General features: G+C 64.2%; 59 protein-coding genes and 1 tRNA gene (2 of these 60 running past the window's edge). 28 read left to right on the top strand and 32 right to left on the bottom strand.

Going from position 1 to position 55,317, the window contains the following annotated elements; all coding sequences use genetic code 11:
- From K3178_RS09050 to K3178_RS09015, 8 genes are all read left to right on the top strand, one after another.
- On the top strand, positions 1-482 hold the 3' portion of the coding sequence (locus K3178_RS09050) for a sulfurtransferase (protein WP_221571075.1). Its footprint begins 352 nt before the window's first position; only the last 482 of its 834 coding nucleotides appear in the window; its start codon lies beyond the left edge, outside the window; the stop codon is at positions 480-482.
- 2 nt (positions 483-484) lie between these two features.
- Positions 485-1,696 (top strand): cystathionine beta-lyase, encoded by a 1,212-nt coding sequence (gene metC, locus K3178_RS09045; RefSeq protein ID WP_221571074.1) that lies wholly within the window; start codon positions 485-487, stop codon positions 1,694-1,696.
- A gap of 2 nt (positions 1,697-1,698) precedes the next feature.
- Positions 1,699-2,757 (top strand): mechanosensitive ion channel family protein, encoded by a 1,059-nt coding sequence (locus K3178_RS09040; RefSeq protein ID WP_221571073.1) that lies wholly within the window; start codon positions 1,699-1,701, stop codon positions 2,755-2,757.
- Between the two features lie 97 nt (positions 2,758-2,854).
- On the top strand, positions 2,855-3,610 hold the full coding sequence (gene cobA / locus K3178_RS09035) for a uroporphyrinogen-III C-methyltransferase (protein ID WP_221571230.1): 756 nt from the start codon (positions 2,855-2,857) through the stop codon (positions 3,608-3,610).
- Positions 3,607-3,903, top strand: a complete 297-nt coding sequence (locus tag K3178_RS09030; protein ID WP_221571072.1) for a DUF2849 domain-containing protein — start codon at positions 3,607-3,609, stop codon at positions 3,901-3,903. Before cobA ends, K3178_RS09030 begins: the two co-directional genes overlap by 4 nt.
- Complete coding sequence (locus K3178_RS09025) at positions 3,903-5,534, top strand: nitrite/sulfite reductase (protein WP_221571071.1); 1,632 nt, start codon at positions 3,903-3,905, stop codon at positions 5,532-5,534. Before K3178_RS09030 ends, K3178_RS09025 begins: the two co-directional genes overlap by 1 nt.
- Positions 5,527-5,973: a DUF934 domain-containing protein gene (locus tag K3178_RS09020; RefSeq protein WP_221571070.1), complete on the top strand. Its 447-nt coding sequence runs from the start codon at positions 5,527-5,529 to the stop codon at positions 5,971-5,973. Before K3178_RS09025 ends, K3178_RS09020 begins: the two co-directional genes overlap by 8 nt.
- Before the next feature lie 5 nt (positions 5,974-5,978).
- A complete protein-coding gene (locus tag K3178_RS09015) occupies positions 5,979-6,725 on the top strand; it encodes a phosphoadenylyl-sulfate reductase (RefSeq protein WP_221571229.1) in 747 nt (248 codons plus the stop codon).
- A 55-nt stretch (positions 6,726-6,780) separates the two neighbouring features.
- Here the strand turns inward: K3178_RS09015 and K3178_RS09010 are convergent, their stop codons facing one another.
- The 6 genes from K3178_RS09010 to obgE form a co-directional block, all read right to left on the bottom strand.
- Positions 6,781-7,200 (bottom strand): hypothetical protein, encoded by a 420-nt coding sequence (locus K3178_RS09010; protein ID WP_221571069.1) that lies wholly within the window; start codon positions 7,198-7,200, stop codon positions 6,781-6,783.
- A 110-nt stretch (positions 7,201-7,310) separates the two neighbouring features.
- A complete protein-coding gene (locus K3178_RS09005) occupies positions 7,311-8,402 on the bottom strand; it encodes a 2OG-Fe(II) oxygenase (RefSeq protein WP_221571068.1) in 1,092 nt (363 codons plus the stop codon).
- A 55-nt stretch (positions 8,403-8,457) separates the two neighbouring features.
- Positions 8,458-9,096 carry a hypothetical protein gene (locus K3178_RS09000; RefSeq protein ID WP_221571067.1) on the bottom strand — a complete coding sequence of 213 codons (639 nt, stop codon included), beginning with the start codon at positions 9,094-9,096 and terminating at the stop codon, positions 8,458-8,460.
- A 37-nt stretch (positions 9,097-9,133) separates the two neighbouring features.
- A complete protein-coding gene (locus K3178_RS08995) occupies positions 9,134-10,039 on the bottom strand; it encodes an NAD-dependent epimerase/dehydratase family protein (protein WP_345719881.1) in 906 nt (301 codons plus the stop codon).
- Positions 10,036-11,157, bottom strand: a complete 1,122-nt coding sequence (proB, locus tag K3178_RS08990) for a glutamate 5-kinase (RefSeq protein WP_221571065.1) — start codon at positions 11,155-11,157, stop codon at positions 10,036-10,038. Before proB ends, K3178_RS08995 begins: the two co-directional genes overlap by 4 nt.
- Positions 11,158-11,162: 5 nt before the next feature.
- Complete coding sequence (gene obgE / locus K3178_RS08985; protein ID WP_221571064.1) at positions 11,163-12,218, bottom strand: GTPase ObgE; 1,056 nt, start codon at positions 12,216-12,218, stop codon at positions 11,163-11,165.
- A 67-nt stretch (positions 12,219-12,285) separates the two neighbouring features.
- On the opposite strand from obgE, the gene K3178_RS08980 reads away from it, so the two are divergent.
- Positions 12,286-13,353 carry a MarR family winged helix-turn-helix transcriptional regulator gene (locus K3178_RS08980; RefSeq protein ID WP_247713668.1) on the top strand — a complete coding sequence of 356 codons (1,068 nt, stop codon included), beginning with the start codon at positions 12,286-12,288 and terminating at the stop codon, positions 13,351-13,353.
- Here K3178_RS08980 and K3178_RS08975 read toward each other — a convergent pair.
- The 4 genes from K3178_RS08975 to argH form a co-directional block, all read right to left on the bottom strand.
- Positions 13,350-14,123 (bottom strand): precorrin-2 dehydrogenase/sirohydrochlorin ferrochelatase family protein, encoded by a 774-nt coding sequence (locus K3178_RS08975; protein WP_221571063.1) that lies wholly within the window; start codon positions 14,121-14,123, stop codon positions 13,350-13,352. The two genes, K3178_RS08980 and K3178_RS08975, sit on opposite strands and share 4 nt — an antisense overlap.
- Entirely contained in the window at positions 14,123-15,385 is a 1,263-nt protein-coding gene (gene lysA, locus K3178_RS08970; protein WP_221571062.1) for a diaminopimelate decarboxylase, read from the bottom strand. The genes K3178_RS08975 and lysA overlap by 1 nt, the downstream gene beginning before the upstream one ends.
- A 62-nt stretch (positions 15,386-15,447) precedes the next feature.
- The gene (locus K3178_RS08965; RefSeq protein ID WP_221571061.1) at positions 15,448-15,684 is read right to left on the bottom strand and encodes a hypothetical protein; all 237 of its coding nucleotides are present in this window, start codon (positions 15,682-15,684) and stop codon (positions 15,448-15,450) included.
- Positions 15,684-17,060 (bottom strand): argininosuccinate lyase, encoded by a 1,377-nt coding sequence (gene argH, locus K3178_RS08960; protein WP_221571227.1) that lies wholly within the window; start codon positions 17,058-17,060, stop codon positions 15,684-15,686. The genes K3178_RS08965 and argH overlap by 1 nt, the downstream gene beginning before the upstream one ends.
- A gap of 16 nt (positions 17,061-17,076) precedes the next feature.
- Between argH and K3178_RS08955 the strand changes: the two genes are divergently transcribed.
- From K3178_RS08955 to K3178_RS08935, 5 genes are all read left to right on the top strand, one after another.
- Positions 17,077-17,634: a TlpA family protein disulfide reductase gene (locus tag K3178_RS08955; protein WP_221571060.1), complete on the top strand. Its 558-nt coding sequence runs from the start codon at positions 17,077-17,079 to the stop codon at positions 17,632-17,634.
- 79 nt (positions 17,635-17,713) lie between these two features.
- Complete coding sequence (locus K3178_RS08950; RefSeq protein ID WP_221571059.1) at positions 17,714-18,487, top strand: sulfite exporter TauE/SafE family protein; 774 nt, start codon at positions 17,714-17,716, stop codon at positions 18,485-18,487.
- Positions 18,488-18,556: 69 nt separating this feature from the next.
- On the top strand, positions 18,557-20,014 hold the full coding sequence (locus tag K3178_RS08945) for a cytochrome ubiquinol oxidase subunit I (protein ID WP_221571058.1): 1,458 nt from the start codon (positions 18,557-18,559) through the stop codon (positions 20,012-20,014).
- Complete coding sequence (gene cydB / locus K3178_RS08940; protein WP_221571057.1) at positions 20,004-21,011, top strand: cytochrome d ubiquinol oxidase subunit II; 1,008 nt, start codon at positions 20,004-20,006, stop codon at positions 21,009-21,011. The genes K3178_RS08945 and cydB overlap by 11 nt, the downstream gene beginning before the upstream one ends.
- Positions 21,011-21,154 (top strand): DUF2474 domain-containing protein, encoded by a 144-nt coding sequence (locus K3178_RS08935; RefSeq protein WP_221571056.1) that lies wholly within the window; start codon positions 21,011-21,013, stop codon positions 21,152-21,154. The genes cydB and K3178_RS08935 overlap by 1 nt, the downstream gene beginning before the upstream one ends.
- A 15-nt stretch (positions 21,155-21,169) precedes the next feature.
- On the opposite strand, the gene K3178_RS08930 is transcribed toward K3178_RS08935, so the two are convergent.
- Positions 21,170-21,245: transfer RNA gene (locus K3178_RS08930), tRNA-Val, on the bottom strand.
- A gap of 70 nt (positions 21,246-21,315) precedes the next feature.
- Here K3178_RS08930 and K3178_RS08925 point away from each other — a divergent pair.
- A complete protein-coding gene (locus tag K3178_RS08925; protein WP_221571055.1) occupies positions 21,316-22,290 on the top strand; it encodes an asparaginase in 975 nt (324 codons plus the stop codon).
- Between the two features lies 1 nt (position 22,291).
- On the opposite strand, the gene K3178_RS08920 is transcribed toward K3178_RS08925, so the two are convergent.
- Complete coding sequence (locus K3178_RS08920) at positions 22,292-23,404, bottom strand: zinc-binding dehydrogenase (RefSeq protein WP_221571054.1); 1,113 nt, start codon at positions 23,402-23,404, stop codon at positions 22,292-22,294.
- A gap of 139 nt (positions 23,405-23,543) precedes the next feature.
- Here K3178_RS08920 and K3178_RS08915 point away from each other — a divergent pair, with 139 nt between their 5' ends.
- The gene (locus K3178_RS08915) at positions 23,544-25,145 is read left to right on the top strand and encodes a M28 family peptidase (protein WP_221571053.1); all 1,602 of its coding nucleotides are present in this window, start codon (positions 23,544-23,546) and stop codon (positions 25,143-25,145) included.
- Here the strand turns inward: K3178_RS08915 and truA are convergent.
- A complete protein-coding gene (gene truA / locus K3178_RS08910) occupies positions 25,142-25,888 on the bottom strand; it encodes a tRNA pseudouridine(38-40) synthase TruA (protein WP_221571052.1) in 747 nt (248 codons plus the stop codon). The two genes, K3178_RS08915 and truA, sit on opposite strands and share 4 nt — an antisense overlap.
- Positions 25,885-26,793, bottom strand: a complete 909-nt coding sequence (gene fmt / locus K3178_RS08905) for a methionyl-tRNA formyltransferase (protein WP_221571051.1) — start codon at positions 26,791-26,793, stop codon at positions 25,885-25,887. The genes truA and fmt overlap by 4 nt, the downstream gene beginning before the upstream one ends.
- Before the next feature lie 52 nt (positions 26,794-26,845).
- On the opposite strand from fmt, the gene recR reads away from it, so the two are divergent.
- From recR to K3178_RS08885, 4 genes are all read left to right on the top strand, one after another.
- A complete protein-coding gene (gene recR / locus K3178_RS08900; RefSeq protein WP_221571050.1) occupies positions 26,846-27,442 on the top strand; it encodes a recombination mediator RecR in 597 nt (198 codons plus the stop codon).
- 63 nt (positions 27,443-27,505) lie between these two features.
- Positions 27,506-28,072 (top strand): peptide deformylase, encoded by a 567-nt coding sequence (locus K3178_RS08895; RefSeq protein WP_221571049.1) that lies wholly within the window; start codon positions 27,506-27,508, stop codon positions 28,070-28,072.
- 234 nt (positions 28,073-28,306) lie between these two features.
- On the top strand, positions 28,307-29,776 hold the full coding sequence (locus tag K3178_RS08890; protein ID WP_221571048.1) for a DNA recombination protein RmuC: 1,470 nt from the start codon (positions 28,307-28,309) through the stop codon (positions 29,774-29,776).
- 113 nt (positions 29,777-29,889) lie between these two features.
- Positions 29,890-30,189, top strand: coding sequence for a PilZ domain-containing protein (locus tag K3178_RS08885; RefSeq protein ID WP_221571047.1), 300 nt, complete (start codon positions 29,890-29,892; stop codon positions 30,187-30,189).
- Positions 30,190-30,201: 12 nt separating this feature from the next.
- Here K3178_RS08885 and K3178_RS08880 read toward each other — a convergent pair whose 3' ends face one another.
- The 8 genes from K3178_RS08880 to K3178_RS08845 all read right to left on the bottom strand — a co-directional run bounded on the left by K3178_RS08880 (position 30,202) and on the right by K3178_RS08845 (position 35,916).
- Positions 30,202-30,675 carry a hypothetical protein gene (locus K3178_RS08880; protein ID WP_221571046.1) on the bottom strand — a complete coding sequence of 158 codons (474 nt, stop codon included), beginning with the start codon at positions 30,673-30,675 and terminating at the stop codon, positions 30,202-30,204.
- Positions 30,672-31,496: a TrmH family RNA methyltransferase gene (locus K3178_RS08875; RefSeq protein ID WP_221571045.1), complete on the bottom strand. Its 825-nt coding sequence runs from the start codon at positions 31,494-31,496 to the stop codon at positions 30,672-30,674. Before K3178_RS08875 ends, K3178_RS08880 begins: the two co-directional genes overlap by 4 nt.
- Position 31,497: 1 nt before the next feature.
- The gene (locus K3178_RS08870) at positions 31,498-31,776 is read right to left on the bottom strand and encodes an HPr family phosphocarrier protein (RefSeq protein WP_221571044.1); all 279 of its coding nucleotides are present in this window, start codon (positions 31,774-31,776) and stop codon (positions 31,498-31,500) included.
- The gene (locus K3178_RS08865; RefSeq protein WP_221571043.1) at positions 31,773-32,198 is read right to left on the bottom strand and encodes a PTS sugar transporter subunit IIA; all 426 of its coding nucleotides are present in this window, start codon (positions 32,196-32,198) and stop codon (positions 31,773-31,775) included. Before K3178_RS08865 ends, K3178_RS08870 begins: the two co-directional genes overlap by 4 nt.
- A gap of 65 nt (positions 32,199-32,263) precedes the next feature.
- Entirely contained in the window at positions 32,264-33,160 is an 897-nt protein-coding gene (rapZ, locus tag K3178_RS08860) for an RNase adapter RapZ (protein WP_221571042.1), read from the bottom strand.
- Entirely contained in the window at positions 33,157-33,609 is a 453-nt protein-coding gene (locus K3178_RS08855) for an HPr kinase/phosphorylase (protein ID WP_221571041.1), read from the bottom strand. The genes rapZ and K3178_RS08855 overlap by 4 nt, the downstream gene beginning before the upstream one ends.
- Positions 33,606-35,174: a sensor histidine kinase gene (locus tag K3178_RS08850; RefSeq protein WP_221571040.1), complete on the bottom strand. Its 1,569-nt coding sequence runs from the start codon at positions 35,172-35,174 to the stop codon at positions 33,606-33,608. The genes K3178_RS08855 and K3178_RS08850 overlap by 4 nt, the downstream gene beginning before the upstream one ends.
- Positions 35,167-35,916 (bottom strand): response regulator transcription factor, encoded by a 750-nt coding sequence (locus K3178_RS08845; RefSeq protein ID WP_221571039.1) that lies wholly within the window; start codon positions 35,914-35,916, stop codon positions 35,167-35,169. The genes K3178_RS08850 and K3178_RS08845 overlap by 8 nt, the downstream gene beginning before the upstream one ends.
- Before the next feature lie 184 nt (positions 35,917-36,100).
- On the opposite strand from K3178_RS08845, the gene K3178_RS08840 reads away from it, so the two are divergent.
- Both K3178_RS08840 and K3178_RS08835 read left to right on the top strand, forming a co-directional pair.
- The gene (locus tag K3178_RS08840) at positions 36,101-37,690 is read left to right on the top strand and encodes a phosphoenolpyruvate carboxykinase (protein ID WP_221571038.1); all 1,590 of its coding nucleotides are present in this window, start codon (positions 36,101-36,103) and stop codon (positions 37,688-37,690) included.
- 142 nt (positions 37,691-37,832) lie between these two features.
- Positions 37,833-38,657: a glutaminyl-peptide cyclotransferase gene (locus K3178_RS08835; RefSeq protein ID WP_221571037.1), complete on the top strand. Its 825-nt coding sequence runs from the start codon at positions 37,833-37,835 to the stop codon at positions 38,655-38,657.
- Here K3178_RS08835 and K3178_RS08830 read toward each other — a convergent pair.
- From K3178_RS08830 to K3178_RS08820, 3 genes are read right to left on the bottom strand one after another with little or no spacing between them, the layout of a single operon-like run.
- A complete protein-coding gene (locus tag K3178_RS08830) occupies positions 38,654-40,285 on the bottom strand; it encodes an FAD-dependent oxidoreductase (protein WP_221571036.1) in 1,632 nt (543 codons plus the stop codon). The two genes, K3178_RS08835 and K3178_RS08830, sit on opposite strands and share 4 nt — an antisense overlap.
- 55 nt (positions 40,286-40,340) lie before the next feature.
- On the bottom strand, positions 40,341-42,179 hold the full coding sequence (locus K3178_RS08825) for a DUF885 domain-containing protein (protein ID WP_221571035.1): 1,839 nt from the start codon (positions 42,177-42,179) through the stop codon (positions 40,341-40,343).
- 37 nt (positions 42,180-42,216) lie between these two features.
- The gene (locus K3178_RS08820) at positions 42,217-42,588 is read right to left on the bottom strand and encodes a DUF3597 domain-containing protein (protein WP_221571034.1); all 372 of its coding nucleotides are present in this window, start codon (positions 42,586-42,588) and stop codon (positions 42,217-42,219) included.
- A 121-nt stretch (positions 42,589-42,709) separates the two neighbouring features.
- Between K3178_RS08820 and K3178_RS08815 the strand changes: the two genes are divergently transcribed.
- Complete coding sequence (locus tag K3178_RS08815) at positions 42,710-42,925, top strand: hypothetical protein (RefSeq protein ID WP_221571033.1); 216 nt, start codon at positions 42,710-42,712, stop codon at positions 42,923-42,925.
- Positions 42,926-42,938: 13 nt separating this feature from the next.
- On the opposite strand, the gene K3178_RS08810 is transcribed toward K3178_RS08815, so the two are convergent.
- Complete coding sequence (locus tag K3178_RS08810; protein ID WP_221571032.1) at positions 42,939-43,610, bottom strand: TonB family protein; 672 nt, start codon at positions 43,608-43,610, stop codon at positions 42,939-42,941.
- A 380-nt stretch (positions 43,611-43,990) separates the two neighbouring features.
- Complete coding sequence (locus tag K3178_RS08805) at positions 43,991-44,647, bottom strand: alpha/beta hydrolase (RefSeq protein ID WP_221571031.1); 657 nt, start codon at positions 44,645-44,647, stop codon at positions 43,991-43,993.
- Here K3178_RS08805 and K3178_RS08800 point away from each other — a divergent pair.
- From K3178_RS08800 to K3178_RS08790, 3 genes are all read left to right on the top strand, one after another.
- Complete coding sequence (locus K3178_RS08800; RefSeq protein WP_221571030.1) at positions 44,646-45,824, top strand: cysteine desulfurase family protein; 1,179 nt, start codon at positions 44,646-44,648, stop codon at positions 45,822-45,824. The genes K3178_RS08805 and K3178_RS08800 overlap by 2 nt on opposite strands.
- Before the next feature lie 214 nt (positions 45,825-46,038).
- Positions 46,039-47,133, top strand: a complete 1,095-nt coding sequence (locus K3178_RS08795) for a cysteine desulfurase family protein (protein WP_221571029.1) — start codon at positions 46,039-46,041, stop codon at positions 47,131-47,133.
- Positions 47,130-47,456, top strand: a complete 327-nt coding sequence (locus K3178_RS08790; protein WP_221571028.1) for a 2Fe-2S iron-sulfur cluster-binding protein — start codon at positions 47,130-47,132, stop codon at positions 47,454-47,456. Before K3178_RS08795 ends, K3178_RS08790 begins: the two co-directional genes overlap by 4 nt.
- Before the next feature lie 7 nt (positions 47,457-47,463).
- Here the strand turns inward: K3178_RS08790 and K3178_RS08785 are convergent, their stop codons facing one another.
- The 3 genes from K3178_RS08785 to K3178_RS08775 all read right to left on the bottom strand — a co-directional run bounded on the left by K3178_RS08785 (position 47,464) and on the right by K3178_RS08775 (position 50,701).
- Positions 47,464-48,816, bottom strand: a complete 1,353-nt coding sequence (locus K3178_RS08785) for a DUF418 domain-containing protein (RefSeq protein ID WP_221571027.1) — start codon at positions 48,814-48,816, stop codon at positions 47,464-47,466.
- A 140-nt stretch (positions 48,817-48,956) separates the two neighbouring features.
- Positions 48,957-49,964: a DUF4349 domain-containing protein gene (locus K3178_RS08780; protein ID WP_221571026.1), complete on the bottom strand. Its 1,008-nt coding sequence runs from the start codon at positions 49,962-49,964 to the stop codon at positions 48,957-48,959.
- Between the two features lie 170 nt (positions 49,965-50,134).
- A complete protein-coding gene (locus K3178_RS08775; protein ID WP_221571025.1) occupies positions 50,135-50,701 on the bottom strand; it encodes a type 1 glutamine amidotransferase domain-containing protein in 567 nt (188 codons plus the stop codon).
- A gap of 145 nt (positions 50,702-50,846) precedes the next feature.
- Here K3178_RS08775 and K3178_RS08770 point away from each other — a divergent pair, with 145 nt between their 5' ends.
- Positions 50,847-51,620 (top strand): ion transporter, encoded by a 774-nt coding sequence (locus K3178_RS08770; RefSeq protein WP_221571024.1) that lies wholly within the window; start codon positions 50,847-50,849, stop codon positions 51,618-51,620.
- Positions 51,621-51,679: 59 nt separating this feature from the next.
- Positions 51,680-53,974 carry a DNA topoisomerase IV subunit A gene (gene parC, locus K3178_RS08765; RefSeq protein WP_221571023.1) on the top strand — a complete coding sequence of 765 codons (2,295 nt, stop codon included), beginning with the start codon at positions 51,680-51,682 and terminating at the stop codon, positions 53,972-53,974.
- An 81-nt stretch (positions 53,975-54,055) separates the two neighbouring features.
- Here parC and K3178_RS08760 read toward each other — a convergent pair whose 3' ends face one another.
- Together K3178_RS08760 and K3178_RS08755 are read right to left on the bottom strand one after the other, a co-directional pair.
- Positions 54,056-54,586, bottom strand: coding sequence for a hypothetical protein (locus K3178_RS08760; protein ID WP_221571022.1), 531 nt, complete (start codon positions 54,584-54,586; stop codon positions 54,056-54,058).
- Positions 54,587-54,844: 258 nt separating this feature from the next.
- Positions 54,845-55,317: the 3' portion of a CCA tRNA nucleotidyltransferase gene (locus K3178_RS08755; RefSeq protein ID WP_221571021.1), read on the bottom strand. The gene runs 703 nt beyond the window's last position; 473 of the gene's 1,176 nt are visible here — the last part of the coding sequence; its start codon lies off the right edge, out of view; it ends in the stop codon at positions 54,845-54,847.

Raw genomic sequence — 55,317 nt, 5'->3', positions numbered from 1 at the left:
GAGGGCTGGGCAAGTGGCGGATCGAAGGGCGCAGGCTGTCCGACCGGATCGTCCAACACGCGCCGCGCCACCGCGCCGATCCGCAGCCCCATCGCACCGTCCGCGACAAGGAGGAAATACTCGCCAATACCGACAGCCGCGACTGGCAGGTCGTCGATGCGCGGGACAGGGCGCGCTTTATCGGGAAGGCGGGTAGCGGCTCGGAAGGGCATATCCCCGGTGCGCGCAATCTCCACTACGCCAAGCTTATCCGCGAGGACGGGACCTATGCCTCGCCCGAGGAAATCCGTGCGCAGTTTGCCGAAGCGGGCGTGGACATCTCGAAGCCCGTCGTGACCAGCTGCAACAGCGGGATGACCGCTACGGTCCTGCTCTTTGCGCTGGCTCTGGTGGGCGAGCATGACGCCGCGCTCTACGACGGAAGCTGGCTCGAATGGGGCACGGACCCGGAAACGCCGAAAGAGAGCGGGGAGGCGCGTTGAGCATGGCCGGGGGGAACAAGGACAAGCAATCGCCCGCAACGCGGCTCGTCACCGGCGGACGCTCGGGCCACTTCGCCGATCAAGTCGTAAACCCGCCCGTCTGGCGCGCGAGCACGCATCTCTACGCGGACTGCGCGGCGCTGCGCGAAGGGGTGAAGTCCAACGAGGACGGCAACTTCTTTTATGGCCGCCGCGGCGCGCCGACCCAATGGGCACTGGCAGAGGCACTGACCGATCTGGAAGCCGGCGCATTCGGCACTGTGCTCGCGCCGAGCGGCGTCTCCGCAATTGTCGGGGCGCTGATGGCGATGGTGAAGACGGGCGACGTGCTGCTCGTCACCGACAATGCCTACGACCCCACCCGCAATGCGGCGATGGGCATCCTCAAGCGTTTCGGCGTCGAGCACCGTTTTTTCGACCCCTTCGATCACGCGGCATATGAAGCTGCCTTTTGCGAGCGCACCAAGGCGGTCATGCTCGAGGCCCCCGGCAGCCTGACGATGGAAGTCTGCGACATTCCCGCTCTCGCCCGGATCGCGCGCGAGAAGGGCGCAGCGACCTTGTTCGACAATACCTGGGCATCCTCGCTCGGCTTCTCGCCGCTGGATCATGGCTGCGACATCATGGTGAGTTCGCTCAGCAAGCATGTCGGCGGGCATTCGGACCTGATGATGGGTGCGGCAACTGCCGGCGAGCGGTGGTATCGCCGCTTGCGCCGCACCTCGCAGCAGCTTGGCCATGTGGTTTCGCCCGACGATGCGGCGCTTGCGCTTAGGGGCCTCAGGACAATGGGCGTGCGCCTGGAGCGGCAAACCATATGCGCGCTGGAACTCGCCAAATGGCTCGATGCCCGCGAGGAGGTGGCCCATGTCCTGTGCCCCATGCTGCCCGGTTCGCCCGGCCATGAATACTGGCAACGCGACTTCACCGGCGGCTGCGGCCTCTTCAGCTTCGTCCTCAACGGGCGCGACGATGCCGCGCGCTGCCGCCTGATCGACGCGCTCGAACTGTTCGGCATCGGCTACAGCTGGGGCGGGTTCGAAAGCCTTGCGCTACCCTTCGATGTCGAACCGGTCCGTTCGAAAATGGCGTGGCCAAAAGAGGGATGGGGGGTTGAGGACCGCTTCGCCATTCGCCTATCCATCGGATTGGAAGACACCGGCGACCTCATCGCCGATCTCGAACAGGCCTTCGCGGCTATGGACCAAGGATAGACGTGCAGGTCGAAACCAGCCCCACCGAAACGCCCACGCCGGAAGCAACGCCGGTCGAACAGGCGTGGAGCCTTGCCGAGCAGGCGCCCGAGGAAAGCGCCGTTGCTGCTGTCGAGGGTATCAAGGAGGCGGTCAGCGACAAGAACGAAACCGTCGGTTCGATGATCGGCACACTCGACGGGATTGCGCTGAGCATGGGCTCGATGCGGATTTCGCTGTTCGATATACTGATTGTCGCGCTGATCGTGATGGCGGTGATCGTGGGCGCGTGGTTTGTCAGCAAGCTCGGCCGACGCGGGGTGCGCCGGTTTACCAAGCTCGACGATACGCAACAGCTCCTTGCGGAAAAACTGCTCACAATTGCGGTCTGGGCGGCGGCCTTCTTCGTCGGCATCGACCTGCTCGGGATCGACCTGACGGCGCTCGCCGTCTTCTCCGGCGCTTTCGGCCTTGCCATCGGTTTCGGCCTCCAGAAGACCTTCGGTAACCTGATCGCCGGGATCATCCTGTTGATGGACAAGTCGATCAAGCCGGGCGACGTCATCGCCGTGGCCGACACGGCGGGCAACGAAACCTTCGGCCAGATTCGCAAGATCGGCGTGCGCGCGGTTTCGGTGACAACGCGCGACCAGCGCGAATACCTCATCCCGAACGAAAACCTGATGATCAACCAGGTCGAAAACTGGTCCTATTCCTCGAAGAACGTGCGCATGCAGGTGCCCGTGGGCGTCAGCTACGAAGCCGATATGAAGCTGGCCGAGGAACTCATGCTCGAAGCCGCCAAGAGCTGCGACCGCATCCTCAAGGCTCCGCCGCCGACCGTTTGGATGAGCGAATATGGCGACAACTCGGTCAATTTCGTGATCCACTGCTGGATCCAGGATCCCGAGGACGGGGTCGGCAATGTCCGCAGCGCGGTGCTGAAAAAGCTGTGGTGGCTGTTCAAGGAAAACAGCATCGAGATCCCGTTCCCGCAGCGCGATATCCACATCCGCTCGTCCGACCAGCTCGACCGCTGGTTCGAGGCGATGGCCAAGGATGGCAAAGTTACAAAAGAATAGGTTCACGCGCCAACAGCGTGGATTTCAAAATTTCCGCTACCCAGCCGGACACGCATTCTGATTGGCGCAGACCCGCCATGCCGCGCATCTTGGCAGCATGGCACAGGCTGGAACCATCTATCTCGTCGGCGCGGGGCCGGGCGATCCCGACCTTCTCACGCTGCGCGCTGCGCGGCTGATCGAGCGTGCGCGGATCATCGTGCATGACGGTCTGGTCGATCCGGCGGTGCTGGCGCTGGCGCGCGAAGATGCCGAGCTGATCTCGGTCGCCAAGAGCCGTTCGAAGCACACGCTGCCGCAGGATGATATCAATGCGCTGCTGGTGCGGATTGCACGCAGCGGGCAGGACGTCCTGCGCCTCAAGGGCGGCGACCCCTTCATCTTCGGGCGCGGCGGCGAGGAAGCCGAAGCCGCACACGCCGCCGGCGTTAGGGTCGAAGTCGTGCCCGGCATCAGCGCTGCCAATGGCGCGGCGGCAGCGGCGAAGATTGCGCTCACCCACCGCGAGGCCTCGTCGATCGTCAGCTTCGTCGCCGGCCAGTGCAAGGGCCTCGCCGAGCAGGACTGGGCTGGACTCGCGGGCAAGGGCCGCACGCTGGTCATCTACATGGGCGTGAAGACCGCCCCCCAGATCGCCGAGAAGCTGATGGAAGACGGGCTTGCACCCGACATGCCCATCGCGGTCATCGAAAACGGTGCGCGCCCCGAAATGCGCGTCCTGCGCGCGCCGCTGGCGGGGCTTCCCGATCTCGTGGAACGCGAAGCGGTGGTGAGCCCGGCCCTTATCGTCATCGGCGAAGTGACCGCGCGCGAGGATGCGCTGGTCCGGCTCGCCAAGGAGGCACACACATGAGAATTCTCACCGGCAACGACCTCAAGAGCGGTAGCGTCACCTGGTGGACCGGGCAGGACTGGTCGCTTCATGTCGAGGACGCGGTCGACGTCACTGGCAGCGAGGACGAAATTGCCCGCCGCGAAGAGGCCGCGCGCCGTGTCAACGCGCCCTACGCGATCGACGCCGAGCGCCACGAAGGCCGCCCGCGCCCGTCGCATATCAAGGACCGCATCCGGGCCCTCGGCCCCACCGTGCGCCCCGATCTCACACTGAAGCCGACCGAAACCGATATCGGCACCTGGGTTATCTGATGTATCTGTACGACCAATACGACCAAGCCATGGTCGACGCGCGCGTCGAGGAATTCCGCGACCAGGCGCGTCGCCGCCTCGAAGGCAGGCTGACCGAGGACCAGTTCAAGCCGCTGCGGCTGATGAACGGGCTCTATTTGCAGCTCCACGCCTATATGCTGCGGGTCGCCATCCCCTATGGCACGCTGAACAGCCGCCAGATGCACGCGCTCGCCGATATCGCGGACAAGTACGACCGCGGATACGGGCATTTCACCACGCGGCAGAACATCCAGTACAACTGGATCAAGCTGGAACAGGCGGCCGACCTGCTGGCGGACCTCGCCAAGGTCGAGATGCATGCCATCCAGACCAGCGGAAACTGCATCCGCAACATCTCTTCGGACCATTTCGCTGGCGCTGCGGCGGACGAATTGGTCGACCCGCGCCCCTATGCCGAACTGCTGCGCCAGTGGTCGAGCTTCCACCCCGAATTCAGCTACTTGCCGCGCAAGTTCAAGATCGCGGTGATCGCCAGCGATACCGACCGCGCGGCCATGCGCCTCCACGATATCGGCATCCAGATCGTCGAGCAGGGCGGCGAGCTGGGCGCGGCCTTCTATGTCGGTGGCGGCATGGGGCGCACGCCCATGATTGCGCCCTGCATCAAGGACTTCGTCCCGCTCGACCGGCTGGTGACCTATGCCGAGGCCGTGCTGCGTGTCTACAACCGCTACGGACGGCGCGACAACAAGTACAAGGCGCGCATCAAGATCCTCGTCCACGAAATGGGCAAGGATGCTTTCACCGAGGCGGTGGACGAGGAATTCGCCCGCATGCTGGACGAGGGTATCGAACCGCCCTTCGCCGAACTCGAGCGCATTCGCACCTTCTTTACGGATCCCGCCTTCGAGGCAGGAGCGAGCGAAGAGATCGACCGCACCGATCCCGATTTCGCGCTCTGGGTCGATCGCAACACCGTGGCACACAAGGCCGCGGGCTATGTCTCGGCCGTGATCAGCCTCAAGCCCGTCGGCGGTATCCCCGGAGATGCGACGTCCGAACAGATGCGCGTGATGGCCGACCTCGCCAGGGAATACAGCTTCGACGAATTGCGCGTCATGCACACGCAGAACGTCGTCCTTCCGCATGTCCGCAAGGCCGATCTCCACGCGCTGTGGACTGCGCTCGACGGGGCAGGGATGGGCAGCCCGAACCTCGATACGATCGAGGACATCATCGCCTGCCCGGGTCTCGACTATTGCAGCCTCGCCAATGCGCGCTCGATCCCCGTCGCGCAGAAGATTTCGGAGCGTTTCGCCGCGAGCGGCAAGACCGAGGCGCTGGGACAGCTGAAGCTGAAGATTTCGGGTTGCATCAACGCCTGCGGGCATCACCATGCAGGCCATATCGGCATCCTCGGCGTCGACCGGAAAGGCGTGGAAAATTACCAGCTGCTGCTTGGCGGAAGCGAGGCGGAGGATGTTTCCCTCGCCAAGATCACCGGCCCCGGTTTCGACGAGGCGGGCATCGTCGATGCGGTGGAAACCGCTGCCGACGTTTACCTGCGCGAACGCCAGGACGACGAGCGCTTCCTCGACACCTATCGCCGTATCGGCATGACCCCCTTCAAGGAGGCGCTCTATGGATGACCTCGCGACCGAAAACGACCGCCTGATCCGCTACCGCGAGGACGACCCGGTCGACCACGCAGCAGTGACCGTGGACAGCTTCCTCGACCAGACCGCCGCCAGCGCGGTGCGGGTCGAGCCGGGCGACGATGCGCGCGAACTGATCCCGCACCTCGAACGCCTCGCGCTGGTCGAGGTGAACTTCCCCGCTTTCGGCGACGGACGCGGTTATTCTTCGGCTCGCCTGTTGCGCGAAGCCGGTTACGAGGGCGAATTGCGCGCCGTGGGCGACGTGCTGGTCGACCAGGTCGCCTATATGCGCCGCTGCGGTTTCGATGCCTTCGATCCGGACGCGCCGCTGAACGAGCAGGACCTCGAAGCCGCGCTCACCCGCTGGCCCGAAGTCTACCAGTCCGCCGCCGATGCGCGCACGCCGATCTGGAGCAAGAGGCACGCGTGAGCGAGATGCGCGCCATCGACCGGCTCGATACGGGTCCGCGCTTCACGGAGCATGACGCCATCCGGCTCAACCGCATGTTCCGCGGCAGCGATACCGAGGAATGGCTCGGTGCCGTCCTCGACGGAAATCTTGCCGGCGATATCGCCATCGTATCGAGCTTCGGCGCGGAAAGCGCAGCCTTGCTGCATCTCGTTTCGCAAATCGATGCCAGTGTGCCGGTGCTATTCCTTGAGACCGGCAAGCATTTCCCCGAAACGCTCGCCTATCGCGACCAGCTTGCCGAGCGGCTCGGCCTGAACCTCGTCAATATCTATCCCGACATCGAAGACCTGCAGGCGCGCGACGAGACTGGCCTGCGCTGGTCCTATGATCCGGATGGTTGCTGCGACTTGCGCAAGGTCCGCCCGCTCGAAAAGGCGCTGGCCCGCTACGATGCCAGCCTGACAGGGCGGAAGGCCTTCCAGTCGACCACCCGCGCAAACCTGCCGCGCTTCGAAATCGACACCTCGGATGCGCAAGGCCGCCTGAAGATCAACCCGCTGATCGACTGGGATGCAGAGCGCATTTCCGCGTATTTCGAGGAACACGACCTGCCCCGCCACCCGCTGGTCGAGCGCGGTTTCGCTTCGATCGGCTGCTCTCCCTGCACGCGCGCAGTCGCCCCGGGCGAAGACCCGCGTGCAGGCCGCTGGGCCGGCTGGGACAAGGTCGAATGCGGCATCCACGCACCGGGCGAGGAGCCTTTCCTTTAAGCGCTGGAAGGCACCGGCAGAACTTCCACCGGTGCCTCCTTCCTGTTTTTCGCGGTCAGCTTTCGACGCGTTCCACGGTTACTGTTTCGCCATCTTCATCGGTCGAAATCCAGACGCCGTCGTCATTATAGCTTTCGGTGCTGCACCCACGCTCGCCATCGACCGTTTCGCTGATGTATTGCTCGTCGGCTTTGGAGCAATACTGATCCGGTGACGGCTGGTCCCAGACGCCGGCCTGGATGACCTCTCCGTCCATCTTCGATTCGTAGGTGCCGTCCTCTTTCACCTCATACATCCAGACGTCACCGTCGGCGGATGTGACCTTGTACATTCCCACTGCGGGCTTGCCATCCAGTGCCATGGGAACGGCCTCTTCGGGCGCAGTGACATCTGCCTCTTCGGCGACGTCGGCCTCCTCGGCACCCGAACAGGAGGCCAGGGCCAGTGCGCTGGCGGCCAGTATCAAATTCCTCATTATCTAAACTCCCTACGCGACTCTCGGTGATGGGCGGATGTTACCGCCCGCGAATCGCGACCCCAGTACCCGACCCTAGGCGTAACTGGAGTTTTGGCAAATGCGCGGTTTCAGCCGCTCTCCGCCGCTGCCGCCTCGGACTGCGCCGCCAGCTTGTGCAGGTTTGCCTCGCGAATTTTCTTCGCTTCCTCGTCATAGAGGAAGGGCAGGAAGGCATATCGCTTGCCTTTGGTCACGGGCGTCGCCTCGTGCAATAGCGAGCAGGAAAACACCACCGCCCCGCCGGTCGGCGCGCGGTAGGTGCGGCCGCCGAATTCGGGGAAGCGCAGGTCGCCCCCATCATATTCTTCGGCATTGAGGTTGATCGTCACGGCAAAACGGCGGTGCGCTGTGCCGAAGGTGGTGTTGTCGCGGTGGGGACGGAAGTGGCCCTTGCCCGCTTCATAGCAGGCAACGATATGACGCTCGATCCGCGTCGGCTTGAAATGGAAGGCGCGCTCGATGGCAGGGGCGATCCGGCGGGCGATGCGCTGCGACAGGTGCTGGATCAGCTTGGGGTCCTCTATCGTCGTGTCGCGGCGCTGCTTGAACCCATCATCGAGGATATGGGTGGTCTTCCCGTTCACGTCGCGCATGAAGCCCGATGCCGTGCCGCCATCCTGCTCGTACAGAGAAATGAGGTGCTGGCAGAGCTTTTCGTCGAACACGCCCGGGACAGTCAGGACCGGTGCCCAACCGTCCGACGTCGCGGCGACCCTGCGCTGGAGTTCCGCGATCGCCTCTTCCCCCTGCGCGATCGGCCACTTGCCGACCACGCGAAGTTCGCGGTCCATCAGCATCCAGAATGGTTCGTAGCGCTGGTCCTCATGCACCGCGCCATAGGTTCGGCTAACGGCACGGTCGTAGTCGAGGAAATGGCGGATCCCGGGCAAGTCCTGTGCGATGCGCTTTTGCGCGACATCATTGGGATCGACCGTGACGCCGAAAAAAACCGCATTGTCATCGTCGAACAGGGCGCGATGCTTCTGTATTACCTTGAGCGCCGCCTGGGCCATCGGCTGGCTCGCCGTACCGTGGAACAGCATCATCACATGGCGCCCGCCGACCGAATGGAAGGCATAACGGTCCGAACCGTCGAGCGCCTTGGCATGGAACCAGGGGGCGTAATCGCCGATCTGGGGAGGGGCGGAAACCGTCGTCATGCCAGCGCTTTACAATGCGGGAGGAAGGCTCGCAATCGAGCTGGTACAAGACGCTTCACACGGCATTGATGACGACCCCGAGCACGATCACGATGATCAGCGCTTCGAAAAAGCCCCGCAGGGCCTTGCCGAAGGAGCGGACCCAGCCCGTTTGGAGATTGGCGCGGAACCAAAGGCTCTGGACAGCCACGTACCAGGCCAGTGTCGCCAAGATGAGGCCAAACCCCACGCCGATGCCGGCACCGCCCGCCACACCGAGCGTGCCCGTGTTAATCCCGATGGCGAATGGCGCGGCGATGAAGCACTGGGCGTAAAACGGCTCTCGCAAGGTCTTGCGGTCGAGCGCGATTTTGCGCGAGCGGAGCAATCTCAGCGAAAACATCAGCGGGAAGAGCGAAAACGCCACCATCCTGAACGCGATGAGGTTCCGGTCGTCGGCGAGAAATCCCTCGGTCTGGATATTCCAGTTCGCAGTCAGTTCGACGAGGTGGATGAGGCCGAGGGTGATAGCCAGGAAGATCGGCGGGCTCAGCGTGTCCGAATAGCGGTCGTCATCCTCGTCATCGAGCTCGTCGTCGGCATAGTCCATCAGGCGGAGCGGATGGAAAATGCTTTTGAAGAGAGTCAGCGGATAGAAGACCAGCCAGACCATCAATTCGTAGAGCAAAAGCTCCAGCGACTTGATGATCTTCATGAAGTCCATTGCGGGGGAGCCTATCGCATGCCGCGGATCAGAGCCAGCCCTCGCGTTCGTACCAGCGGGCGGTGGCGGCGAAGCCTTGCTCGCCGGAGATGCGCGGCTGCCAGATTTCGGCGGGTACGGCGCGCTCCGGGCGGCAGACCCAGTCGGGGTGGACCATGTAGCCCACGCGGTCGGGGGTGAGCTTGGCCTTGTCGCGGCGGATGAGGCGGTCGCCCCGGGCGGCGATCATGAGGACGGTTGCGGGGAGGTGCGGCGCGATGACCTTCCTGCCCACGGCCTTGCCGATCAGCTTTGCCATCTCTGCGTGTTCGTAACCGCCCGCTTGCCCGTCATCGGGTTCGAGCGTTGCACCGCTAGCCGTGCCCGGTGGGGCGAGGGCGAGCAGGCATTCGGCAAGGTCGTCGACATGGATAATCGAGGTGTGGCCCTTGGGCGGCACGGGCACGACACCGTATTTTGCCGCGCGGAAGAGGTCGAACATGTCCGTGTCGCGCGGGCCATAGACGGCGGGTGGGCGCACGATGGTCCAGTCGAGGCCGCTGGTCTCGACATAGCCTTCCGCCTTGGCCTTCGACGCCCCGTAGAGCGAGAGCGAAGGCTCGCGCGCCGAGAGCGAAGAGGTGAAGACGAAGCGCAGGACATTGCTCGTGCGCGCAGCGTCGATCAGCGCGGTCGTGCCTTCGACATTGGCCTTGTCGAATTCCTGCGGGTCAGGAGTGTTCGTGAGGCCGGCGACGTGCACCACGCTGTCGGCTCCCTCGACCAAGCGCACCAGCGAGCTGTAATCGGCGAGACTGCCCTCGATCCAGGTCACACCCTCGCGCGGCTCCTGCGCGCGGCGGGTGAGCGCGCGCACCGCGATGCCCTGCCGCGCCGCCGCATCGAGGACGGCCTGCCCGACGAAGCCTGTCGCCCCGGTAAGGGCGATAATCACGCGCGCACCATGTGGTCGCGGTGGACGACGGCGGCGCGCGGCGCATAGCCGAGCTTTTCGGCCTGCTGTTCCTCGCGCAGTCCCAGAATCGCGCGGCATTCCTCGGCGGTATATTCGACGAGGCCCTGACCCAGCCGCTCTCCCTTCGCGCCGAAGATCGCGACGAGATCGCCACGGCGGAAATCGCCTTCGACTTCGGTAAGGCCGGCGGCAAGCACGCTGGCGCCATTGGCGAGCGCCCTTGTGCAGCCTTCGTCCACGGTCAACACGCCGGCCGGAGCCAGCCTGCCCGAGAGCCACGCCTTGCGCGCGCTCTCGTCGCCCTGCGGCAGGAACAGCGTTCCGCGATTAGCATCGAGCGCGCGCGAGATCGGGTCATTGTGTGTCCCGTTGATGATGGCGAGCGCAATTCCCGCCCTTTCGGCAATCCGTGCGGCCTGCAGCTTGGCGAGCATGCCGCCCGAGCCGAGACCCGAGGTGGAATCGCCCGTCGCCATGGCGATGATTTCGGGCGTTACGCCTTCGACCCTCTCGACAAATGCTGCGCCGTCTTCCTTCGGGTTGCGGTCGTAGAGGCCGTCGACATCGGACAGCAGCAGCACGCCTTCGGCTTGAGCCGCCTGCGCCACTCGCGCGGCGAGCCTGTCGTTATCGCCGAAGCGGATTTCTTCGGTCGCCACGCTGTCGTTCTCGTTGACAACCGGCACTGCGCCGGCTTCGATCAGCCGTTCGAGCGTGGCGGAGGCATTGAGATAGCGTCGGCGGTCTTCCAGATCGTCCAGCGTCACCAGCATCTGCGCCGCGATAAGCCCATGCTTGCCAAGCGTATCGGACCACAGCCGCGCCAGTTCGACCTGACCCACGGAGGCTGCCGCCTGCGCATCGGCGAGGCTGCCGCGCCCGCCCTTGGCCAGACCCAGCTTCGCAGCTCCCAGGGCAATCGCGCCCGAGGACACGACGATAACCTGCGTCCCGCCCTTACTCAGCCCTGCGATTTCCTTTGCCAGCGTCGCCAGCCATTTCGCACGCGGCTTGCCCTGTTCGATCAGCAGCGCCGAACCGACCTTGATCACGAGGCGCCTGGCTTTCGCCAGATCGGGAAGCGTGGTGACCGCCATAGCCGTCAGATGGGCGACCAGTCGGGCTCTTCGCCCTCGTCTTCGACTTCCTCGGCCCGGGTTTCCGAGCTGGTCCGGTCGGGCAGGTAGGACAGGATGGCGTCGAGCAGTTCCTCGACCCCTTCGCCGGTTGCGCCGGAAACGTTGAACACTTTTTCCGCACCTGCGGCCAGCAATTCGTCCGCGAAGGCCGCGCCCAGCTCCTCGTCGGCAAGGTCTAGCTTGTTCAGCGCAACGAGCTGCGGCTTGTCCGACAGGCCCGCGCCGTAAGCTTCGAGCTCGGCATTGACGGTCCGGTAGGCGTCGGCAGGGTCCTGTCCGGCGATATCGATCAGGTGGATCAGCACGCGGCAGCGCTCGATATGGCCGAGGAAACGGTCGCCGATGCCGGCACCTTCAGCCGCGCCCTCGATCAGGCCGGGGATGTCGGCGAGCACGAATTCGCGGTTCTTGTGCCGCACCACGCCGAGCTTGGGCACCAGCGTGGTGAAGGCGTAGGCGCCGACCTTGGCCTTGGTATTGGTGACCTGGTTGATGAAGGTGCTCTTGCCCGCATTGGGCAGGCCGAGCAGGCCGACATCGGCAAGCAGCTTCAGCCGCAGCCAGACCCACATTTCCTCGCCCGGGATGCCCGGCTGGTGCTGGCGCGGGGCGCGGTTGGTGCTGCTCTTGTAGCTGGCGTTTCCGCGGCCGCCCATGCCACCTTCGAGGAAGACGACTTCCTGGCCCACCTCGGTGAAATCGGCGAGCACCTCTTCCTTGTCTTCCGACAGGATCTGCGTGCCCACCGGCACATCGATGATGAGGTCGGGCGCGCCCGCGCCGGTGCGGTCCTTGCCCATGCCGTGGCCGCCGCGCTGCGCCTTGAAATGCTGCGCATAGCGAAAGTCGATCAGCGTATTGAGGCCTTGCACCGCGCGGAACACGATATCGCCGCCCTTGCCGCCGTTGCCGCCGTCGGGGCCGCCATATTCGATATACTTCTCGCGCCGGAAGCTGACGGCGCCGGGGCCGCCCGCGCCGGATTTGAGATAGATTTTGGCCTGGTCGAGAAAATGCATGCCCCGGCCCCTAGTCGCTTTTCGCAAGGTTGGCGAGCGCCCGGCGCTGCAGTGGTGCCGCGGAGCATTGGTAAACACCGAATTCTTGACACGATCCGTATTTGTTCTCAAATTGTTCCAGCCTATAAGGATGGAGTCCGAATCGATGCAGGCCGATTTCACTTACGAACCCGTTTTCGATGGCGCCGGATGCCAGCTTTCAGTGACCATTCTCGCCGACCGGGATGCGATGCGCGTACAGATGCAAGCGGATGCGGAGGCGGCCGGCTTCAGCGTGCGTGAATGTTGCGGGCTCGATGAATTCGCCAGCGGGGCCAGCGCGCCGCTGGGCGACCTGGTGCTGGTCGATTGCGGGGAGGCAAGCGGAGAAGCGATGGCATTGTTGTCGCGGCTCGACTTGCGGGCTGGCAAGTCGGGGGCGCAGCTTGTGGTTTCCACCACGATGGATGCGCTCGACGCCGTGTTCGGCTGTTTTGCCATGTCGGGCGCGCAGATTCTCGTCGATCCGGGCCGCGCGGATCGTATCGTCGCGATCGGGCGGGTGCTTGCTCACGTACCTAACCCGCGCCTGCGAGAGCTGGCGGAAGAGGACCGGTTGATGCTGCTGCGGCTGACCGAGCAGGTGGGCAGCATCGCACAGCGGCTGGAAGGCTTGTCCGGCGGTATCGCCCCCGGCCAAATGGAAGGCGGCGGCGCATTCCGGCTCGAAGCTCCCGGGCACGGCTGGCGCGCGCAGGGTGAAGACTATCTGGTCGTTTCCGCCACTCCAGCGCCGCGCCTGCCTGCAGCGGCGATGATCCGCCAACTGATCCGCCAGCGACAGATGCGCGCACACTTCTTCGACGGCGAGCTTTTTGCCGACCCGGCCTGGGATATCCTGCTTGATCTTGCCGCCTCGCGGTCGGAACGCAGGCAGGTATGTGTCACCTCGCTCTGTATCGCAGCCGGAGTGCCGGCGACAACGGCGCTGCGCTGGATCAGCCAGATGGTGGATGCAGACCTGTTGGTGCGCATTCCCGATCCGCATGATCGCCGCCGCGCGCATATCGCGCTGGCGGATGCGACGGCGGACCTCATGGCCCGTTATTTCGAGGCTATCGGGATCGGTGAAAACAGCGAGCTGGCCGTGGCCTAATCGGCCCGGCGAAGGATGACAGTAACCCCCGCTGTAGGGGGCCGGTGCGGCAATTCGTGACGCGCGGCATCGGCGCGTGCGCGGATCAGCACTGCCTCGGAAATCGCGGGGTCATGCAATATTGCGTCCGCGATTCCGAGCAGGCGGGCCTGCCGGATGGTCAAATCGTCCGGATCGTCGCTCGCAAGATGGAATTCGTGGATGGTCGGCCCGCTATCGGCGGACTGGTCCTGCTCGAGCCATGCTTCCACCCGTGTGTTGGATGCCGGATCGAGCGGATCGAGCTGGCCGCCTTCGCAAAGGGCCTTGTCGATGGCCTTGCGCCTGTCGCCGGCATCACTCCATTTCTCGCGCATCCGCTCCCTTGCCTCGGACAATTTGCTTGCCAGAGCGCCAAGGCTTTGCGGTAGGAAGGCCTCCAGCCGCAGACGTAGATGCTTGGCCAGGCCCGCAGACGCTCCGCCCGTGCTGACGGCGACCAGCACAGGCTCGCGGTCGAGCACGCTCGGCAGAGTGAAATCGCACAGGTCCGGTCTGTCCGCGACATTGACCAGCAACCCGGCGCGCTTCAGCCGCAAGGCCGCCGCCTCTGCCCGCCGCTCGTCCTCCATTGCCACGAAGGCAAGTGCAGCATGGTGCGCTTCCGTCTCGCCGCAGGGAATGCCGCCGGCCCGATCGACAAGTCTCTTCTTCGCCTCGGCCATGTCGCCATCCCCGACCACCACCACGCGGCATCCGGCAATGCGATGGAAGAGGGGGAGGGAGTGCATCAGTCCTGAAGCCAGTCGGGCACCTGCTCGGCGTCCATGATGGCACCTGCCGCAATGCGATCTGCGACCACGGCGAACTTGTAGCCATCGACCAGCACTTCGGCCACGAAACCGCGTGAATTGTAGCTCGAGGCCATGGTCGCGCCATAGGCCCCTGCGGTCCGGAAAACGGCGAGGTCGCCTGCGCCCAGCACATCGCATTCGCGGTCCATCGCAAAGGTGTCGCCGGTCTCGCAGATCGGCCCGACGATATGGGCGACCGTTTTCTCGCCCGTCGGCTCGACCGCGTCGAAATCGTGCCAGGCCCCGTACATGGCGGGCCGTGCGAGGTCGTTCATCGCCGCATCGACCACGACGAAGGGCCGCTCGATCCCGCGCTTCACCCGGATGACCTTCGTCAGCAGCACGCCCGCATTGCCCGCGATGACCCGGCCCGGCTCGAACATCAGCCGCACGTCCCAGTCTTTCGTCACACGGGCGACCATCTTGCCGTATTCGGCAGGGGCGGGAAGCTCCTCGCCGGCCTTGTAAGGCACGCCGAGACCGCCGCCGAGATCGGCATGGGTCACGCTACATCCGCCCTCGCGCAATTCGGCGATCAGAGCGCCGACCTTGCCGAATGCGGTCTCCAGCGGTTCGAGGTCGGCGAGCTGGCTCCCGATATGGACTGCGATCCCGCGCATATCGAGGCCGTCCTCGCTTGCAAGACCCGTGTAGATTTCCGCAGCCCTGTCGAGGGGGACGCCGAACTTGTTCTCGCGCTTGCCGGTGGAGATTTTTTCATGCGTGCGCGCATCGACATCGGGGTTCACCCGCAGCGCGCAGGCCGCTTTCACACCAAAGCGGCGCGCAATGGCGGCGAGCTCGTAGCCCTCTTCCTCGCTCTCGATATTGAACTGGCCGATGCCCGCCTCGATGCCATGCTGCAGCTCGGCATGGGTCTTGCCCACTCCGGAGAATACGATGTCCTCGGGCTTCATCCCGGCTTTCAGCGCGCGGGTCAGTTCGCCGCCCGACACAACGTCGGCGCCATAGCCTTCGTTTGCCAGCACCCGCAGCACGGCGAGATTGGGATTGGACTTCACCGCGAAGGCGATGTGCGGGTCTTTCAATTCCGACAGCGCATCGCGGAACACGCGTGCATGGCGCACCAGCGTGGCGCGCGAATAGACATAGAGGGGCGTGCCCACCTCTTCCGCAACACGCGGCAGCGGCACGTCTTCGGCGTGGAGCACGCCGTCACGGAGCTGGAAATGGTCCATGCCCGCTGCTCTGCCCAATCGCGGGGCCCAAGTCTAACAAGCTGTGCTTGTGCGCTGCAAACTCACTCGGGAGGCAGGTCGAAGGGATCGTCCTCACGCTCTTCGCTGCGGGTGCGCAATTCGACCGAGCGATCGGGCGCGGCCTGCGGGTCTAGCTGGAGCAGGTCGGCAGCATCTGGCTGGACCTCTGCGCCATAGGGCATGGGCGGCAGGCTGTTCCCCGCGACCGGGGTCAGCTCCGCTTTCTGCCCGCAGGCAGCAAGCGCCAGCAGCGCGGTGAGGCTCGCAAGAATACGCATCAATTCTCCATGCCGAGCCGCTTGCGGGCTTCGGCCACCTGCTCCCTTACGCGAACGGGGGCGGTTCCGCCATAGGAGGTGCGCGCCGCGACCGAGGCATCGACCGAGAGCACGTCGAACACCCCTTCGCCGATGCGCTCGTCGATATCGCGATAGTCCTCGATGGTCAGGCCATCGAGCGCGACACCTTTCTGGTCGGCCAGCTTCACCGCCGCGCCGGTGATGTGATGCGCCTCGCGGAAAGGAATGTCGGCCTGCCGCACCAGCCAGTCGGCGAGGTCGGTCGCGGTGGCATGACCGGCTTCGGCTGCCTTGCGCATGCGGGCGGTATCGAAACTGCTCTTGGCGACCATCCCCTCTATCGCCGCAAGGCACAGGTCGAGCAGCTGCGCTGCTTCGAATACGGGCGGCTTGTCGTCCTGCATGTCCTTCGAATAGGCGAGTGGCAGGCCCTTCATCGTGACCGCGAGGCTGGTCGCGTAGCCGATGATGCGCCCTGCATGCCCGCGCACCAGTTCGGCGGCGTCGGGGTTCTTTTTCTGCGGCATGATCGAACTGCCGGTCGACAGCGCGTCGGGCAGCTTGATGAAGCCGAAAGGCTGGCTCGCCCAGAGGATCATTTCCTCGGCCAGCCGCGAGAGATGGATGGCGCAGGTGGTGGCAGCCTGCAGGTAATCGAGCGCGAAATCGCGATCGGACACAGCATCGAGGCTGTTACGGCTCGGCTGGATGAAACCGAGCTGTTTCGAGGTCATCTCGCGGTCGATATCGAAGCCGGTTCCCGCGAGCGCAGCACAGCCGAGCGGACATTCGCCCGCGCGGCGATGCGCGTCGGCAAAGCGGTCTCGATCGCGGTCGAACATCTCGAAATAGGCGAGCAGGTGGTGGCCCAAGGTCACCGGCTGTGCGGTCTGGAGGTGGGTGAAGCCGGGCATGACGCTATCGGCATGTTCGCCCGCGCGCTCCACCAGCGCGACCATCAGCAGGCCGAGCAAATGGTTCGCCCGCTCGCATGCGCTGCGCACCCAGAGGCGGAAGTCGGTCGCCACCTGGTCGTTGCGGCTGCGCGCGGTGTGGAGGCGTCCGGCGGCGGGGCCGACGATCTCTGTCAGGCGCGATTCCACCGTCATGTGGATGTCCTCGAGGTCCCAGTCCTCGGGCACGCCATCGCGCTCATATTCTTCGGCAATCTGCTGGAGGCCCGCGTCGATCGCTTGCGCATCGGCATCGCTCACGATGCCCTGTTTCGCCAGCATGGCGACATGTGCGCGGCTTCCGGCGATATCCTCGCGCCACAGCGCCTTGTCGAAGGGTATGGAGGCGTTGATTTCGCGCATGATCGCGCTAGGTCCCTCGGCGAACCTTCCGCCCCACATGCTGTTGGAGCCCGTAATGTCCCGCTTGTCGCTCACGCTTGCTGTCGTCCTCGGCCTTTCAGTCGCCGCCTGCGATAGGGGCGCGCCGGAGGAGGCGCAAGAAAGCGGTGCTAATGAAGCGCCAAGCGGCGAAATCGACCGGAGCATGGCAGGCGAGTTGTTGCCCGCGATGAATGTGACCGATCTGGATGGTCGCGAACTGAACCTGGGGGCGTTGCAGGGCGAACCGGTGCTGCTCAACCTGTGGGCGACCTGGTGCGCGCCCTGTGTGAAGGAAATGCCTTTGCTCGACGAAGTGGCCGAAGATTATGGCGAAAGACTGCGCGTCATCACCGTCAACCAGGATATGGGCAGCAGGGACAAGGTTGCGGAGTTCTTCGGCCAGGCAGGATATGCGCATCTCGAAAGCTGGCTGGATCCCGAAGCGGAACTGAGCTTCGCCATGAGTGGTGGCTGGCTTCCCACGACCGTGCTCTACGACGCGAGCGGCCTGGAAGTCTGGCGTGTGCGAGGCGACCTCGACTGGTCGAGCGAGGAAGCGCGCGCGGCAATCGACGAGGCTTTCCAGGACTGAGACCGCCCTTGCCAAAACGATCGGCCACACTATTTTAGAAAAATCTAATATATGGTGATCGAGCGACGAGGGCGCGGTTTTGGACTGGATTTACTGGCTTTCAGGTGCGCTGTCGGGCGGTGCTGTCGGGCTCGTCCTCGGACTGATCGGCGGCGGGGGCTCGATCCTCGCCGTGCCACTCATGGTCTATGTCGTCGGCGTATCTTCGCCTCACACGGCAATCGGCACGAGCGCACTGGCGGTTGCTGCCAATGCGCTGACCGGCCTGTTCAACCACGCGCGGGCCGGGACAGTGAAGTGGCGCTGCGGGCTGACCTTTGCCGCAGCCGGGATATTCGGAGCTTTTGCCGGTTCCACCTTGGGCAAGAATTTCGACGGGCAAAAGCTGTTGTTCCTGTTCGCATTGCTGATGCTCGTGGTCGGCGTGCTGATGCTGCGTTCCAAGGGGCGCGATTCCGATCCGGGCGTCGTCCTGGGGCGCGATAATGCGCCAAAGCTGATCGGCTCCGGCCTCGGGACGGGAGCGGTTTCGGGCTTCTTCGGCATCGGCGGCGGCTTCCTGATCGTGCCCGGACTGCTGGCATCGACGCGCATGCCGATGATCAATGCGGTGGGGACGAGCCTCGTCGCGGTGTCCGCTTTCGGCATCACGACGGCTGCGAATTATGCCCTGTCCGGCTTCGTCGACTGGCTCCTGGCGGCGGTGTTTGTCGCAGGCGGCGTTGTAGGCAGCTTCCTCGGCACGCGTCTGGCAAAGAGACTGTCGAACGCAGACACTTTGACCAACATCTTCGCAGGCGTCATCTTCCTTGTTGCCGCCTACATGCTCTGGCAAAGCTGGCTGGCGATGTGATGCACGGCGCGCACCATCCGATGCGCAGCTTTCACCCCACTGGGTCGCCAGTACCGGTATAGGAAAGCCATGTTCGAGAACGCCGACGCGCTGCTGCTCGCCCGAATACAGTTCGCCTTCACGGTGAGCTTTCATTTCATCTTTCCGGCCTTCTCGATAGGTCTGGCCAGCTATCTCGCAGTGCTCGAGGCGCTGTGGCTGAAGACCGGCAAACAGATTTACCAGGACCTGTTCAAATACTGGCTAAAGATCTTCGCGATCGCCTTCGCCATGGGCGTCGTCTCGGGGATCGTGATGAGCTACCAGTTCGGCACCAACTGGTCGGTTTTCTCCGACAAGACCGGGCCGATCCTCGGGCCATTGATGGCTTACGAGGTGCTGACCGCCTTCTTCCTCGAGGCGGGGTTCCTCGGCGTGATGCTGTTCGGGATGAACCGCGTGGGCAAGGGGCTGCACTTCACTGCGACGTTCATGGTGGCGCTGGGCACCTTCATCTCGGCCTTCTGGATCCTGTCGGTAAACAGCTGGATGCAGACGCCGGTCGGCTGGAGCGTGGGCGAGACCGGGCAATTGCTGCCCGAGGCGAGCTGGTTCGACATCGTCTTCAACCCGAGCTTTCCCTACCGCCTCGTCCATACGGTGATTGCGGCTTACCTGACGACGGCCTTTGTGGTCGGCGGGGTGGGTGCGTGGCACCTGCTCAAGGACCGGACCAACGTGCACGCACGCAAGATGTTTTCCATGGCGATGTGGATGGCCGCGCTGGTTGCGCCGGTGCAGATTTTCGCAGGCGACATGCACGGGCTGAATACGCTCGAACACCAGCCCGCCAAGGTCATGGCGATGGAGGGCCATTACGAAAGCTATCCAGAGGGCGCCCCGCTCTACATCTTCGGCATTCCGAACGACGAGGAGCAGAGGCTCGATTACGCGGTCGGCATTCCGAAGCTGTCGAGCCTGATCCTGAAGCACGATCTCGATGCGCCGCTGGCGGGCCTCGACACTATTCCGGACGAGGACCAGCCGCCGGTTTTCCTGCCGTTCTGGGCCTTCCGCGTGATGGTCGGCATAGGTTTCCTTATGCTCGGCATCGGCGCGTGGAGCCTGCTCGCCAGGGCGCGCAAGAAACTCTACGACTGGCGCTGGCTGCACAGGGCGGCGGTGGTCATGGGGCCATCGGGTTTCGTCGCGGTCATCGCGGGGTGGATCACGACCGAGGTCGGTCGCCAGCCGTGGACGGTCTATGGCGTGCTGCGAACCGCCGACAGCGCCAGTCCGCTCGATGCGCCTGCCGTGGCCATGTCGCTGATCGCCTTCGTCATAGTCTATTTCGCGGTCTTCGGCGTGGGCACTTGGTATATCCTGCGCTTGATGAAGCAGCCCCCGCATACGGGTGAAAAGGGCGTGAAGCGCACCGAGAAGGGTCCTGTCCGCACCGCCGGTATCACGCCGGGGCCGACGCAGAACCCGGGCCACGATCCCGACGTCCTGCCCGGCAGCAAGGAGGAGGCGACCGATGGCCGTTGATTTCGACCTCACCGTGATCTGGGCCTTCATCATCGCCTTCGCGGTCTTCGCCTACGTGGTGATGGACGGCTTCGATCTCGGCATCGGCATCCTCTTCCCGACCTTCAAGGCAGGGCAGGAACGCGACCAGGCGATGAACTCTATCGCGCCCGTGTGGGACGGTAACGAGACATGGCTGGTGCTGGGCGGGGGCGGTCTCTTCGCTGCCTTCCCGCTGGCCTATGCGGTGATCCTGCCCGCGACCTATCCGCTCATAATCGCCATGCTGCTGGGCCTGGTGTTTCGCGGGGTCGCTTTCGAATTCCGCTGGCGTGACAAGGCCCATGAGAAGTTCTGGGATATCAGCTTCACCGCGGGATCGCTGATGGCTGCGATGGCGCAGGGCATGATCCTCGGCGCTTTGCTGCAGGGGATCGAGGTGCAGGACCGCGCCTATGCGGGCAGCTGGTGGGATTGGCTGACGCCCTACACGCTGCTGACCGGCATCGGTACTGTGGCCGGCTACGCGCTGCTCGGCGCGACATGGCTGATCTGGAAGCTGGAAGGTGAGCCGCAGGCGCACGCACGCGCGCTCGCCAAAAAGGCCTTCTTCGCAACGCTGCTGCTGATGGGCGCGGTGAGTGCCTACAATCTGGCGCTCGATCCCGAATATGCCGACCGCTGGCTGACTGCGCCGGAAATCTATTTCACGGCTTGGGTGCCGATCGTGACGGGCGTGATTGCCCTCTCGCTGCTCGGCGCGCTGCGCAATGAGCGCAACAGCAAACCCTTCTGGCTTTCTATCGGGTTGTTCCTCCTCGGCATGGCGGGGCTTGGGCTGACGATCTGGCCCAATGTCATTCCGCCCGGCGTCACCATCTGGGACGCCGCCGCGCCTGAAAAGAGCCAGGTCTTCATGCTGGTCGGCGTCGCCATCACCATGCCGCTGATCCTCGCGTATACCTTCTGGGCCTATTGGGTCTTCCGCGGCAAGGTCGGCACGGAGGGCTATCACTGATGGCATTCGACCCGCTCTCGGGATCGGAAGAGGCGCGGGAAAAGCCGCTGTGGCAGCGCCTCGCATGGATGGCGCTCATCTGGCTTGCCAGCGTCATGGTGCTGGGAGCGCTGGCCTATGGCCTGAGATTGTGGCTGAAGTGATCTCCCTGACGGAAATGGTGGGCGCTGACGGGCTCGAACCGCCGACCCTCTCGGTGTAAACGAGATGCTCTACCAACTGAGCTAAGCGCCCCAACCAACGTCGGGTGAAGCGCCACATAGCGTGCGTGACGCATAAATCAATTGCCGCTATCGACCCGCGCATGACGAAACTCACAGTCCTCGCCACCGGAGGCACCATCGCAGGGATTGCCGGTTCAGCCATCGGCGCGGATTACCGCGCCGGCGAAATCGGCATCGAGGATTACCTCGAGAAGGTCGGCGGGCTTGGGCTTGAGGCCGAACTGTCGGGCCGCCAGATCGCCAATATCGATTCGGCCGACATGGGGCCAGAGGTGTGGAACGCGCTCCACCCCGCGATATGCGATGCGCTCAAGGACCCGGAATGCGCGGGCGTAGTCATTACCCACGGCACCGATACGCTGGAAGAAACCGCCTTCCTGCTCGACCTGACCTTGCCCGCCGACAAGCCGGTGGTTGTGGTAGGCGCCATGCGGCCTGCCGATGCGGTGGGCTACGATGGCCTGCGCAATTTCGCCAATGCGGTGCGCGTCGCCAGTGACCCGGAGGCTGCCGGTCGCGGCGTGCTGGTGGTGATGGGAGACCGCGTCTTCGCCGCGCGCGACGTGCGCAAGGTTCGCACGCGCGGGACGGAAGCCTTCCGCGGCTTTCCGCGCGAATCGATCGGGCTCGTCACGCCCGCCAGCCTCGAATGGTTCGGCGCGCCGTGGCGGCAGGGAAGGGGGGCAGCTTTCGACTGGTGCGATGCGCTGCCCGAAGTCGTCATCGTCCACGCCTATGCCGGGTTCGACCGTGCGGGTGTCGAGCGGCAGGTTGGCGAGAACACACGCGGGATCGTCGTCGCGGGTGTAGGCGAGGGCAACATGCCCGAAAGCGCGCGGCAGGCGCTGGTCGCACTGGCGAGGCGCGGTCTCCCCGTAGTGCGTGCAAGCCGGACCGACGAAGGCCTTGTCGACCGCGAGCCGGAGGACGAGGAAAACGGCTTCGTCGCCGCCCGCGCGCTCAATCCGCAAAAGGCGCGCATCCTGCTGCAGCTACTGCTGGCGAACGGGATCACCGACTCCGCCGCCATCCAGCAAAGGTTCGACCGCCGCTAGATCAGCCGTGCGGCGTGACGAGGTATTTCTCGCCCGTCTTCATCTGGCGATAATCGAGGATCGCGTCCTTGGTCAGCATGCCTTCGAGGTCGACCTTGGTCTTGTAATTGCTGGCGAAAGTGGTGGTGAGGTTCTGCAGCACGCGGGTGCGCATGCGCATCACCGTTTCCATGCCCGCATTCTGCAGGAACGGCGTCAGCAGCCAGCCCGACAGCGTCCAGCCGAAGCCGTATGCGGGCGTCAGGATTGTCGGCCCGAAGTCGAGCCGGCCGTAGATGAACATCCGCTTCGCCTGGTTCGAGCCGTAGCGCGAATATTCGCTCATCTGAGAAACCGCGACCTGCTCCATCGCCTTGAAGCAGCTGTCCACCATCTGCCCGCCTCCGATCGGGTCGAAGCCGTAGAAAGCGCCCGTTTCGGCAATCGCGCCGCGCAGCTGGTCCATGAAATCGTCGTCGGAGGAATTGACGACGTGCTTCGCGCCCTGCGACTTGAGCAGGTCGGCCTGGTCGGGTTTGCGCACGATGTTCACCAGATCCATCCCGTCCTCGAGGCAGATGCGGTTGAGCATCTGGCCGAGGTTCGATGCACCCACCGTGTGGAGGATCGCCTTCTGGCCATCCATCTTCGCATTCTCGACAAAGCCGAGCGCGGTCATCGGATTGACGAAACTCGACGCGCCGGTTTCCGAACTGTGATCGCCCAGCGGCAGGCACATCGCGGCATCGGCAATCGCGTACTGGCTGAACGCATTGCCCGGCACGCAGGCGACGCGCTGACCCATCAGCGCCTTGGCCATGTCGCTGTCACCCGTGGCGACGACCGTGCCTGCGCCCTCGTTACCCGCGGGTAGCTTCTGCCCGTGGCGCGATTTCTGGCCCGCATTGAACGGCTCGGGCATTTTCGCCACGACCTTGCCGGACGAATACTCCGCATTGTCGAAATCGGCCGCGCTGGTGAGGATGGCGAGGTCCGACGGATTGATCGGCGCGGCTTCCATCTTGACCAGCACCTGGTTGCCGGTCGGCTCGGGGAAGGTGACGTCCTCGATGGCAAGGGTGAGGGTTCCGTCGCTTGTCAGCGTGGTGAAAAGCTGCTTGCCCGTGGTCGTCATCGTCTCTCTCCGGTTTCGATTTGCAATTGGTTGGCGTCGCTACAGCCTCTGCCCATCGAATGACAAGCGCAGTTCGAAGATTTCGCTTTGCCACGGGCTTGCAGGATGCGATGCCGGACCGAGGGAAGCAGGAGTAATCATGAAATTGTCAATGGGTCTGGCGGCCTGTGCACTCGCCGGCATCGTAACGTCACCGCTGCTCGCGCATGTGGATGAGGTATCCCCCGAACGTCTCGAAGCAGATGTCCGCTTCCTCGCCGACGACCGGCTGGAGGGACGCGAGGCGGGCGAGCCGGGCTATAATCTAGCGGCCGGTTATGTCGCCGGGCAGTTCGCGGCAATCGGTCTGGAGACGTCCGAGGGTGACTCATTCCTGCAATCGGTCCCGCTGGGCTACTCGCAGCTGGTCGAAGGCAGCGCGATCATGAGCATTGACGGGAAAGCGCTCTCCGGGGACGATTTCATCGCTTTCCCCGCCAATGATTTTGCAGGCGGCGTCATCGAGGCGCCGCTGGTATTCGTCGGGTACGCTTTCGGCGATGCCGATGCGGCGTGGGACGATTTCGCCGGAATCGACCTGGCAGGAAAGATTGCCGTAGTCGTGCGCAATACTCCCAAGATGCTCGGCGCCGAAGAGCGTGCGTTCTACCGTGCGGGCCAATGGGAGCGGCTTGCCGAAAAGGGCGCGGTCGGAGCGATATTCCTTCCCACGCCAAGCTATTTCGAGCGCGTTACCTGGGAAGCCTTGCAGCGATATTCGCTCAGCTCGGGTGTGAACTGGGTCGGTCCGGACGGGCGGGTGCACAATACCGCCAAGGGCCTCGATGCAACGATCATGATCAGCGAGAAGGTCGCGCGCGAATTGCTGCACGGCCAGAAGCGCGATTTCGATCGGATCGTCGCGCTCGAAGAGCGGGGAGACGTGCAACTCGGTTCGTTCGACCTCGGCCGAACCGCACGGATCGAGATGCAGACGAAAAGCTGGCAGGATCCCAGCTATAATGTCATCGGCATCCTCCCCGGCAGCGATCCCGTACTGGCCGACGAGGTCGTGGTGGTAACGGCACATCTCGATGCGATCGGTGTCCGTCCGACCGACGAAGAGGGCGACGACGAGATCGTCAACGGGGCGATGGACAATGCAGTGGGCGTTGCCGCGATCACCGAACTGGCGCGCCAGATGGTGAAGGCAAAGCCGCGCCGGACGATCGCTTTCGTGGCGCTGACAGCGGAAGAAAAGGGACTGATCGGTGCCGACTACCTGGCGCGTCACCCGCAAGTCGGCGAAGGGCGCCGGATCGTCGCGAACATCAACCTCGACATGCCCTCGGTGGATTACGAATTCACCGACATCGTCGCTTTCGGTGCCGAACGCTGGAACGGGTTCGATATCGTCCGCGGGGCGGTCGAATCCGAAGGCCTCAAACTTTCACCCGACGAGCAGCCGGAACTGGGCTTGTTCACCCGCTCCGACCACTATCGTTTCGTCCAGCAGGGCATCCCGGCGATCTATCTCGACACGGGGATCGATGGCGAGGGGAAGCAGGCAATCGAGACCTTTCTCGCGGAACATTACCACAGGCCCTCCGACGAAGTGGCCAATATCCGCTTCGATCAGCTGGCGCGCTTCACGAGGCTCAATCTCGCCGTCTTGCGGGGCATTGCCGACATGGAGGAGACGCCGGTCTGGAATGCAGGTGATTTCTTTGCCACCCGTTTCGGCGGTGAGATGGCGGATTAGTCTTCCGGGTAAGTCGCGCTCACGAAATAGAGCCCGTGGGGCGGGGCGTTGAGGCCGAGCGCCTGCCGGTCCTTCGCCTCCAGCGCCTCGGCGACCTGTTCCTCGCGCCAGCGGCCCATTCCGACCAGCGCGAGGCAGCCCACCATCGAGCGCACCTGGTGGTGGAGGAAGCTGCGTGCGGCGGCGTGGATGCGGACCTCCTCGCCTTCGCGTTCCACATCCAGCCGGTCGAGCGTCTTCACCGGACTTTGCGCCTGGCACTGGACAGAGCGGAAGGTGGTGAAATCGTGAAGGCCCACGAGCGCCTTGGCCGCGCGGTCCATTGCCTCATGATCGAGGTCCTGCGGGACCTGCCATAGCCGGTCGCGCTCCAGCGTGAGCGGCGCGCGGCGATTGGCGATGCGATAGACATAGCTGCGACCGGTGCAGGAAAAGCGCGCGTGCCAGTCGTCCGGCACCACTTCGCAATGCGTCACCGCGATGGGGTCGGGGCGGACCTGCGCATTGAGCGCCTCCATCAGGCGGAAAGGTTCGATATCCTTCTCGATATCCATGTGGCTGCGCATGGCGAGCGCGTGGACGCCGGTGTCGGTGCGCCCCGCGCTGTGAAGGCGAACCTCTTCGCCGGTGACGCGGAAGGCGGCTTCCTCGAGCGATTGCTGCACGCTCGGCCCGTTGTCCTGCCGCTGCAGGCCGAAGAAGGGCGTGCCGTCGAATTCGATGGTCAGCGCGAAACGGGTCACGTGAGGCGCGTGCCCTTCGCCACATCATTGCCGCGCAGGAAATCGCTGCGATCCATTGCGGGCTTGCCTGCACGCTGGAGGCGGACCGGGCGGATCGCACCTTGGCCGCAGGCTATGGCAAGATCGTCGTCGAGCACCGTGCCGGCCTCGCCCGAGCCTTGGGCCGCCTCGGCGCGCAGGACCTTTACCCTTACGCCGTCCATCTCGAACCATGCGCCGGGGAAGGGCGAGAGGCCGTGGATATGCCGCACAACTTCATCGGCGCTGCGCGTCCAGTCGATCCGCGCCTCGGCCTTGTCGATCTTCCTGGCGTAGCTCGCCCCCTCGTCGTCCTGTTCGATCGCGTGCAGCACGCCGAGGTCGATCAGCGTGCCCACCATCAGCTGTGCGCCCAGTTCGGCCAGCTCCTCGGTCAGTTCGCCCGTGGTCTTGTCCTCGACCGGCGTGCGCACGGTGGCGAGCATGGGACCGGTGTCGAGGCCCGCTTCCATCTGCATGATCGTCACGCCGGTCACTGTGTCGCCCGCCATGATCGAGCGGTGGATCGGCGCCGCCCCGCGCCAGTCGGGCAGAAGCGAGGCATGGACGTTGAGGCAGCCGTGGCGGGGCGCATCGAGGATCGCTTGCGGAAGGATCAGCCCGTAGGCGGCGACCACCCCGACATCGGCCTCCAGCGCGGCGAATTTTTCCTGCTCTTCGGCTGACTTCAAAGAAACCGGATGACGCACTTCGATGCCCAGTCGCTCGGCGAGCTGGTGGACCGGCGTCTTGGTCAGTTCCTTCCCGCGCCGTCCGCCCGGACGCGGCGGCTGGGTGTAGACGCACACCACCTCATGCGCGGCATCGACCAGCGCCTGCAGCGTCGGCACGGCAAATTCCGGACTTCCCATGAAGATTATGCGCATGACGCTTTGTGTGACCTTTCGTGTTCGGCCCCGGCCCCCTATCTGTGCCTCCATGGCATCGCAAGAGATCGAGACGCTGGCCTCTGCGCTGGCCCGCCTTCCCGGCCTCGGCCCGCGCAGCGCGCGGCGGGCGGTGCTGTGGCTTGTCAAACGGCGCGAAAGTGCGCTGCCGGCACTGCTCGAAGCACTGGCAACGGTGGGCGAGGCGCTGGTCGAATGCGAGAACTGCGGCAATGTCGATACCACCAACCCCTGCGGCATCTGCGCCGACCCGCGGCGCGACGGCAAGGGGCTGTGCGTGGTGGAGGACGTCGCCGATCTCTGGGCGCTCGACCGGGCGAAGCTGTTCACCGGCAAATATCACGTTCTGGGCGGCAAATTGTCGGCGCTCGACGGTGTGCGGCCGGAGGATCTCAACATCGCCAGCCTGCTTTCCCGCGTCGAGGAAGGCGGGATCGACGAGGTGGTTCTCGCCATGAACGCCACGCTCGAAGGCCAGACCACCGCGCACTACCTTGCCGAGCGGCTGGAGGATTTCCCCGTGCGCACCACCCAGCTGGCCCATGGTCTGCCGGTCGGCGGCGAACTCGATTACCTCGACGAAGGCACTCTGGCCCAGGCGCTCAGGGCGCGGCGGCCGCTTGGCTAACCGATCTCTCTGACCGTCCCAAACGGATTGAAAAACGCGGTTTGCGCGCCTATTTGCCCCTCCATGGCTATCCGTGAGATTCTAGAAGTGCCGGACCCCCGGCTCAAGGTCGTGTCCGAGCCGGTTACCGAGTTCGACGACGAACTGCGTACCCTCGTCTCCGACATGTTCGAAACCATGTATGACGCGCCCGGCATCGGCCTCGCCGCGATTCAGGTCGGCGTGCCCAAGCGCGTGCTGGTGATCGATCTCCAGCCCGAGGACGAGGAAGCCGAGGGCGAAGTCTGCAACCACGGTGGCCACGAACACGTCCACTACCCGACGAAGAAAGAACCGCGGGTCTTCGTGAACCCCGAAATCCTCGACCCGGCGGAAGACCTGGCGACCTATCAGGAAGGCTGCCTCTCGGTCCCCGACATCTTCGCCGATGTCGACCGCCCGGCCACCTGCCGCGTGCGCTACCAGGACCTCGAAGGCGAGACGCACGAGGAAGAGCTCGACGGGCTGATGGCCACCTGTATCCAGCACGAGATGGACCACCTTGAAGGCATCCTCTTCATCGACCACCTCTCGCGCCTCAAGCGCAACATGGCGCTGAAGAAGCTGAAGAAGCTGCGCGAGGCGGCGTAAGCCTTTCCAACACAATCCGGAATTCGAAGAGGCGATTCGCGAGGAGCGGGTCGCCTTTTTGTTGCGCTAGTTGATGAAGTGCATCCGCTGCCCCTGTTTTCCATAGGGCGCGGGGGCTATTTGCGGCGACTGACGATAAGAAAGAACCGTTGTGAACCTATCTCGGTGGATAGGTGTAGGAAAGGTCTTTCGTTCCGTATGTGTTCCGCCTAGGCTCGCCCTATGGAATTAGCTGTGATCGCAATTGTCGCGCTCGTCGCGGGTCTCGGTCTGGGATGGTTTCTCGGCTCGCGCCCTGCGGCCGACTGGAAAGCCCGCCATGGCGAGCGGGAGGCCGAAGCGCGCGCAAGCGAAGATCGGCTGAAGGAAATGACGCGCGATCTCGCCACCATGTCCGAACGGGCAGCGCGGACGGACGATCTCACCGAAAAACTGGAAGGCATGAGGAAAGAGCGCGAAGATCTCGCAAATCGCCTAGCCTCGCTGGAAAGCTCTTCCGAGGCGCGTGAACGGGCGCTGGGAGAACGTTATGCCGAGCGCGAGACGCAGTTCGCGCGCGAACTCAAGCGTCTGCAGGATGCCGAAGAGAAGCTGCAGGCCAAGTTCGGCGAGATTGGCGAGCAAATGCTCAAGGGGGCACACGAGAAGTTCCTTGAGGGCGCGCAATCGCACCTTGCCTCGCTCAACAAGGAAAGCCTGGCAGAATTGGAAAAGAAGGTCGGTCCGGTTGGCGAAACACTCGAACGCTATCGCAAGCGGGTGGAAGAACTGGAAAAAGCGCGAACGAGCGATTTCGAACAGTTGAAAGGTGTTATAGGACAAGTCCGCGAAGGGCAGCAGCGGGTCATCGACGGTGCCAATCGCATCACCACCACCTTGCAGGGCGCGACCAAGGCACGCGGCGACTGGGGCGAACTTCAGCTCGAGAACTTGCTTGAAAGCTGCGGTCTGTACGACAAGGCGGATTTCAACTTCCAGACCACGGTCCGCGACGAGAACGGTAATCTCCTGCGTCCCGATGCAGTCATCAACATTCCCGGCAATCGCCGGCTGGTGGTGGACGTCAAGAACGTCTTCAACACCTATCGAGCGGCCAACGAGGCGGACAGCGACGAAGAGCGGCAAGCGCTTCTGAAAACGCATGCGCGCGAATTGCGCACACACATCGATGAGTTGTCGGCCAAAAGATATCAAGACCATGTCGAAGGATCGGCCGATTTCGTCGTTATGTTCGTGCCAGGCGAGCATGTTCTCTATGCCGCACTGACACAGGACAGCGGATTGCTGGACTATGCTCTGAAACGGCAGATCGTCCTGTCCAGCCCGCTCAATTTCATGTCGATTGCGCTTACCGTGTCTACTGTCTGGCGACAGGCGGGCGTGCAGGCCGATGCCAAGGAAATCGCCAAACTCGGTAAGGAACTGTATGATCGTCTTGGCGTGGTCGCGGGTCACATGGGCGCCATGCGCAAAAGCCTGCACTCGACCAACCAGCATTTCGACAAACTCGTGGGCAGCTTCGATACCAATCTGCGGCGCACGGGCGAAAGGTTCGAGGAACTAAACGTAGACACCAGCGCACAGGACCTGACCGAGGCACTTCCCATCGGTCATACGCCGCGTGCACTGGCGAATTTTACCGAAGCGGAGAGGCCTGCGCAGATCGAGGACGGGCGCGAGGAAGGCCGCGAAGCCGCAGAATAGCTTGGGTTCGGCTTAGCAATTCCTCAACACAAGACCTTTACTGGTTTACCATTCGCGATAAGTATCTTGCCTGTCGCGGTGCAAAACGGACCGGTATTGCCGGGGTGGGGCTGATGGATCTACGCAGGGAACAACGCTATTCGATCACGGTGAACGGTCGGTACCGCAAGGGCACGGGCGTGCGCTTCGATATCGCCATCCGCGACCTGTCGGAATACGGCTGCCAGTTCGCCGACCTCGTAGGGCGTCTCCAGAAGGACGAGGAAATCACCATCCGCATCGGCGAGATCGGACCGATCCCCTCGCGGGTGAAGTGGGTCGAGAAGCGCCAGGCCGGCGTCGAATTCGACGAGCCGCTGCATCCCTCAGTGCTCGAACATATCATCGCCAAGGGCGGCAAGAACGAGGCATAGGGCTAGCTTCCCTCAGGCCTGTGGCGGGAACTGCAGGGCGATTTGCCTGATACACCATAGCGCACCTCCCCTTTGTGGACTCGGAGCGAGGCTCGCCGAGCCATCGCGCAGGTTCGAATTGTCGGGCGAAAGCAATTGCAGCGAGATGCTTACCTCGTTGATCTCGCTGCCCAGGCCGCCCGCCAGCGGATCGGCGATATTCACCTTCACTGGGCCGAACCCCTCGATATTTCCGCGGAACCGGGCCGCCATCTGCGGGTCGCACCACAAGCTTTCCGCGGCGCGTGCATCCCCGGCATACTGCAGCGCGAAATAGCGTTTAAGGACCTCGCGTGCCGGTGCCGGGTCGATGATATCGGCCGCTGTGTCCCGCATGATCGCACCATCGCCAGCGGCAGGATTCTCGGCGGGATCGCTCCCCTCACTGCATCCTGCGAGACCGGCAAGCAGCGCTATGACCACGATGCGCGAGGCGCGGAGCGTCATCCCCGCTGCGATCCCTCGCTCAACGCGTCCAGCACCTCATAACCCAACACCGCTGCCGCCACTGCCGCGTTGAGGCTGTCGGCGCGGCCCTTCATCGGCATGGTGACGCGCAGGTCGCAGGCCATTTCGTATTCTTCGGGAAGGCCGCGGCTTTCGTTGCCGACCATCACGAAGCAGGGCGAGGCATAGGGCGCGCCGCGATAGGGCTGGGCCTCGCGCAGGCTTGCTGCAACGAGCTGGCCCGCATCGGCGCGAAGCCAGCTTTCGAATTCGCTCCAGTCCGCCTGCGCGATCTTCTGGGTGAAGACCGCACCCATGCTGGCGCGGACTGCCTCCACGCTGAAAGGATCGGCGCAGTCGTCGAGCAAGATCAGGCCGCCTGCGCCGATCGCATCGCCGGTGCGCAGCATTGTGCCCAGGTTCCCCGGATCGCGCAGCGCCTGGGCGACCAGCCAGATATCCGCGCTCTTGCGGTCGAGCGCTGCCAGCGAGGTGTCGAATTCGGCGAACACGCCAGCGACCGCCTGCGGATTGTCCTTGCCGGTGATTTTCGAAAGGATGTCGGGCGTGGTTTCGATGACCTCGCCGCCGCTTGCCTCGACCGTCTCTTCGAGCGCTGTCAGCAACGGGTGCGGATCGCGCCTGTCGGCGAGGACCAGCACTTCGGGCACATGCCCACATTCGCGCGCATCGGTGAGCAGGCGCAGCCCTTCGGCGAGAAACTTCTTCTCGCGCTTGCGGTGCTTCTTCTCGCGAAGCGCGCGCAGGGCTTTGACGGTGGGATTGGAAAAGCCGGTAATGACGCGGCGTGAACCGGTCATATCAAGGCTCCCCGAAGCCGTCCTCGACCATGGCGGAGAGGTCGGCCATCACGGCATGGGCATTCTCGCCTTCGACGATGATCTCGATCGTATCGCCCTTGGCCGCGCCCAGCATCATCAAGCCGAGGATGGAGCCGCCTGCGGCCTCGTTATCGCCCTTGGCGACGCGGACCTTGCAGCTTTGGGGCAGTTCGGCGACCGCGCCCACGAATTTGGCGCTGGCCCGCGCATGGAGCCCGCGCTGGTTTACCACCTCGATTTTCTTGCGAAGCTCGCTCAACTTGCCTTCCGCGCGCTGTCGAGGTCCTGCCCCAGGAATTCGCTGGCTACGGTGATGTAGTTGCGCCCCGCGGTCTGCGCGGCGTGGACGGCATCGACCACGTTCATGCTCTTGCGCGCACCGGCAAGGCGGATGAGCATCGGCAGGTTGATCCCCGCGATGACTTCGATCCGGCCCGTGTCGAGCAGCGAGATCGCCAGGTTCGAGGGTGTCCCGCCGAACAGGTCGGTCAGGATGATGGCACCGTCGCCCGTGTCGACGCTGGCGATCGCATCGGCGATATCCTTGCGCCGCTGCTCCATGTCGTCATTGGGGCCGATGCAGATGGTGGCCACGCCTTCCTGGCTCCCGACCACGTGTTCCATCGCGTCGATGAAGTGCTCGGCCAGCTTGCCGTGGGTGACGAGAATCATTCCGATCATGCGGTTACAATCGTCCGTTTCGCTTCTCGAGAGTATAGGTTCTTCGTCTTAACCATTGCTTGGTGTCAGCTGCGCTCGAGCGGATCGGCGGGCCGGCTTTCCAGATTGCGGTGGATGACCGTGGGCGAAAATCCGGCCTCGCGCAAGACCTCCGCGGCCCTCTCTGCACTGTAAACCGACCGGTGTCTCCCGCCGGTACAGCCGAACGCGATGTTGAGATAGCTGCGGTCCTGCGCGGCATAGCGGGGCAGCAGCTCGAGCAGCGTATCGGTGATGCGGGCAAAAGCGGGGGCAAAGGCCGGGTCGCCCTCGATATGGCTGGCTACCGGACGGTCACGCCCGGTAAGCTCGCGCAACTCGGGGACCCAGTGCGGATTGTCGAGAAAACGCATGTCGAACAGCAGGTCAGCCAGCGGCGGCATCCCGCGCGCGAAGCCGAAGCTGGAGACCGTGACGGTCATCTCGCGTACCCGGCTCTTGCCGAAGCGCTCGCGCATGACCTGCTGGAGCTGGTTGGAGGAATATTCGCTGGTGTCGATCAGCACCTCGGCCCAGTTGCGCAGCGGTTCGAGCAGCTCGCGTTCGGCCTTGATGCCGCCTGCCACCGGACGCTCGCGCGCCATGGGGTGCGGGCGGCGGGTCTCGTTGTAGCGGCGCTCGAGTTCGCTGTCGGAACAGTCGATGAAAAGCGTGGTCACCTCGACATCGTCGCGGCGGGCGAGCGCTTCGCATTGCTCGATGATCGCGGCGGGCAGGAAGCCGCGGGTGCGCGAATCGAAGCCGATGGCGATGGGAGCGCGGCTTTCGCCTTCGGCATCGACCAGGCTGGAGAGCAGGCGGAGCGGGAAGTTGTCGATCGCCTCCCAGCCGAGGTCCTCGAGTACCTGCAGCGCGGTCGACTTGCCCGCGCCCGACATCCCCGTGACGAGGAGGAGCCGCTGGCGCTCGGCCTGCTCGCTCACTCGGCCGCCTCGTCCTTGCCGATGGCCGGAACGGCGAGGCCATGCTTGCCAAGTGCAAATTCGGCGCGAAGTGCCTGCGTCGCGTCCCCGGGCCGGAAGAGGACCACGGGCACGTCGACCCCTGCGAGATTGGTGGTGGCGAGCTCCATCGGGTAACGCGGGGCGAGCGTGGTCAGCTGGAGGACCATCGAGACGGGCGCCTCGCAGGTCGGGAATTCGACCAGCCCGACATTGCGCACTTCGAGCAGGCCCTTGGTCGTCTTGGGCGGGCAGGCGAAAGGATGACCGTCGCGCCCTTCGATGATGAGGCCGTCATCGCCGATCAGCACCGCACCGCGGTCGATCAGAGCCAGCGCGAGCGAGCTCTTGCCGCTGCCCGATTCGCCCGCAATCAGCAGTCCGCGCCCGTCCACCGCCACGGCGGTCACATTGGGAAGCTTGTTCTTCATCGCGCCACCGCAGGAAGGTCGAGAATGAAACACGCGCCCTGCGCGCCGTCGCGGCGGCCTTCGACATGGAGCGTGCCTTCATGCGCCTCGGCGATAGTGCGGCCGATGGCGAGGCCGAGGCCCGAATGGTTGCCGAAATCCTCGCCCTCTGGGCGGTCCGAATGGAAACGGTGGAACACTTTTTCTCGCTTTTCCTCCGGGATGCCCGGACCCTCGTCGCACACGATCAGAAGCACACGCCCATCGCGGCGGACGAGCTTGGCGTCAATAGTCCCGTCTGCGGGCGAAAACGAGACCGCATTGTCGAGCAGGTTCTCGATGATGCGTTCGAGCCGCATGCCGACCCCCGCAACGACATGGGGCTCGCCCTCGGTCGTCACTATGACTTCGCGCCCCTCGTTCTCGCCCCGCGCCTCGCGGCTGGTGACGATGTTGTGCAACAACTCGGCCATGTCGACGCGCTCGAACTCGGTACGGGACATTTCCGCATCGATGCGGCTGGCGTCGGAGATCTCGGTCACGAGGCGGTCGATCCGGCGCACGTCATGGGTGGCGATATCGAGCAATTGCGCGCGCAACTGCGGATCATCGACCTTGCCGAGCGACTCGGTGGCGCTGCGCAGGGATGCGAGCGGGTTCTTGATCTCGTGCGCGACATCGGCAGCGAAGCTTTCGACCGCGTCAATGCGGTGGCGCAGCGCGCCGGTCATGTCGGAAATGGCGCGGGCGAGCATGCCGATCTCGTCGCGGCGGTCGGGCAGGCGCGGCACCTCGACCTGCCGGTCGCGCCCCTGCCGCACGCGGACGGCGGCCTGCACCAGTTCGCGCAAGGGCCGCACGATGGTCTGCGCAAGGAAGAAGCTGAGCAGGGTTGAGACGAGCAGGAACAGCAGCACCACCATCGACACCGTGGTTCTTGCCTCGCGCACGCTCTGGGTAATGTCGAACGGGTTGCGGGTGATCAGCAGCGTATCGCCATCGAGGCCCACGGGTGCGGCGGCGTTGATGACATGCGTGCCGTCGGGGGCATCGCGCAGCACGATCTGCGTCAGGCTTTCCTCGCGCGCGCGCACAAGTTCGGGCCAGGCATCGGCCGAATCGGCTTCCGGCTCGCGATAATCGGGCAGCGCGGGGGCGCCGACCACGCGGTCGAACCAGCGGTCCATCCGGAGCGCGAAATCGGTCTGGTCGACTTCCTTCGGCTCGGGCAGGTCGAAGCTGGGCGGGGCAAGCTGGAAGCTGTCGGATTCGAGATTGCCATCGGGCCCGTAGACCCGGATGCGCAGCCGCTGTTCCTTGCCGATCTGGATCAGCAGGGCTTCCTGTCGCTGAGGGGTAGCACCCGCGAGCGCTTCGGCGGTGATCTGTGCCTCGACCAGCGCCAGCTTGAACCGTTCGTCGAGCAGCTGCTTCCTGTAGCTGTCGAGATAGAGCACGCCGCCGCCCAGCAGCACCAGCGGCAGGACGTTGACGAAGAGGATCCGGCTGGTGAGCGTCAACCGCCGCGACCAGCGCAGCTTTTCGAGCCGCGGATCGCCCCGAAGGACGCTTCCCAATTCAGCCATCGGTAAAGCTGTATCCCGCGCCATAGAGCGTCTCGATGGCGGAGAAGGTGCCGTCGACGCTGCGGAACTTGCGGCGCATGCGCTTGATGTGGCTGTCCACCGTGCGGTCGTCGACGAAAACATCGTCGGGGTAGGCAGCGTCCATCAGCTGGTTGCGGCTCTTGATGACGCCCGGATGCAGGGCGAGCGCTTCGAGCAGCAGGAATTCGGTCACGGTGAGCGAGACTGGCTGGCCGTCCCAGGTCACGTGGTGGCGCGCCGGGTCCATCCGCAAGCGCCCGCGCTCGATCACTTCGGCGGGCTTTTCGCCAGGCTCGATCGGCATCGGACGGCGGGCGTCGCTGCGGCGCAGGATCGCACGGATGCGGGCGAGCAGCAGGCGCAGGCTGAAGGGTTTGGCGATATAATCGTCCGCGCCCATCTGTAGGCCGGCTTCCTCGTCCTGCTCGTCGTCCTTGCTGGTGAGGAAGATCACCGGCAGCGGCGAATGCTCGCGCAGGCGGCGGAGCAGTTCCATCCCGTCCATCTTGGGCATCTTGATATCGAAGATGGCAAGATCGGGCGGATTGCCCAGCAGTGCCGAAAGCGCCTGCTCGCCGTCGGAATAGACGCGCGTGGCGAATCCTTCCGCCTGCAACGCGATGGATACGGTGGTGAGGATGTTGCGGTCGTCGTCGACCAGCGCGATGACCGTGCGATCATCGTCCTGCGGGGGCGTGCCTTGTCCGGCTTCACTTTCCATAAGTCAGGCGGTTAACGCAGTTCTGCGGGCAAGACAACGCGCGCCGCCGCGTCACGCGCGATTTCCACCGCACACCATTTGACCTTGCGGCAAGCCGGGAGTATTGGCGGAGACGACGGGCGCGCATTCGTATGCGCGGCGATTCCCTGACCAGACACCGCCCAAATTCACGCTGGAGATTTCAGTGACTACCGCACTTTCCCACTCGCTTGCCGCGCAGGGCATCGAGACCGCTGCGACGATTCACCCCAACCTCACTTCGGACGAGCTGACGGCTGCCGCGCTCGAGCGGGGCGAGGGCCGCCGCGCGAAGCACGGTCCGCTGGTGGTGGAAACGGGCAAGCACACCGGCCGCAGCGCGAAGGACAAGTTCATCGTCCGCAATAGCGAGACGGAAGACACCGTGTGGTGGGACAATAACGCCTCGATGACGCCGGCACATTTCGCCGCTCTCAAGGAAGATTTCATGGCAGCCTTGAAGGACAAGGGCGACCTGTTCGTGGCCGACCTGTTCGGCGGTTCGCAGCCCGAATATCGCGTCAACGTACGCGTCATCAACGAGCTTGCCTGGCACAACCAGTTCATCCGCACGATGCTGGTCCGCCCGACCACCGAAGAGCTTGCGGATTTCACCCCCGAATACACCATCATCGACCTGCCGAGCTTCAAGGCCGATCCGGAGCGTCACGGCACGCGCAGCGAAACGGTGATCGCGGTCAACCTTGAAGAAAAGCTGATCCTCATCGGCGGCACCAAATATGCCGGCGAAATGAAGAAGAGCGTCTTCGGCGTGCTCAACTACCTCCTGCCGCCGCAGGGCGTCATGCCGATGCACTGTTCGGCAAACATCGGCCCCGACGGAAAAAGCGCGGTTTTCTTCGGGCTATCGGGCACCGGCAAGACCACGCTTTCGGCCGATGCCAGCCGCACGCTGATCGGCGATGACGAGCATGGCTGGTCGGATACGGCGGTCTTCAACTTCGAAGGCGGCTGCTACGCCAAGATGATCCGCCTCGACCCCGAGAGCGAGCCGGAAATCTACGCCACCACGCGCATGGAAGGCACCGTTCTCGAAAACGTCGTGATGGACGAGGACGGCGAGATCGACCTCGACGACAACAGCCTCGCGGAGAATACCCGCGGCGCCTATCCGCTGTCCTCGATCCCCAACACCAGCGCCGACAACCTCGGCCCGCCGCCTTCGAACGTGATCATGCTGACCGCCGATGCCTTCGGCGTGCTGCCTCCGATCGCGCGCCTCACGCCCGACCAGGCGATGTATCACTTCCTCTCGGGCTACACGGCCAAGGTCGCCGGCACCGAAATCGGTGTGACCGAGCCGACTGCAACCTTCAGCACCTGCTTCGGCGCGCCCTTCATGCCGCGCCACCCAAGCGTCTACGGCAACCTGCTCAAGAAACGCATCGCCGAAGGCGGCGCGCAGTGCTGGCTCGTCAACACCGGCTGGACCGGCGGCAAGTATGGCGTGGGCAACCGCATGCCGATCAAGGCCACCCGCGCTCTGCTCAACGCTGCGCTCGACGGGTCCTTGAACGATGCGGAATTCCGCAAGGACCCGAACTTCGGCTTCGAAGTGCCGGTTTCGGTGCCAGGCGTCGACAGCACCATCCTCGACCCGCGCGCGACGTGGGCGGACAAGGACGAATATGACCGCACCGCGCACAAGCTGGTGCAGCTGTTCGTGGACAATTTCGAACCCTTCGCCGACCACGTCGACCAGGGTGTTCGCGACGCCGCTCCCGAAGCGGCCTGACCCGATAGCCTGCGCGCTCGCAGGCAAAGAGTTGGAGAGGAGGCCCCCGGCCGCACCAAGGAGAGAGGGTGCGGACCGGGGGCTTTAAATTGGTGCGCGTTGCTTCATGCTGCGGTAAGCACGCCGCCGCGATAGGAAGCCCATGAATTTCCGCCACCTCCTCCTTGCCTTCGCGGCACTTACCGGCTGCGGCTCCACCGTTGCACAGGATGCAGCGACACCCGCAGTCGAGGCGGCAGAGACCTATTCGGGCCCGAAGGTCTACCGCGCCGAAGTGGTTGCGACGTATCCGCACGACACCAAGGCCTTCACCCAAGGCCTCTTGTGGCACGACGGCTCTTTGTTCGAGAGCACAGGGCGCGAGGGACAGTCGGTCGTGCGCGAAGTCGATCTGGAAACCGGAAAGGTGATCCGCGAGCGCGCGCTGCCCGGCCGCCAATTCGGCGAAGGCCTGGCGCTCTGGGGCGATGAAATGGTCAGCCTCACCTGGCGGGATGGCGCGATCCATCGCTGGGATGCCGAAACGCTCGACCCGCTGGCCACCCGCGCGGACTATCCGCTGGTCGGTTGGGGCCTCGCGACCTCTCCCGAGGGCCTGGTCCACACCGATGGTTCGGCGACGATGCGCGTGCTCGATCCGCAAACCTACGAGGTGCTCCGCAGCGTCGATGTGACGCTGAACGGAAGATCGCTGCGTCAGCTCAACGAACTCGAGATGATCGACGGGCTGGTTTACGCCAACATCTGGGGCGCGCCCTATATCGTTGCCATCGACCCGGCAGACGGCGTGGTGAAAAAGCTGATCGACCTGCGCGATATCGTCGATGCGGTCGACGTGGACCCGACCGATGCCGTGCTCAACGGCATTGCCTGGGACGCGAAAAATCGCCGGATGTTCGTGACCGGCAAGCTGTGGCCGAGCCTGTTCGAGATCAGGCTGGTCGAGACCGAGGAGCAGGTGCGCTAGATTTCGCTCGCAGGAGCGGCAAGCTTGTCGACGTAATCCCAGATCCGGCTGACCACGACCGAGCCTTCACCCACCGCACTCGCCACGCGCTTCACCGATCCCTCGCGCACGTCGCCCACCGCGAAAATGCCGTCGGCGCTCGTTTCGAAGGGGGTTTCCCGGCCCACCGAAGCGCCGGTCTTCACGAAGCCCTTCTCGTCCACCTCGACCATGCCCAAAACCCAGTCGGTGTTGGGTGCGGCGCCGATCATGATGAAGAGCGCGCGGGTGTCGATGCGCCGTTCCCCGTCGGGGCAAGAAAAGGTTACCGCTTCGAGGTAATCGTCGCCGTGGAGTTCGGTTACCTCGGTATTGTAATGGATTGTGATCGCCGGGTCGGCTTCGAGCCGCTGGGTGAGATAGCTCGACATGCTCGCCGCAAGGCTGTCGCCGCGCACCACCAGATGGACATGCGCTGCGCTGCGGCTGAGATACATCGCGGCTTGTCCCGCCGAATTGCCGCCGCCGATCACGACGGCCTCGGTACCGTGACAGAAGCGTGCCTCCATATCGGTCGCGGCATAGAAAATCCCTGCCCCTTCGAGTTCCTCCAGTCCTTCGAGGGGGAGGCGGCGATATTGCACGCCGGTCGCAATCAGGATCGATCTCGCGCAAACCTCGTCGCCATCGTCGAGTATCACGCAGAAAGTGCCGTCCTCTCGACGGCTCATGCCTTCGACGCTGCGCGGCATGGCGAAGCGCGTGCCGAATTTCATGGCCTGGATCTGGCCGCGGTAGACGAGGTCAGCCCCGCTGATGCCGGTGGGAAAGCCCATGTAGTTCTCGATCCGGCTGCTGGTGCCGGCCTGCCCGCCGATGGCAGTATCCTCGATGGTCAGCGCGCACAGCCCCTCGCTTCCGGCATAGACCGAAGCCGCAACGCCTGCCGGGCCAGCGCCCACGATCAGGACATCGTAAACCGTCTCGCGGCACACATCGAGGTCGAGCCCGAGGTGCTGCGCCATCTTGCGCGGCGTGGGATCGTCCATGACCGTATCCTGGCCAAGGATCACCGATGGCTTGTGATCGGTCAGGTTGCAGGCGGCCAAGGTTTCGTCGTCGCGCCCGTCCATGTCGAGGCTCTGGAAGGGGATGCGGTTGCGGCTGAGGAACTGCTCGACCTTCTGCACCGCCGGATCGCGGTCCGCACCGATCAGCTTGACGTTGCTGTTCTTCAATTCGAACTGCCGCCGCCGCCGGGCGGAGAAGACGCGGATGACGTGGTCCGACAATTCGGGCACCCGCGCCATCAGGTCGAGCATATCCACGCGAGGTACTTCCAGCGTCCGCGTCGGCTTGGCCGCACGCATGGGCAGGAAATAGGTGCCCGCGTTGAGGAAGGAAATCTCGCCCATGAACTGGGTGGGGCCGAGCGAGCTATCGAGCAGGCGGGCCTCGGAATAAGGATCCTTCACTTCGATCTCGCCCTCGAGGACGTAGACGAAAGTGTCGACCGTATCGCCGATCTCGGCGACCATCTCGCCGGCCTCGTAACTGCATTCGCTACCGATGGCGCGCAGCATGGCGACATGCTCGTCCGCCAGCGGCACGCGCGGCATGGTCTCGAGATTTTCGCCCAGCGCTTCCATCGATGTCCCCTTTGTGCCGCTGCAATCTAGGGACGATCAGCCCGCGAAAAAGGTCCTAGCCACGCACGCTTTCGATATAGCGGGTCACATTGGCCTCCATCACGTTCATCGGCGCGTTGCCGCCGAGGACGACAGCATCGTTGAACGCCTTGAAATCGTAGGCGCTGCCCAGTTCGCGCTGCGCCCGTTCGCGCTGGGCGACGATGCGGCTGTGGCCGAGCTTGTAGCCGGTCGCCTGTCCGGGCCAGCTGCAATAGCGGTCGACCTCGCCGAAGACTTCGGCTGGCTTTGATCCGTTGCGCTCGATGAAGAACTGGCGGCCCTGTTCGCGGGTCCATCCCTTGGCGTGCAGGCCGGTGTCGACCACCATGCGGCAGGCACGGAAAGCGAGGCTCTGGAGATAGCCCAGCCTTCCGACCTCGAAGCCGTCGTAGGCCCCCAGCTCGTCGGCCAGCTGCTCGCCATAAAGCGCCCAGCCTTCGCTGAAGGGATTGAAGCCGAGGATCGAGCGGATCAGCGGCAGCCGGTTCGAATATTCGCCTTCCCACACATGGCCCGGGATCGTCTCGTGATAGGTCAGGTCGGCAAGGTCGTACTTGCGGTGCAGGTCGGTGGTTCGCAAGTTGATCCAGAAACGGCCCGGTATCTTGCCGTCCTTGCTGCCCGCGCCGCCATAGGCACCCGGCGCACCGGCTTCCTCGGCCACGGGGATGCGCACGACTTCCATATTGGGGTCGACCAGCGTGTTGAAGGCGCGCGGCATCTGCGCCTTGATCCACTCGACGCGGTCCTGGATGAAATCCATGATTTCCGCGCGCCCCTCGTCACCTTCCGCGAACTTGTAGCGCGGATCGTCACCCAGCGCGGACATTCGTGCGCCCACGCTGCCCTCGGTATAGCCAATGCTGCGCAGGATCGGGTCCATGCGCGCGTGGAGTGCCTCCAGCTCCGCGAGGCCCTGACGGTGAATCTCGTCGGCCGTGAGGGTGGTGGTGGTGCTGTTGCGCAGCGCCCAGGCGTAGAATTCCTCGCCGCCGGGACGGGCATACATTCCCGGATCGCCCGTCGCGACCGCGCGCTCTGCCTTGAGTTCGGCGAGTTGGCGCGACAGGGCCGCCGCGATCGGTCCGGTTTCGAGCGCCAGCGCCTGGTCGGCGCGGGTTTCGGGCAGACCGGCGGCGGCCAGCTTGGCGCGCAGGTCGGCGGCGAAGAGTTCGCCCTTGCCCGCGCTGGCGATGGTCTGTTCCATTTGCTTGATGGCGGTGTCGAGCAGGAAGTCGGGCGGCACGAGGCCCATGGCGCGGGCAGAGCGGATGCGCGCCAGTTCGCCGTCGAAATTGGCGGGAGCCTGCTGCAGGCGCTCGAGATAGGCATCGGCATCCGCCGCGGTCTCGACCATGTGGGTCGACTGCATGAAGCGCGGCAGCCCGAGATAGGCGCCGACATTCTGGATCACGGTATAGGGCGCGGTCCGCCAGCCGCCGACGGGGATGTCGCCATAGGGCAGGGCCAGGCCGTCGAGCGCCAGTTCATAACCGCTCTCGACCACTTCGAAATTGGTGAGGTTGGTCGTGTCGAGCCCCTCGCGCGGGAATGCACGCAGTCGGGCAAGATCGGCGCGCAAGGTCGCCGCCTTGGCTTCGAGGCCAGCGGGCGAGGCATCGCCCAACTCGCCGCGCAAATAAGCGTATCTACCCGTATCCACCCCGAGCGCGGTTGCCCCGCCCGGCTCGTGTTCGAGCAAATTATAGGCGATGTCGTCGAGCAGCGCCTCTGCAGACATTGCTGCCGGAGCGCGCGGGATGGTGGCGCATCCGCCGAGGGTGAGCGCGGTCGTCGCGCCAAGTCCGGCGAGGACCTGGCGGCGGGTGGTGTCGAAGCTGTGTGTGGTCATGTGCAGGGCTGTGCGCGCCCTGCGTAACCAAGTCAAATCAATCGAGGAATTCGGCCGGGACCTTGCCTCCATTGGCCGAAAGTTCGCGCATGGTGCGCTTGTGCAGCCAGATATTGTCTTCGGCGGTGCCCGAATAATCCTCGCGGCCCAGTTCCTGAGCCAGCGCCTTGCGGTTCTCGTAACTGGAATCGACGCCGATCAGCTTCATCAGGTCGACGATCGAGGTGCGCCAGTTGAGCCGGTCTGCACCGGGCATGGAATCGAGGCTGTTCTCGACATTGACGATCGGGGTGGCGCGCGCTTCGGTGACGGGTGCATCGGCCCAGGCGTTGCCGGTCTTCGCTTCCGCTTCGGGCTTTTCGTCCTTCTTGCCGAAGATCGCGTCCTTGATTTTCGTGAATATGCTCATGGGTTTCTCCCCTTGTATGTCGCTGCGGCGGCATGCCGCGTTATCGGGGAGTCAACGGCAGGAGGGGTGACGCGTTCCGCGCCCGCTTTGCAATTCGGGCAGCCGTGGCTAGGGAAACGGCATGCTCGATGTCGTCCTATCCATCGTCGTTCTCGCCGCCGTGGCCCTGGTCGCGGGTGCATTCCTCTTGTGGAAGCGCACCGGGAATGTGAAAAACGCGCTGCTGATGGTCTTCCTTGCCCTGATCGCAGTGGTCAATGTGGCGATCTGGACGGTGCCTACCGCAGACGGCGAAACCCCGCTCGACAAGGTCGAACGGGGCTCGCAGCAGGACTGACCCGGACAGGAGGCTACTCGGGCAGGACCCAGCTGACGGCAGAAGAATAGCTGCCGGCGACCGGCTCGCCGTTGGGGCCGCGAGCGGGCTCGAACTTCGCCCTTTGCTGGACCAGCCGGCATGTTGCCTGGTCCAGTTCCGCATGGCCGGTGGACTTGGTGAGTCGGCAGCCGATGACCTTGCCGGTGGCCGAGATATCGAGCTTGAAGCCGGCGACGCCAGCATATTCGCGCCTGACCCAGCCCGTCCGGTAATCGCTGTCGCGCAACCAGGTGCCGGGGTCGTTGCGCGGCCTAGCCGAAACCGGCGGGAAACTCGGCACAGGCGCAGGCGGGGCGGGTTCGACCGTGGGTTGGGGAATGGGGATGACCGGGCGGTCGACGATAATTTCGCTGGTCTTGTAATCGGGCTGGGGTCGCTCGAAATCGAACTTGGGTTGCGGAACCGTCACCGGGGGTTCGGTAGCGACCTCGGGCTGCTGGCTCGTTTCCGGTTCGGGCATGGGTTCGGGCTCGGGCGGGATCGGATCCCTTACTTCCCAGGTGTCGACGATCTCGCGCTTCTTGATGACCCCCGTAGCGACGGAAAGGCCGGTCACGATCAGGGCGCCGATCGCACCTTGCACGATTAATGCACTGGCCATTCCGGCGGGCGATGGGCCCTGTTTCTGGTCGACATATGACATCTGCTTGTCCTCTCCATTGCGACTCCAAGTAATAGCAATGTTACAACATATCACTCCAATTGCAAGCGACACATTCCTGCGCACGAAAAAGGGAGATTCTGGGGTGCGAACCGACCTCCGTCGGTTCGTCCTCGCTAGATGTGCAGCAAGCTGCACCCGCTGCGGGCGCGCCTGCAGGTGGCCTTTGGCCAGCTGCGTCTTCGACTACGCTTCCGCGCTTGCCGGGCCTCCTCCGGCCCGGTTCTGGCGCTCTGCCCTCGATATTTGGTCTATATCTTGGTCACGGCAGTCAAAGGGCGACTGCCCGCCCGCAGGTGCTCGACGCTCTAGCGTCGAATCAGCGCCGAGGACGAAGCCGCGGAGGCGGCTTCGTAATCAGATCAAGTGATCGGACACGCCGGATCGAGGCGGAAGTCGAGATAGTTGTCGACAGACTTCATCAGTTCCGCCTGCTCGTTCTCGAAGAAATGGTTGGCACGCGGGATTTCCTCGTGGTGCACGGTGATGTGCTTCTGCGTGCGCAGCTTTTCGACCAGCTTGGTCACCGCATTGGGCTGGACCACCGTGTCCTGCGCGCCGTGGATGAAGATGCCGCTGGCGGGGCAGGGGGCGAGGAAGGAGAAGTCGTACATGCTCGCCGGCGCACCAATCGAAATCCAGCCGCGGATTTCCGGGCGGCGCATGAGCAGCTGCATGCCGATCAGCGAGCCGAAGCTGACGCCTGCGACCCAGGTTACGCTCGCATCGGGATGAACCTGCTGCACCCAGTCGAGCGCGGAGGCCGCATCGGACAATTCGCCGATGCCGTTGTCGAAGCTGCCCTGGCTGCGGCCGACGCCGCGGAAATTGAAGCGCAGCGTTGCGAAACCGCGGTTGACGAAGGTCTTGTAGAGCCGCTGCGTGATCTGCTCGTTCATCGTGCCGCCGCCCTGCGGGTGCGGGTGGAGGATCATCGCCACGGGCGCGCGCGGGCGCGGTCCGGGAGAGAAACGGCCTTCGAGGCGGCCTTCGGGGCCGGGAAAGATCACGGTCGGCATGGGGAGGGTTACCCTGGCAGAAATTTTCGGGCGCGCTTGCACCCATTGGGGGTTTGCGCGAAGTGGCGCGCTATATAGGGTTTCGCCGCGAAATCGCAATAATTTAAGGCTCCGTCCCGTTACGCAACGCATCTATCTCGACCACGCCGCCACCACTCCGCTGCGCCCCGAAGCGAAGCGCGCGATGGAAGAAGGCTTCACGCTCTGGGCCAATCCCAGCAGCCCGCACGCCGAAGGCCGCAAGGCCCGCGCCGCGCTGGAGGATGCGCGCGAACGGGTGAAACGGGCGCTGGGATGGCAGGGAGAGGTGATCTTCACCTCCGGCGCGAGCGAGGCTGCGGCGCTGGCTCTGGGACATGCGAAGGCGGGTGCGCGGCTGGTTTCGGCGGTCGAGCATGACGCGATCCTGAAGGCCGCGCCCGATGCGGAGCGGCTGCCCGTGCGGCCCGACGGGGCCCTCGAACTCGAGGTGCTCACCGAGGCGGTGCAGCGCGAGCGACCATTGGTGGCAGTGCAGCATATCAATTCGGAGACTGGCAACGCGCAGGACCTTGCCGCGATCGCTGGAATCGTTCGGCAGCAAGGCGGCCTGCTGCTCGCCGACTGCGCGCAGAGTGCCGGCAAATTGCCCTTTCCGCCTTGCGACATGGCGATCATCTCGGCGCACAAGTTCGGCGGCCCCATCGGCGTGGGCGCGCTGATGGTCAAGGATTTCGCCATGCTAGAACCGGCTGGCGGGCAGGAACGCGGCTACCGTCGCGGGACGGAGAACCTGCCGGGCGTGCTCGGCATGGCGGCGGCGCTGGAGGCTTGCGGCGATCCTTATCTCGACCCGTCCATCCTCGAACCAATCGAAAGCCTCGCGCAGGAATGCCGCGAGCTTGGCGGCACTTGGCTGTCCGACCGCCTCTGCGACCCGACCCCCTTCATCCGCGCCATAGCCATGCCCAAGATGAGCGGCAGCGCACAGGTCATGAGGTTCGACATGGCGGGCATTTCGGTCAGCCAGGGCAGCGCCTGTTCCTCGGGCACGATGAAAACCAGCCACGTGCTGCAAGCCATGCAGGTCGAACCCGACGTCGCCGACCGCACCATCCGCGCCAGCTTCGGCTGGACCACCACGCGCCAAGAAGTGGAACGCTTCTGCGAGGTATGGCTTGAGTTGGCGAAGGCGTGAATTTTCGTGGCGCCGCCTGCCATTATGGCTTTCCTACTTCGCAGCGAACGGCCAATCCTGACCCTATGACAACGCTCTGTTCCATCCCGGAGGCTCCGCATCGTGTCAACTTTGCCCGGCGCATCTCGAGCCGCACAAATCTGCGGGTTTCGGGGCTTTGGGGCGGGGTGACGCGGTGTCAACTTCGTCACCTTCGGGAAGGCGGGGAGGTCCGATGATCTACCTCGACTACCAGGCCACCACCCCGCTTGCCCCCGAAGCGCGCGATGCCATGCTGCGCTGGCTCGACGGGCCGGGCGGAACCGGCTTCGGCAATCCCCATTCGCCGCACAAGATGGGCCGCGAGGCCAAGGCGGCGATCGAATTCGCGCGCGAGCAGGTCGCCGAGCTGTTCCCGGCGGGCGGCAAGGTCGTCTTCACCAGCGGCGCGACAGAGGCGATTAATCTTGCGATCCGTGGAAGCGGCAAGGGAGGCTCGGTGTCGGTTTCGGCCATCGAACATGCTGCCGTGCTCGATACCGCGCGCGACCTTGGCCAGTGCCATGTCCTTAACGTCGCCAAGAACGGGCAGTGCAATACCAAGCAGAGCCTGCCGGCCGACACGCGGCTCGTCTGCCTGATGCAGGTCAATAACGAGATCGGCACGATCCAGCCGACCATCGAATGGCACCGCAAGGCGAAGGAGAACAACGCGCTCTATTTCTGCGATGCAGTGCAGGCATACGGCAAGATCGAGCTGACCGGCGCCGACATGATCGCCATCAGCGCGCACAAGTTCCACGGGCCCAAGGGCGTGGGCGCGCTGTGGGTGCGCGAGGGGCTGGAACTGGACGAGGTGCAGACCGGCGGCGGGCAGGAATTCGGCCTGCGCTCGGGCACGCTTTCGCCAGCGCTGATTGCCGGAATGGGCGCGGCAGCGGCCGAAGCGAAGGACCGGATGGAGCAGGATGCAGACCACGTCCAGCAACTCTGGAAACGCGCGACCGAGATCTTCGAGAACTGGGAACTCAACGGCAGCGCGGAGGCGCGCTGGCACGGCAACCTCAATATCCGCCCGCGCGGGCCGAATGGCGGCGGTCTCGATGTAAACCGGCTGATGAGCGAGTGCCGGGGTGTGATGTTCTCGGCTGGCAGCGCCTGCGCCAGCGGATCGGGCCGCACCAGCCACGTGCTCGAGGCTATCGGCCTCCCGAAGAAGCTCGCGAAGTGCTCGATCCGCCTCGGTTTCGGGCGCTACACCACGCTCGAAGAGATCGAGGCTGCGGGCAAGGAGATCAACGAGGCGGCAAAGGCGCAAGGTGCACTATGAAGGTCAGCTTCATCACCTCCGAAGGCAACCGCGTCGAAGCGCAAGGCGATCCGGGCGACTCCCTGCTGCGCGTGGCGCAGGCGGCCGGAATGCCGCTTGAGGGCACATGCGAGGGCCAGATGGCCTGTTCGACCTGCCATGTGGTGGTCGAGAAAGACTGGTTCGACCGCCTGCCCGAAGCGAGCGAGGAAGAGGAAGACATGCTCGACCTCGCCGCAGGCGTGCGGCGCACCAGCCGCTTATCGTGCCAGATCGTGCTCGGCGAGGAGCTGGACGGGCTGACCGTCACCATCCCCGCCGAAAGTCACGACATGAGCCGCTGACGCGCGGTCAGGTTGCGCCCAGCATCTGCCCGGGCACGGGGCCGCTGCCGCCTTTGCTCATCGGCTGGGGCTTCCAGTAGGTCAGCGAGCGCCAGACCCATTCGAGCGGGCCGAAGCGGAAATTGCGCAGCCAGATCACGCTGAAGACCATCTCGGCTGCCGCGATCGTCGCGACCAGCAGGTAGAGCTGGTAGCGTTCGAGGTCGCCGTAGAGGCCGAAACCGAAATCGTAGAACAGCAGCGTGCAGATCAGCGTCTGCCCGATATAATTCGTCAGCGCCATCTGGCCTGCCGCAGCGAGGCCGCACTGGAGCCATTTGAGGAGTCCCAGCTTCACCACCGCAAGGATCAGCCCAAGGTGGCCGGCAACCATGGCGAGCCGGCTGAACTGGTAGGTCCTGCCTGCCTCTGCGCCCGCCAGCGGTCCGAAATCGCCCGCCGAAAGCAGTCCGTATTCATAGATGCCGAGAGGTATGCCGATGGCGTATCCCACGGCGGCCATGGCGGCGTAGAATTGCAGGCTCCGTCCGGCGGTCAGCACGTCCCATTTCAGCAGCGCCATGCCGATCAGCATGAAGGGCATCATGTCGAACAGCAGCCAGAAGGGCGCGCTCTTCCACTGGAACTCGACATTGAAGTCCCACATGCCGGTGACCGCATCGAGGTAGGACCCCTCGTGCCAGCCTTCGAACATGGCAGTCGATTCCTCGGTCGGGATGGAATGCGAGACTTCCTCGTTCCACTTGTCGAGTGTCATTTGCTCTTCGGGACCGATCTCGGCCCCGGCAGCGACCTGCGCCTCGATGCCGGCGGCCTCGCGCGATAGCTCGACAGTCTCGTGATAATCCTGGTTGAGCCAGAAGGCAGCGACCAGCAGCGCCGCGATGCCGAGCGCGAACTGGCGGGTGGGCGCAAGCTTGCGCAGGGCGAACAGCACCATGCCGCACATCGAGTAGGCGAACAGGATTTCGCCCGTCCACAAGAGCAGCGACCAATGGATGACGCCGAAGATCATCAGCCAGGTCATGCGCCGGAAATGGATTTCGGCCGTGGTGAGCCCGGCGCCGCCCTGCTCCATCCGTTCGGTCATCAGGTAGATGCCCGCGCCGAACAGCATCGAGAAGATGCCGCGCATCGTGCCTTCGAAGCCGATATTCATTCCCTTGAACAGCGACAGGTTGAGCGGGTCGGATCCGCCAGCCGCATAGGGATTGCCATAGGCCTGCCAGATGAGGCCGAAAGCGGAGATGTTCATGAGCAGGATGCCGAAAACGGCCACCCCGCGCAGTATGTCGAGCGAACCGATACGTTCGGCTTTCCTGACGGGTGCTGCTGCGGCAGCGGAATCGGCAATGGTCATCAAGGGTCCCCCCGGTACCCGAGGCAGCACACACGGCTGCGACCCTTATTGCCCTGGAGGCGCTCCCCTCGGATATATGACCCGCGCCTGCGCCGAAGGATACGACGCAGGCGCGGCAGAAGCAATAGATGACGGTAGCGTCACTCGGCCTGCTTCTCGCTTTCCGAAACCGTTACCGGACGGGTCCAGCCATCGTTGCCGATGCCGGTCGAGAAACCCAGCCGCCGGAACAGGCGAATGAGGCCCCAGACAAGCAGCCCCAGCGGCACGACCACGAAGCCGATCACCATCAGGATCGCGATGAGGTTGCCGAAGATTGTGGCGAGCGAGCCCCAGGCGTTGCGGATGGGGTCGAGGAAGCCGCCTTCGCTGGGGGTTCCGGCTTGGTACTCGATCGTCATGGTCGAAAAGGCGACCCGCGCGCGCATCTCGGTGAGCCAGCTTTGCGCCTGGTCGATCTCTTCGTTCACCTGAGCGACGCCCCGTTCGGCCTCGACAAGTTCGGCCACCGTTCCGCGCCGCGTGCGCAGGACCTCCATCAGCCGGTCGCGCAGGACCGTGCGAGCCCGCAGGCGGGCCTCGGTATCGACGATACGCTTGGAGAGGTCCTCGCCCTGGATCGATGAGGAGATGAGTTCGCCCTTCATGCCTTCGGAGGTCGAGGTCAGCGTCTTCCCGAAAGTGCGCGCCTCTCCGCTGGCGATGGCGATCTGCAGGCTGCCATAGGCATAATCGCCCTCGCTCTCGCCCGTGTTCATGGACACGATACGGCAAACCGTCGGGCCCTTGGCCTCGCACATGTCCGCGTGCTTCTCCTGCATCGGACGGATCAGATTGGGCGAAACACGGAAGCCGTAGGCGAAGGTATAGGCGACCTGCGGCATGCCGACTGGCACGGGGCTGGTGGCGGAGGGCGGTATTGTGTCGGCCGAAGTCTGGCCCGCGCGCGATAGCGGCGGGGCAGGAGGGGGAGGAGGCACGGGTGCGGCGGCCATCTCGGCCATCGGCTCGACCATTTCGTAGCTGGCAGGCGCTTCCGCTACATCGACCGTCGTGACGGCCTCCACGGTTTCCGAACGATTGGCCTCTCCGCAAGAGGCTAATGCGAGGGCGGACATGCCAATTAGCAACAGCGAACGCTTTGTCATCGAATCTCTCCTCACCACAATTTCGCCCTAATTTGGCCATAATTCAGCCACAATTACAACCCTATTTGCATGTTACAACGTATCATAACATCGAGTTCGGTCAAGAGCAGCAAGGAAAAGGCCCCGCCACACTTGGTGGCAGGGCCTTGAAATCTAATGGGTTATCGCGCCTATGCGGTTTCGAGCTCGCGTTTCTCGACACTCTCGCCCAGCATCTCGATCAGCGCCTTGCTGAATGCCGGGATGTCGTCGGGATTGCGGCTGGTGATGAGATTGCCATCGACTGCGGCTTCCTGGTTGACCACATTCGCGCCTGCGTTCTTCAGGTCGGTGCGGATCGAGGGCCACGCCGTGACGGTCTTGCCCTTCACGATATCGGCTTCGGCGAGCAGCCACGGTGCGTGACAGATCGCGGCGATCGGTTTGCCCGCCATGTCGAATTCGCGGACGATCGCGATGGCGCGTTCGTTCATGCGCAAGATGTCGGGGTTCATCTGGCCGCCCGGCAGCAGCAGCGCGTCGTAGCTTTCGCAGCTGTCGATCTCATCTACGGTCTTGTCGACCGAAACGCTGTCGCCCCAGTCCTTGTCCTTCCAGCCCTTGATTTCGCCCTTTTCGAGACTCACGACAGTGGTCTCGAAACCGGCGTCTTCGACATTGGCCTTCGGCTTCATCAGCTCCGACTGTTCGAAGCCGTTGGTGGCGAGGATCATGATGCGTTTCGGGGTCTGTGTCATGGGGGTAACTCCTTGATTTCGTGTTACCCATGTAACGAGCGGGCGGCACCCTACGTTCCGCGGTGACAGGCGAGCCGTTGTGGTGGTAGGGCGAGCCGAGACGCGCCGTTCCGGCGCACCGATTCCACCTTTGGAGACGTACGAAATGAGCCTGCGCGAACGAGTGCGGCAACTGGTCGAGACGCGCTTGTTCGAGCGTTTCATCATCGCTGTCATCGTCATCAATGCTATTGGCCTGGGGCTAGAGACCTCGCCCGCAGTCATGGGCAGCATCGGCCCGGTCGTGCGCGTGCTCGACACGGTCGCGCTCGGCATCTTCGTGGTTGAGCTTGCGCTGAAGCTCTTTGCCTATGGCTGGCGCTTCTTCCGCAGCGGGTGGAACGTGTTCGACCTCGCCATCGTGACCGTGGCGCTGATGCCCGCATCGGGCGCCTTCTCGGTCCTGCGCGCGCTGCGCATACTGCGCGCCTTGCGTCTCATCTCGGTCGTGCCGAGCATGCGCAAGGTCATCGTCGGCCTGTTCAGCGCCATACCGAGCATCGGCACGGTCATCGTGATGCTGCTGCTGCTGTTCTACATCAGCGCGGTCATGGCCACGAAGCTGTTCGGCGAAGCCTTTCCGCAATGGTTCGGCCACCTTGGCGCATCGCTCTATTCGCTGTTCCAGATCATGACGCTGGAAAGCTGGTCGATGGGTATCGTGCGCCCGGTCATGGAGGTTTTCCCCTATGCCTGGGCCTTCTTCGTGCCCTTCATCCTCCTGACGAGCTTCATAGTGCTCAACCTGTTCATTGGTGTGATCGTAAATGCCATGGCCGAGGCCACCGAGGACGAGGCGCATGACGAGCGCGAGGAGATACTGCACGAGTTGAGAGCATTGCGCGCGGATATAGCGGCGCTCAAAAGAGGTGCGGATTAAGCGCGGATTTTGAAGCCCGCGGCCTCCCGCTTGCTCTCGCGGCTTGCTAGGACGGCAGGATGGCCGATGTGACCGATATTCCCGATTCCGATCCGTTCGATGCGATCGTCGACGCGCCCTTCGATAGTGCGCTGTCCGAGCGCTACCTCGTCTATGCGCTGTCCACAATCACTGCGCGTTCGCTGCCCGACCTTCGCGACGGGCTGAAGCCCGTCCACCGGCGCCTGCTGTGGACCATGCGCCAGCTCAAGCTTGATCCGGCAAGCGGATTCAAGAAATCGGCCCGCGTGGTGGGCGAGGTGATCGGCAAGTACCACCCGCATGGCGATACCGCCGCCTATGATGCGATGGTGCGCCTCGCGCAGGATTTCTCGCTGCGTTATCCGCTGGTCGAGGGGCAGGGGAACTTCGGCAATATCGACGGCGATAATGCTGCGGCCTACCGTTACACCGAAGCGCGGCTGACCAAGACCGCGATGCGCCTGATGGAAGGCCTCGACGCAGGTACGGTCGATTTCATCCCGACCTACAACAACGAGGAAGAAGAGCCGGAAATCATGCCGGGCCTTTTCCCCAACCTGCTCGCCAATGGCGCCAGCGGCATCGCGGTGGGCATGGCGACCAATATCCCGAGCCATAATGTCGCCGAAATCGTCGATGCGACGCTGGAAGTGATCGACAATCCGCATGTCGAACATGCGCGGCTGATGGAAATCTTCAAGGGACCGGACTTCGCAACAGGCGGCGTCGTGCCCGAGAGTGCGGAGGTTATCAGCCACGCCTATGAGACCGGACGCGGGTCCTTCCGCGTGCGCGGGCGTTTCCATGCCGCCGAGGCGGAGAAGGACGAGGACAAGGCCGCGGGTATCGAGCGGTTGGGCGGCGGCCAGTGGCAGCTGGTCATCTCGGAAATTCCCTACCAGGTGCAGAAGGGCAAGCTGATCGAGCAGATCGCTGCCGCGATTGCCGACAAGAAGCTGCCGATCCTCGAAGACGTGCGCGACGAATCTGACGAGCAGATCCGCATCGTGCTCGTGCCGCGCAGCCGCAATGTCGATCCGGAACTGTTGAAGGAGAGCATCTACAAGCTCACCGACATGGAAACGCGCTTCGGGCTCAACTTGAACGTGCTGGATCATACGCGCACGCCGATGGTGATGGGGCTGAAGGAACTGCTCGACAACTGGATCGCCAGCCAGATCGACATCCTCCAGCGCCGCAGCCAGCACCGGCTCGACCAGATCGCGCGGCGCCTGGAGCTGGTCGAGGGCTATATTATCGCCTTCCTCAACCTCGACCGGGTGATCGAGATCATCCGCACCGAGGACGAGCCCAAGCCGGTGATGATGGCGGAGTTCAAGCTCACCGACCGTCAGGCCGAAGCCATCCTCAACATGCGCCTGAGGAGCTTGCGCAAGCTGGAAGAAATGCAGCTTCGCAATGAGAAGGACGAGCTGCTCAAGGAACAGGACGAGCTGGAGAAACTTCTTGGCAGTCCCGCCCGCCAGCGCACGCGCCTGAAGCGCGATCTCAATGCGCTGCGCAAGGAATATGGCGAGGACACGGCCCTCGGCGCGCGCCGCACGACCATCGAGGAAGCTGCTCCGGCGGTCGAGTTCAGCATGGATGCGATGATCGAGAAGGAGCCGGTTACGGTCATCCTCTCGCAGAAGGGCTGGATCCGCGGGGCCAAGGGCCACCTGCCGCTGGACCAGGACTTCAAGTACAAGGAGGGCGATGGTCCCGCCTTCGTGCTCCATTGCCAGACCACCGACAAGCTGCTGCTCGCGGCCGACAATGGCCGCTTCTTCACGCTGGGCGCGGACAAGCTGCCCGGTGCGCGCGGGTTTGGCGAACCGGTGCGCAATACGCTCGACATCGAGGCCAGCGCGCAAATCGTCGCAGTGGTGGTGCATGAAGAAGGCAAGCGCGTGCTGCTCGCTGCCAGCACCGGCAAGGGCTTTGCCGCGGTGACCGACGAACTGCTCGCCGAAACCCGCAAGGGAAGGCAGGTCGTGAACCTGCCCGGCGATGCCGAACTGCGCGTTGTGCGCCCGATCGAGAAGGGCCACGACCACGTCGCCGTGGTGGGCGAGAACCGCAAGCTGGTCGTCTTCAACCTCGAGGAGTTGCCGCAAATGGCGCGCGGGCAGGGCAACAAGCTGCAGAACTATCGCGACGGCGGCCTGTCCGATGCGACGACCTTCACGATGGGAGAAGGCCTCAGCTGGACCATGGGCGGCAAGGAAGGCCGCACCCGCACCGAGCCCGAAATGTGGCAGTGGAAGGTCGCGCGTGGCGGCGCGGGCAGGCTCCCGCCGCAGGGCTTCCCGCGCGACAACAAGTTCGGCTGATAAAGAAAAAGGGCCGGAAGCTTTCGCCTCCGGCCCAGTGCGACCCTGGATTTGGTGGCTCCAGGGGAACCAATAAGGTGCTTACTGACCCGCGCCGTTGGCAGCCGGTGCAGACTGCGCCATCGCGGCATCGATCTGCGCGTTGGTGAGCAGGGCCATCAGGCCATGGTCGGTTGCGGTGAAGTGTTCTTTCAGCAGCGTGACCTTGTTCGCCTCGTCGCCGCCACGGGCGATGATGACGTTGTTGCCGTCGATCTCGAGGATCGTGCCGAGCGGTGCGTGCTGCGCGTCCATTGCGGAAGCGCCGGCGACCAGTGCGGCGTCGAGCTTCGCAGCGGCTTCGGCCAGCTGCGCGTCGATCATGCCGTCGAGCTGTGCCTTGGTGACGGTGATGGTCGGGCCGGTTTCGCCCTGGCCGTACATGTCGACGCCCAACGGAACCTTGTGCTTGCCGGTGTCGAGTACGGCCTGGCCATTTTCGACCTGGACGATGGTGCCGACGGCATTGCCTTCGGGACCGGTCACGGTAGCGCCTGCAACGACCTGGTCGTTGGCAAGGGCCGGGGTGGCGATAAGGGCGACGGAGGCAAGAGCCAGCTTCGCGATGTTCATGTAATTCTCCAAGACGTGTTCAACTTACGCGTCCGCAACACGCGAAAGACGCGCCGCAAACGAAACTCAATGATGAGAGCGGCTACGAGAGTGGATGCCCCGATGATGGCCGCCTGCCCCCCTTCCCGAGGAAGCGACCCGCTCTATGGCAAGTGGCTGCGCAGGTGGCAACCGCTGCAGGACCTTTATGCTGCACTGCAGCTTAAGCAAAGCTGAAGAAAGCGTTACACCTCGGGTAACCACGCATGGTGCGATGCATCATTGCGCGGCGAGCTGGTCCTCGAGCAATTCCATTACGCGCGTCCGATCGGGGAAGCCTTCCTCGACCCATTGCCGCTCTACGGCTTGCAGGGTCTTTGCCACTTGCGGGCCCTTGGCTACCCCGCGCTCGACGATCTCGCCGCCCTTCAGCGGCAATTGGGGTGCTTCCCAGCCTTCGAGCGCGGAAGGATCGGCACGGGTGAGCAGCAGCCGGTCGCGCGCGCAATCGACGCCTTCGTAATAGGCGAGAGCCAGCGGTGCCTCGCCATCGCGCATGTCGCGCGCGGCGACGCAGGCAAGGTGTTCGCGCTGGCTGCGCGAGAGGCGCAGGCGGGCGGAAACCGCCTCGGCCACCGGCGGCACGGCGGGCAGCATCGCGGCGAGGCGGCGCATGGCATCGGGCTCCACCCCGTATTCGCGCTCTGAGCGGACCAGTTCGGCAAGCTTTTCCGCCTCGCGCCGTCCGCATT

The organism is Qipengyuania sphaerica (genome assembly GCF_019711595.1).
Lineage (GTDB): Bacteria > Pseudomonadota > Alphaproteobacteria > Sphingomonadales > Sphingomonadaceae > Qipengyuania > Qipengyuania sphaerica.
Note: the sequence above shows the minus strand (reverse complement) of the source record. Positions and strands in the feature narration are given on the sequence as shown.

Bases quoted from the DNA above. Each gene is read 5' to 3' on its own strand.
- K3178_RS08935 (WP_221571056.1), top strand. From the start codon at position 21,011: ATGGCATTCGACCCGCTCTCGGGATCGGAAGAGGCGCGGGAAAAGCCG.
- K3178_RS08865 (WP_221571043.1), bottom strand. From the start codon at position 32,198: ATGATCGGAATGATTCTCGTCACCCACGGCAAGCTGGCCGAGCACTTC.
- K3178_RS09020 (WP_221571070.1), top strand. From the start codon at position 5,527: ATGGATGACCTCGCGACCGAAAACGACCGCCTGATCCGCTACCGCGAG.
- K3178_RS08875 (WP_221571045.1), bottom strand. From the start codon at position 31,496: ATGACCGGTTCACGCCGCGTCATTACCGGCTTTTCCAATCCCACCGTC.
- K3178_RS08955 (WP_221571060.1), top strand. From the start codon at position 17,077: ATGTCCCGCTTGTCGCTCACGCTTGCTGTCGTCCTCGGCCTTTCAGTC.
- fmt (WP_221571051.1), bottom strand. From the start codon at position 26,793: ATGCGCATAATCTTCATGGGAAGTCCGGAATTTGCCGTGCCGACGCTG.
- K3178_RS08885 (WP_221571047.1), top strand. From the start codon at position 29,890: ATGGATCTACGCAGGGAACAACGCTATTCGATCACGGTGAACGGTCGG.
- K3178_RS08815 (WP_221571033.1), top strand. From the start codon at position 42,710: ATGCTCGATGTCGTCCTATCCATCGTCGTTCTCGCCGCCGTGGCCCTG.
- argH (WP_221571227.1), bottom strand. From the start codon at position 17,060: ATGTGGGGCGGAAGGTTCGCCGAGGGACCTAGCGCGATCATGCGCGAA.
- K3178_RS08945 (WP_221571058.1), top strand. From the start codon at position 18,557: ATGTTCGAGAACGCCGACGCGCTGCTGCTCGCCCGAATACAGTTCGCC.
- cydB (WP_221571057.1), top strand. From the start codon at position 20,004: ATGGCCGTTGATTTCGACCTCACCGTGATCTGGGCCTTCATCATCGCC.
- K3178_RS08770 (WP_221571024.1), top strand. From the start codon at position 50,847: ATGAGCCTGCGCGAACGAGTGCGGCAACTGGTCGAGACGCGCTTGTTC.
- obgE (WP_221571064.1), bottom strand. From the start codon at position 12,218: ATGCATTTTCTCGACCAGGCCAAAATCTATCTCAAATCCGGCGCGGGC.
- K3178_RS08820 (WP_221571034.1), bottom strand. From the start codon at position 42,588: ATGAGCATATTCACGAAAATCAAGGACGCGATCTTCGGCAAGAAGGAC.
- metC (WP_221571074.1), top strand. From the start codon at position 485: ATGGCCGGGGGGAACAAGGACAAGCAATCGCCCGCAACGCGGCTCGTC.
- K3178_RS09025 (WP_221571071.1), top strand. From the start codon at position 3,903: ATGTATCTGTACGACCAATACGACCAAGCCATGGTCGACGCGCGCGTC.
- K3178_RS08975 (WP_221571063.1), bottom strand. From the start codon at position 14,123: ATGCACTCCCTCCCCCTCTTCCATCGCATTGCCGGATGCCGCGTGGTG.
- K3178_RS08790 (WP_221571028.1), top strand. From the start codon at position 47,130: ATGAAGGTCAGCTTCATCACCTCCGAAGGCAACCGCGTCGAAGCGCAA.
- parC (WP_221571023.1), top strand. From the start codon at position 51,680: ATGGCCGATGTGACCGATATTCCCGATTCCGATCCGTTCGATGCGATC.
- K3178_RS09015 (WP_221571229.1), top strand. From the start codon at position 5,979: ATGCGCGCCATCGACCGGCTCGATACGGGTCCGCGCTTCACGGAGCAT.
- K3178_RS08915 (WP_221571053.1), top strand. From the start codon at position 23,544: ATGAAATTGTCAATGGGTCTGGCGGCCTGTGCACTCGCCGGCATCGTA.
- K3178_RS08805 (WP_221571031.1), bottom strand. From the start codon at position 44,647: ATGCCGACCGTGATCTTTCCCGGCCCCGAAGGCCGCCTCGAAGGCCGT.
- K3178_RS08760 (WP_221571022.1), bottom strand. From the start codon at position 54,586: ATGAACATCGCGAAGCTGGCTCTTGCCTCCGTCGCCCTTATCGCCACC.
- proB (WP_221571065.1), bottom strand. From the start codon at position 11,157: ATGGCGGTCACCACGCTTCCCGATCTGGCGAAAGCCAGGCGCCTCGTG.
- K3178_RS08775 (WP_221571025.1), bottom strand. From the start codon at position 50,701: ATGACACAGACCCCGAAACGCATCATGATCCTCGCCACCAACGGCTTC.
- K3178_RS08850 (WP_221571040.1), bottom strand. From the start codon at position 35,174: ATGGCTGAATTGGGAAGCGTCCTTCGGGGCGATCCGCGGCTCGAAAAG.
- K3178_RS08800 (WP_221571030.1), top strand. From the start codon at position 44,646: ATGGGGAGGGTTACCCTGGCAGAAATTTTCGGGCGCGCTTGCACCCAT.
- K3178_RS08830 (WP_221571036.1), bottom strand. From the start codon at position 40,285: ATGGAAGCGCTGGGCGAAAATCTCGAGACCATGCCGCGCGTGCCGCTG.
- K3178_RS08845 (WP_221571039.1), bottom strand. From the start codon at position 35,916: ATGGAAAGTGAAGCCGGACAAGGCACGCCCCCGCAGGACGATGATCGC.
- K3178_RS08880 (WP_221571046.1), bottom strand. From the start codon at position 30,675: ATGACGCTCCGCGCCTCGCGCATCGTGGTCATAGCGCTGCTTGCCGGT.
- K3178_RS09005 (WP_221571068.1), bottom strand. From the start codon at position 8,402: ATGACGACGGTTTCCGCCCCTCCCCAGATCGGCGATTACGCCCCCTGG.
- K3178_RS09010 (WP_221571069.1), bottom strand. From the start codon at position 7,200: ATGAGGAATTTGATACTGGCCGCCAGCGCACTGGCCCTGGCCTCCTGT.
- K3178_RS09000 (WP_221571067.1), bottom strand. From the start codon at position 9,096: ATGAAGATCATCAAGTCGCTGGAGCTTTTGCTCTACGAATTGATGGTC.
- K3178_RS08920 (WP_221571054.1), bottom strand. From the start codon at position 23,404: ATGACGACCACGGGCAAGCAGCTTTTCACCACGCTGACAAGCGACGGA.
- K3178_RS08785 (WP_221571027.1), bottom strand. From the start codon at position 48,816: ATGACCATTGCCGATTCCGCTGCCGCAGCAGCACCCGTCAGGAAAGCC.
- K3178_RS08810 (WP_221571032.1), bottom strand. From the start codon at position 43,610: ATGTCATATGTCGACCAGAAACAGGGCCCATCGCCCGCCGGAATGGCC.
- K3178_RS08780 (WP_221571026.1), bottom strand. From the start codon at position 49,964: ATGACAAAGCGTTCGCTGTTGCTAATTGGCATGTCCGCCCTCGCATTA.
- cobA (WP_221571230.1), top strand. From the start codon at position 2,855: ATGGCACAGGCTGGAACCATCTATCTCGTCGGCGCGGGGCCGGGCGAT.
- K3178_RS09030 (WP_221571072.1), top strand. From the start codon at position 3,607: ATGAGAATTCTCACCGGCAACGACCTCAAGAGCGGTAGCGTCACCTGG.
- K3178_RS08835 (WP_221571037.1), top strand. From the start codon at position 37,833: ATGAATTTCCGCCACCTCCTCCTTGCCTTCGCGGCACTTACCGGCTGC.
- K3178_RS08825 (WP_221571035.1), bottom strand. From the start codon at position 42,179: ATGACCACACACAGCTTCGACACCACCCGCCGCCAGGTCCTCGCCGGA.
- recR (WP_221571050.1), top strand. From the start codon at position 26,846: ATGGCATCGCAAGAGATCGAGACGCTGGCCTCTGCGCTGGCCCGCCTT.
- K3178_RS08895 (WP_221571049.1), top strand. From the start codon at position 27,506: ATGGCTATCCGTGAGATTCTAGAAGTGCCGGACCCCCGGCTCAAGGTC.
- K3178_RS08855 (WP_221571041.1), bottom strand. From the start codon at position 33,609: ATGAAGAACAAGCTTCCCAATGTGACCGCCGTGGCGGTGGACGGGCGC.
- K3178_RS08795 (WP_221571029.1), top strand. From the start codon at position 46,039: ATGATCTACCTCGACTACCAGGCCACCACCCCGCTTGCCCCCGAAGCG.
- K3178_RS08965 (WP_221571061.1), bottom strand. From the start codon at position 15,684: ATGCGTATTCTTGCGAGCCTCACCGCGCTGCTGGCGCTTGCTGCCTGC.
- lysA (WP_221571062.1), bottom strand. From the start codon at position 15,385: ATGGACCATTTCCAGCTCCGTGACGGCGTGCTCCACGCCGAAGACGTG.
- K3178_RS08925 (WP_221571055.1), top strand. From the start codon at position 21,316: ATGACGAAACTCACAGTCCTCGCCACCGGAGGCACCATCGCAGGGATT.